Origin of the sequence: Streptosporangium sp. NPDC000563 (assembly GCF_040299985.1) — a bacterium.
Classification (GTDB): domain Bacteria; phylum Actinomycetota; class Actinomycetes; order Streptosporangiales; family Streptosporangiaceae; genus Streptosporangium.
This window is the reverse complement of the sequence record NZ_JBEPDA010000006.1, coordinates 238290-293928: the sequence shown is the minus strand read 5'-3', so window position 1 is coordinate 293928 and position 55639 is coordinate 238290. Positions and strand designations below refer to the sequence as shown.

The 55639-nt window shown below is 68.1% G+C and carries 58 protein-coding genes and 1 tRNA gene (2 of these 59 only partly in view); 30 read left to right on the top strand and 29 right to left on the bottom strand.

Annotated features, from left to right (window positions below):
- The 5 genes from ABT352_RS18435 to ABT352_RS18415 all read left to right on the top strand — a co-directional run.
- Positions 1 to 390, top strand: partial view of an ABC transporter ATP-binding protein gene (locus ABT352_RS18435; protein WP_350946042.1) — the 3' portion only. The gene continues 384 nt to the left of window position 1, outside the view; 390 of the gene's 774 nt are visible here — the last part of the coding sequence; the start codon falls outside the window, past its left edge; the stop codon is at positions 388 to 390.
- On the top strand, positions 387 to 1103 hold the full coding sequence (locus ABT352_RS18430; RefSeq protein ID WP_350946041.1) for an ABC transporter ATP-binding protein: 717 nt from the start codon (positions 387 to 389) through the stop codon (positions 1101 to 1103). Before ABT352_RS18435 ends, ABT352_RS18430 begins: the two co-directional genes overlap by 4 nt.
- An 81-nt stretch (positions 1104 to 1184) precedes the next feature.
- Positions 1185 to 2606, top strand: coding sequence for an LVIVD repeat-containing protein (locus tag ABT352_RS18425; protein ID WP_350946040.1), 1422 nt, complete (start codon positions 1185 to 1187; stop codon positions 2604 to 2606).
- A complete protein-coding gene (locus tag ABT352_RS18420) occupies positions 2603 to 4225 on the top strand; it encodes an amidohydrolase (RefSeq protein ID WP_350946039.1) in 1623 nt (540 codons plus the stop codon). Before ABT352_RS18425 ends, ABT352_RS18420 begins: the two co-directional genes overlap by 4 nt.
- On the top strand, positions 4222 to 5568 hold the full coding sequence (locus ABT352_RS18415; protein ID WP_350946038.1) for an amidohydrolase family protein: 1347 nt from the start codon (positions 4222 to 4224) through the stop codon (positions 5566 to 5568). Before ABT352_RS18420 ends, ABT352_RS18415 begins: the two co-directional genes overlap by 4 nt.
- Positions 5569 to 5693: 125 nt before the next feature.
- Here the strand turns inward: ABT352_RS18415 and ABT352_RS18410 are convergent, their stop codons facing one another.
- Together ABT352_RS18410 and ABT352_RS18405 are read right to left on the bottom strand one after the other, a co-directional pair.
- Positions 5694 to 7220, bottom strand: coding sequence for a glycoside hydrolase family 53 protein (locus ABT352_RS18410; protein WP_350946037.1), 1527 nt, complete (start codon positions 7218 to 7220; stop codon positions 5694 to 5696).
- Positions 7221 to 7306: 86 nt separating this feature from the next.
- On the bottom strand, positions 7307 to 9442 hold the full coding sequence (locus ABT352_RS18405) for a beta-galactosidase (RefSeq protein WP_350946036.1): 2136 nt from the start codon (positions 9440 to 9442) through the stop codon (positions 7307 to 7309).
- A gap of 315 nt (positions 9443 to 9757) precedes the next feature.
- On the opposite strand from ABT352_RS18405, the gene ABT352_RS18400 reads away from it, so the two are divergent.
- The 4 genes from ABT352_RS18400 to ABT352_RS18385 are packed head-to-tail and all read left to right on the top strand — an operon-like array spanning position 9758 to position 13874.
- A complete protein-coding gene (locus ABT352_RS18400) occupies positions 9758 to 11065 on the top strand; it encodes an ABC transporter substrate-binding protein (RefSeq protein WP_350946035.1) in 1308 nt (435 codons plus the stop codon).
- Positions 11062 to 11964 carry a carbohydrate ABC transporter permease gene (locus ABT352_RS18395; RefSeq protein WP_350946034.1) on the top strand — a complete coding sequence of 301 codons (903 nt, stop codon included), beginning with the start codon at positions 11062 to 11064 and terminating at the stop codon, positions 11962 to 11964. The genes ABT352_RS18400 and ABT352_RS18395 overlap by 4 nt, the downstream gene beginning before the upstream one ends.
- Positions 11964 to 12830, top strand: a complete 867-nt coding sequence (locus tag ABT352_RS18390; protein WP_350946033.1) for a carbohydrate ABC transporter permease — start codon at positions 11964 to 11966, stop codon at positions 12828 to 12830. Before ABT352_RS18395 ends, ABT352_RS18390 begins: the two co-directional genes overlap by 1 nt.
- Positions 12831 to 12872: 42 nt before the next feature.
- Positions 12873 to 13874: a LacI family DNA-binding transcriptional regulator gene (locus tag ABT352_RS18385; protein WP_350946032.1), complete on the top strand. Its 1002-nt coding sequence runs from the start codon at positions 12873 to 12875 to the stop codon at positions 13872 to 13874.
- Positions 13875 to 14102: 228 nt separating this feature from the next.
- On the opposite strand, the gene ABT352_RS18380 is transcribed toward ABT352_RS18385, so the two are convergent.
- The gene (locus ABT352_RS18380) at positions 14103 to 15350 is read right to left on the bottom strand and encodes a hypothetical protein (protein ID WP_350946031.1); all 1248 of its coding nucleotides are present in this window, start codon (positions 15348 to 15350) and stop codon (positions 14103 to 14105) included.
- A gap of 343 nt (positions 15351 to 15693) precedes the next feature.
- Between ABT352_RS18380 and ABT352_RS18375 the strand changes: the two genes are divergently transcribed.
- Entirely contained in the window at positions 15694 to 17184 is a 1491-nt protein-coding gene (locus tag ABT352_RS18375; protein WP_350946030.1) for a pyridoxal phosphate-dependent decarboxylase family protein, read from the top strand.
- Positions 17185 to 17322: 138 nt separating this feature from the next.
- On the opposite strand, the gene ABT352_RS18370 is transcribed toward ABT352_RS18375, so the two are convergent.
- The 6 genes from ABT352_RS18370 to ABT352_RS18345 all read right to left on the bottom strand — a co-directional run bounded on the left by ABT352_RS18370 (position 17323) and on the right by ABT352_RS18345 (position 21287).
- A complete protein-coding gene (locus ABT352_RS18370; RefSeq protein ID WP_350946029.1) occupies positions 17323 to 17643 on the bottom strand; it encodes a type II toxin-antitoxin system PemK/MazF family toxin in 321 nt (106 codons plus the stop codon).
- A complete protein-coding gene (locus tag ABT352_RS18365; RefSeq protein ID WP_350946028.1) occupies positions 17633 to 17863 on the bottom strand; it encodes a hypothetical protein in 231 nt (76 codons plus the stop codon). The genes ABT352_RS18370 and ABT352_RS18365 overlap by 11 nt, the downstream gene beginning before the upstream one ends.
- A 129-nt stretch (positions 17864 to 17992) precedes the next feature.
- Positions 17993 to 18685, bottom strand: a complete 693-nt coding sequence (locus ABT352_RS18360) for a maleylpyruvate isomerase family mycothiol-dependent enzyme (RefSeq protein WP_350946027.1) — start codon at positions 18683 to 18685, stop codon at positions 17993 to 17995.
- Between the two features lie 350 nt (positions 18686 to 19035).
- Positions 19036 to 19302, bottom strand: a complete 267-nt coding sequence (locus tag ABT352_RS18355; RefSeq protein WP_350946026.1) for a hypothetical protein — start codon at positions 19300 to 19302, stop codon at positions 19036 to 19038.
- Between the two features lie 353 nt (positions 19303 to 19655).
- Positions 19656 to 20144, bottom strand: a complete 489-nt coding sequence (locus tag ABT352_RS18350; protein WP_350946025.1) for an NUDIX hydrolase — start codon at positions 20142 to 20144, stop codon at positions 19656 to 19658.
- Between the two features lie 243 nt (positions 20145 to 20387).
- Positions 20388 to 21287: an alpha/beta hydrolase family protein gene (locus ABT352_RS18345; RefSeq protein WP_350946024.1), complete on the bottom strand. Its 900-nt coding sequence runs from the start codon at positions 21285 to 21287 to the stop codon at positions 20388 to 20390.
- Between the two features lie 171 nt (positions 21288 to 21458).
- On the opposite strand from ABT352_RS18345, the gene ABT352_RS18340 reads away from it, so the two are divergent.
- The 3 genes from ABT352_RS18340 to ABT352_RS18330 all read left to right on the top strand — a co-directional run bounded on the left by ABT352_RS18340 (position 21459) and on the right by ABT352_RS18330 (position 24343).
- A complete protein-coding gene (locus ABT352_RS18340) occupies positions 21459 to 22037 on the top strand; it encodes a TetR/AcrR family transcriptional regulator (protein ID WP_350946023.1) in 579 nt (192 codons plus the stop codon).
- Between the two features lie 147 nt (positions 22038 to 22184).
- Complete coding sequence (locus ABT352_RS18335) at positions 22185 to 23435, top strand: amidohydrolase family protein (RefSeq protein WP_350946022.1); 1251 nt, start codon at positions 22185 to 22187, stop codon at positions 23433 to 23435.
- 518 nt (positions 23436 to 23953) lie between these two features.
- Positions 23954 to 24343 (top strand): hypothetical protein, encoded by a 390-nt coding sequence (locus tag ABT352_RS18330; protein ID WP_350946021.1) that lies wholly within the window; start codon positions 23954 to 23956, stop codon positions 24341 to 24343.
- A 262-nt stretch (positions 24344 to 24605) separates the two neighbouring features.
- Here the strand turns inward: ABT352_RS18330 and ABT352_RS18325 are convergent, their stop codons facing one another.
- The 3 genes from ABT352_RS18325 to ABT352_RS18315 form a co-directional block, all read right to left on the bottom strand.
- The gene (locus tag ABT352_RS18325; RefSeq protein ID WP_350946020.1) at positions 24606 to 24950 is read right to left on the bottom strand and encodes an MmcQ/YjbR family DNA-binding protein; all 345 of its coding nucleotides are present in this window, start codon (positions 24948 to 24950) and stop codon (positions 24606 to 24608) included.
- 56 nt (positions 24951 to 25006) lie between these two features.
- Positions 25007 to 27118: an alkaline phosphatase family protein gene (locus tag ABT352_RS18320; protein ID WP_350946019.1), complete on the bottom strand. Its 2112-nt coding sequence runs from the start codon at positions 27116 to 27118 to the stop codon at positions 25007 to 25009.
- Between the two features lie 132 nt (positions 27119 to 27250).
- The gene (locus ABT352_RS18315) at positions 27251 to 27547 is read right to left on the bottom strand and encodes a hypothetical protein (protein WP_350946018.1); all 297 of its coding nucleotides are present in this window, start codon (positions 27545 to 27547) and stop codon (positions 27251 to 27253) included.
- 210 nt (positions 27548 to 27757) lie between these two features.
- Between ABT352_RS18315 and ABT352_RS18310 the strand changes: the two genes are divergently transcribed.
- Both ABT352_RS18310 and ABT352_RS18305 read left to right on the top strand, forming a co-directional pair.
- A complete protein-coding gene (locus tag ABT352_RS18310; RefSeq protein WP_350946017.1) occupies positions 27758 to 28066 on the top strand; it encodes a hypothetical protein in 309 nt (102 codons plus the stop codon).
- A 64-nt stretch (positions 28067 to 28130) separates the two neighbouring features.
- On the top strand, positions 28131 to 30119 hold the full coding sequence (locus tag ABT352_RS18305) for a hypothetical protein (protein WP_350946016.1): 1989 nt from the start codon (positions 28131 to 28133) through the stop codon (positions 30117 to 30119).
- 14 nt (positions 30120 to 30133) lie between these two features.
- On the opposite strand, the gene ABT352_RS18300 is transcribed toward ABT352_RS18305, so the two are convergent.
- On the bottom strand, positions 30134 to 30607 hold the full coding sequence (locus ABT352_RS18300) for a hypothetical protein (RefSeq protein WP_350946015.1): 474 nt from the start codon (positions 30605 to 30607) through the stop codon (positions 30134 to 30136).
- A gap of 490 nt (positions 30608 to 31097) precedes the next feature.
- Between ABT352_RS18300 and ABT352_RS18295 the strand changes: the two genes are divergently transcribed.
- The 5 genes from ABT352_RS18295 to ABT352_RS18275 all read left to right on the top strand — a co-directional run bounded on the left by ABT352_RS18295 (position 31098) and on the right by ABT352_RS18275 (position 33525).
- Positions 31098 to 31925 (top strand): helix-turn-helix domain-containing protein, encoded by an 828-nt coding sequence (locus ABT352_RS18295; protein ID WP_350946014.1) that lies wholly within the window; start codon positions 31098 to 31100, stop codon positions 31923 to 31925.
- On the top strand, positions 31916 to 32116 hold the full coding sequence (locus tag ABT352_RS18290; protein WP_350946013.1) for a DUF397 domain-containing protein: 201 nt from the start codon (positions 31916 to 31918) through the stop codon (positions 32114 to 32116). Before ABT352_RS18295 ends, ABT352_RS18290 begins: the two co-directional genes overlap by 10 nt.
- Positions 32117 to 32231: 115 nt before the next feature.
- Positions 32232 to 32432 carry a DUF397 domain-containing protein gene (locus tag ABT352_RS18285; protein ID WP_350946012.1) on the top strand — a complete coding sequence of 67 codons (201 nt, stop codon included), beginning with the start codon at positions 32232 to 32234 and terminating at the stop codon, positions 32430 to 32432.
- A gap of 64 nt (positions 32433 to 32496) precedes the next feature.
- Positions 32497 to 32703, top strand: coding sequence for a DUF397 domain-containing protein (locus ABT352_RS18280; RefSeq protein ID WP_350946011.1), 207 nt, complete (start codon positions 32497 to 32499; stop codon positions 32701 to 32703).
- Between the two features lie 159 nt (positions 32704 to 32862).
- Positions 32863 to 33525, top strand: coding sequence for a LysE family translocator (locus ABT352_RS18275; protein ID WP_350946010.1), 663 nt, complete (start codon positions 32863 to 32865; stop codon positions 33523 to 33525).
- Positions 33526 to 33542: 17 nt separating this feature from the next.
- Here ABT352_RS18275 and ABT352_RS18270 read toward each other — a convergent pair whose 3' ends face one another.
- A complete protein-coding gene (locus tag ABT352_RS18270; RefSeq protein WP_350946009.1) occupies positions 33543 to 34673 on the bottom strand; it encodes a LysR family transcriptional regulator in 1131 nt (376 codons plus the stop codon).
- Positions 34674 to 34743: 70 nt separating this feature from the next.
- Here ABT352_RS18270 and ABT352_RS18265 point away from each other — a divergent pair, with 70 nt between their 5' ends.
- On the top strand, positions 34744 to 35613 hold the full coding sequence (locus tag ABT352_RS18265) for a dihydrodipicolinate synthase family protein (protein WP_350946008.1): 870 nt from the start codon (positions 34744 to 34746) through the stop codon (positions 35611 to 35613).
- A gap of 114 nt (positions 35614 to 35727) precedes the next feature.
- On the opposite strand, the gene ABT352_RS18260 is transcribed toward ABT352_RS18265, so the two are convergent.
- The 3 genes from ABT352_RS18260 to ABT352_RS18250 all read right to left on the bottom strand — a co-directional run bounded on the left by ABT352_RS18260 (position 35728) and on the right by ABT352_RS18250 (position 37579).
- Entirely contained in the window at positions 35728 to 36138 is a 411-nt protein-coding gene (locus tag ABT352_RS18260; protein ID WP_350946007.1) for a VOC family protein, read from the bottom strand.
- 10 nt (positions 36139 to 36148) lie between these two features.
- The gene (locus tag ABT352_RS18255; RefSeq protein ID WP_350946006.1) at positions 36149 to 36589 is read right to left on the bottom strand and encodes a helix-turn-helix transcriptional regulator; all 441 of its coding nucleotides are present in this window, start codon (positions 36587 to 36589) and stop codon (positions 36149 to 36151) included.
- A 249-nt stretch (positions 36590 to 36838) separates the two neighbouring features.
- Entirely contained in the window at positions 36839 to 37579 is a 741-nt protein-coding gene (locus ABT352_RS18250; RefSeq protein ID WP_350946005.1) for an NPP1 family protein, read from the bottom strand.
- A gap of 437 nt (positions 37580 to 38016) precedes the next feature.
- On the opposite strand from ABT352_RS18250, the gene ABT352_RS18245 reads away from it, so the two are divergent.
- From ABT352_RS18245 to ABT352_RS18235, 3 genes are all read left to right on the top strand, one after another.
- Positions 38017 to 38148: a hypothetical protein gene (locus ABT352_RS18245; RefSeq protein WP_350946004.1), complete on the top strand. Its 132-nt coding sequence runs from the start codon at positions 38017 to 38019 to the stop codon at positions 38146 to 38148.
- Between the two features lie 301 nt (positions 38149 to 38449).
- On the top strand, positions 38450 to 38968 hold the full coding sequence (locus ABT352_RS18240; RefSeq protein WP_350946003.1) for a SigE family RNA polymerase sigma factor: 519 nt from the start codon (positions 38450 to 38452) through the stop codon (positions 38966 to 38968).
- The gene (locus ABT352_RS18235; protein WP_350946002.1) at positions 38965 to 40086 is read left to right on the top strand and encodes a hypothetical protein; all 1122 of its coding nucleotides are present in this window, start codon (positions 38965 to 38967) and stop codon (positions 40084 to 40086) included. The genes ABT352_RS18240 and ABT352_RS18235 overlap by 4 nt, the downstream gene beginning before the upstream one ends.
- 497 nt (positions 40087 to 40583) lie before the next feature.
- Here the strand turns inward: ABT352_RS18235 and ABT352_RS18230 are convergent, their stop codons facing one another.
- From ABT352_RS18230 to ABT352_RS18220, 3 genes are all read right to left on the bottom strand, one after another.
- Positions 40584 to 41396, bottom strand: coding sequence for an SDR family NAD(P)-dependent oxidoreductase (locus ABT352_RS18230; protein ID WP_350946001.1), 813 nt, complete (start codon positions 41394 to 41396; stop codon positions 40584 to 40586).
- A gap of 312 nt (positions 41397 to 41708) precedes the next feature.
- On the bottom strand, positions 41709 to 42047 hold the full coding sequence (locus tag ABT352_RS18225) for an ArsR/SmtB family transcription factor (RefSeq protein ID WP_350946000.1): 339 nt from the start codon (positions 42045 to 42047) through the stop codon (positions 41709 to 41711).
- Positions 42044 to 42493, bottom strand: a complete 450-nt coding sequence (locus ABT352_RS18220; protein WP_350945999.1) for an SRPBCC domain-containing protein — start codon at positions 42491 to 42493, stop codon at positions 42044 to 42046. The genes ABT352_RS18225 and ABT352_RS18220 overlap by 4 nt, the downstream gene beginning before the upstream one ends.
- 820 nt (positions 42494 to 43313) lie before the next feature.
- Here ABT352_RS18220 and ABT352_RS18215 point away from each other — a divergent pair.
- From ABT352_RS18215 to ABT352_RS18200, 4 genes are all read left to right on the top strand, one after another.
- The gene (locus ABT352_RS18215; protein WP_350945998.1) at positions 43314 to 44561 is read left to right on the top strand and encodes a poly(ethylene terephthalate) hydrolase family protein; all 1248 of its coding nucleotides are present in this window, start codon (positions 43314 to 43316) and stop codon (positions 44559 to 44561) included.
- A 310-nt stretch (positions 44562 to 44871) separates the two neighbouring features.
- Positions 44872 to 45984 (top strand): ABC transporter substrate-binding protein, encoded by a 1113-nt coding sequence (locus ABT352_RS18210; protein ID WP_350945997.1) that lies wholly within the window; start codon positions 44872 to 44874, stop codon positions 45982 to 45984.
- 340 nt (positions 45985 to 46324) lie between these two features.
- Positions 46325 to 47260, top strand: a complete 936-nt coding sequence (locus ABT352_RS18205) for a leucine-rich repeat domain-containing protein (RefSeq protein ID WP_350945996.1) — start codon at positions 46325 to 46327, stop codon at positions 47258 to 47260.
- Positions 47261 to 47765: 505 nt separating this feature from the next.
- Positions 47766 to 48473, top strand: a complete 708-nt coding sequence (locus ABT352_RS18200; protein ID WP_350945995.1) for a hypothetical protein — start codon at positions 47766 to 47768, stop codon at positions 48471 to 48473.
- Position 48474: 1 nt separating this feature from the next.
- On the opposite strand, the gene ABT352_RS18195 is transcribed toward ABT352_RS18200, so the two are convergent.
- Entirely contained in the window at positions 48475 to 48867 is a 393-nt protein-coding gene (locus ABT352_RS18195; protein WP_350945994.1) for a hypothetical protein, read from the bottom strand.
- Between the two features lie 188 nt (positions 48868 to 49055).
- Between ABT352_RS18195 and ABT352_RS18190 the strand changes: the two genes are divergently transcribed.
- Positions 49056 to 49226 (top strand): site-specific integrase, encoded by a 171-nt coding sequence (locus ABT352_RS18190; RefSeq protein WP_350945993.1) that lies wholly within the window; start codon positions 49056 to 49058, stop codon positions 49224 to 49226.
- Between the two features lie 223 nt (positions 49227 to 49449).
- Here the strand turns inward: ABT352_RS18190 and ABT352_RS18185 are convergent, their stop codons facing one another.
- From ABT352_RS18185 to ABT352_RS18150, 8 genes are all read right to left on the bottom strand, one after another.
- Positions 49450 to 49863, bottom strand: a complete 414-nt coding sequence (locus ABT352_RS18185; RefSeq protein ID WP_350945992.1) for a type II toxin-antitoxin system VapC family toxin — start codon at positions 49861 to 49863, stop codon at positions 49450 to 49452.
- Position 49864: 1 nt separating this feature from the next.
- Entirely contained in the window at positions 49865 to 50068 is a 204-nt protein-coding gene (locus tag ABT352_RS18180; RefSeq protein ID WP_350945991.1) for a hypothetical protein, read from the bottom strand.
- Positions 50069 to 50300: 232 nt separating this feature from the next.
- Positions 50301 to 50375: transfer RNA gene (locus ABT352_RS18175), tRNA-Val, on the bottom strand.
- Between the two features lie 32 nt (positions 50376 to 50407).
- Positions 50408 to 51475, bottom strand: coding sequence for an ROK family protein (locus ABT352_RS18170; RefSeq protein WP_350945990.1), 1068 nt, complete (start codon positions 51473 to 51475; stop codon positions 50408 to 50410).
- Between the two features lie 170 nt (positions 51476 to 51645).
- Entirely contained in the window at positions 51646 to 51996 is a 351-nt protein-coding gene (locus tag ABT352_RS18165) for a hypothetical protein (protein WP_350945989.1), read from the bottom strand.
- A 30-nt stretch (positions 51997 to 52026) separates the two neighbouring features.
- A complete protein-coding gene (locus ABT352_RS18160; protein ID WP_350945988.1) occupies positions 52027 to 52485 on the bottom strand; it encodes a peroxiredoxin in 459 nt (152 codons plus the stop codon).
- Between the two features lie 83 nt (positions 52486 to 52568).
- Positions 52569 to 52997: a DUF3052 domain-containing protein gene (locus ABT352_RS18155; protein ID WP_329084203.1), complete on the bottom strand. Its 429-nt coding sequence runs from the start codon at positions 52995 to 52997 to the stop codon at positions 52569 to 52571.
- A gap of 123 nt (positions 52998 to 53120) precedes the next feature.
- Positions 53121 to 53528 carry a secondary thiamine-phosphate synthase enzyme YjbQ gene (locus ABT352_RS18150; RefSeq protein WP_350945987.1) on the bottom strand — a complete coding sequence of 136 codons (408 nt, stop codon included), beginning with the start codon at positions 53526 to 53528 and terminating at the stop codon, positions 53121 to 53123.
- 848 nt (positions 53529 to 54376) lie between these two features.
- On the opposite strand from ABT352_RS18150, the gene aceE reads away from it, so the two are divergent.
- A protein-coding gene (gene aceE, locus ABT352_RS18145; protein WP_350945986.1) for a pyruvate dehydrogenase (acetyl-transferring), homodimeric type crosses the window boundary here: on the top strand, positions 54377 to 55639 show its 5' end (the start). Its footprint extends 1485 nt past the window's final position; 1263 of the gene's 2748 nt are visible here — the first part of the coding sequence; it begins with the start codon at positions 54377 to 54379; its stop codon lies off the right edge, out of view.

Sequence of the window (55639 nt, the reverse complement as noted above, 5' to 3'; positions counted from 1 at the left end):
CGGGAATGCCTCACCGCGGTGGGCCTGGCCGAGCGGAGCGACGACCTCGTGTCATCGTTGTCCCACGGCGAGCGCCGTCAGCTGGAACTGGCCCTGGCGCTCGCCTCCAAGCCCCGCCTGCTGCTGCTCGACGAGCCCACGGCCGGCATGTCGGCGACCGAGTCGGACGCCTTCGTCCAGCTGGTCAAGACACTTCCCGACGACCTGACGGTGATCGTGGTCGAGCACGACCTCGACGTCGTGTTCAGCCTGGCGACCGACATCTCCGTACTGCACCACGGCAAGCTCCTGGCCACCGGCACACCGGCCGAGGTGTCGGCCGACCCTGCCGTCCAGGAGGCGTATCTGTCCTGGTCGGCGACCGACGACGACCTGAAGGAGATCCCGTGAGCCCGCTGCTGGAAGTGCGCGGTCTGCGCGCCGGATACGACGGGAGCGTGGTACTGCAGGGCGTCGACGTGACCATCGACGAAGGCACCGTGCTCGCGGTGCTCGGCAGGAACGGGGTCGGCAAGTCGACCCTGGTCATGTCGGTGATCGGGCTCGTACGGGCGTACTCGGGCAGTGTCGTGTTCGCCGGGCGGGAGCTGACCCGCGAGCGGACCGACAGGATCGCCTCGACCGGCATCGCGCTGGTGCCCCAGGGACGGCGGGTGTTCAGCCCGCTGACGGTCGAGGAGAACCTGCGCATCGCCGTACGCCGCAACCGGCCGGGCCCCTGGACGCTGGATCGGCTCTACGAACTGCTGCCGCGGCTGCGGGAACGGCGGGGCAACCGCGGCGACCAGCTCTCCGGCGGCGAGCAGCAGATGCTCGCGATCGGCCGGGCGCTGCTGACCAACCCGCGCCTGCTGTTGCTCGACGAGCCGTCGGACGGGCTCTCCCCGATGGTGGTGCGGCAGGTCGCCGACGTCGTCCGCACGTTGCGCGAGGACGGCATCACCGTCCTGCTCGTCGAACAGAACGTGCGACTGGCACTCGAACTCGCCGACCACGTCGCGGTGATGGTCAAGGGCGAGATCGCCTGGCACACCGACCCCGCCGGCTTCCACGGCGACCGCGAACGCGTCCGCGCGCTGATGAGCGTGGCCGGTCCACAGTAGAGGGGATGAACGTTGACCACGAAGGACTATGGGTGGGACGAAGAGCGCCGGCTCTTCGTCCATCCGCGGAGCACACCGTACGTGAGCGGACCGCGGCCCCTGCCGCAGAGCCTGGACTACCTGGAGGACCGCGAGTACACCTCCAACATGACCGTCGAGGCCCGCTGGCCCACGGTCGTCAGGCTGACCCACACCTGGCAGAACGTCGTCGACATGGGCGGCCGACGCTACATGTTCCACTACTACCGACAGGCTCTCAACGTCTACGACATCACCGACCCGACGGCCCGTGAACTGGTGCTCGAAAAGCGGTACGGCCCCGAGGAGGGCGAGTTCGGGGCGGCGGCCATCGCCTACAACAAGCAGCGGGACGCCTGGATTCTGGTGCAGTGCTTCGAGGTGCCGCGCACCTACGGGCCCGACTCCGACAAGTACGCCGACCCCGCCGTGCTGCCCCGGCTGATGGCGGCGCCCGGATTCCGCGGCTTCCGGGTCTACGAGCTGACCGGCCCGACCGACTGGAAGCTGCTCGCCGAGGTACCGACCGGCCCGGTCGACCCGGCCACCGGGATCCACCAGGGTTCCGGCGGGGTGGACACGCCCGCCTACGACGGCGGCCGTTACATGTTCATCGCCGCCGCCCCCGACGACACGTTCGTCAACCAGGAGTTCGCCACCTACCCGTACACGCCCGCGCAGCTCGTGTACGACATGGAGGATCCGGCGCACCCGAAGCTCCTGTCCACCTGGTGGGTGCCCGGCCAGCGGGCGGGCGAGACCGACGCCTACGAGTCGTGGAGCAGACACGGCAACCGGACCTCGTGGATCGGCGCGCGGGTGCCCATGTCGGTGCCGGTGCCCCTGGAGCAGGGCGGCCGGTACGGCTACGCGGTCATGGGCGGCCTCGGGCTGTACGTGCTCGACCTCGCGGACCCGCGCCGCCCACTGGTCGCCGGCCATCTCGACCTGCCGCACAGCTGGGCCGGCATCGAAGGCGACGTGGTGGACACCAGCCGGGTGGCCGACCACGGCGTCGTGTTCGTCAACGGCGGCCCGATGAACGAGGACGGCTACGAGCCGTACAAGGACATCTATGTGATCGACGTCAAGGACCCGGCGAATCCGCACATCGTGGCGACGTTCCCCCGGCCGGTTCCGCCGGCCGGAGCGCCCTACCAGGACTTCGTGTTCCGGCGGGGCAAGTTCGGTCCCAAACGCTTCGGCTCCAACGCCCACCCCGGGACGGCCGACCCCAACCTCACGCTGTACTCCTTCGGCAACGCGGGTGTTCAGATGTTCGACCTCACCGACGTCCGCCGACCGGCCCTGGCCGGGTACTTCGTGCCGAAGATGACCGACGAGCTGGGCGACCCGCGCTCCTATCTCGTGCCGACCGAGAGCATCTTCGTGGAGTGGGACCGCCGCCTGGTCTGGGCCTTCACGAACTCCGGCATGTACCTGCTGACCAGCCCGCTGCTGGGCGAGCCGAGGATCGCCCGATGACGGCCGATCTCATCCTGGTCGACGGCGACATCACCACCGGCGCGGGCGGGCGGCGGGTGAGTGGCCTCGCCGTACGCGCCGGGCGGGTACTCGCGGCCGGGAGCACCGACGAGATCCGCCGGTACGCCGACTCCGGCACCCGGGTCGTGGACCTGGGAGGCCGCTGCGTGATCCCCGGCCTGGTCGACAACCACATCCACTTCGTGCGGGCCGGGCTCACCTGGAACTCGGAGCTGCGCTGGGAACGCTGCCCCAGCCTCGCCGCCGGTCTGCGGACCATCGCCGAGACGGCCGGTACCCGGACGCCGGGCGAGTGGGTGCTGGTGATCGGCGGCTGGCACGAACGCCAGTTCCCGGAGGGACGCGGACCGGATCTCGCCGAACTGGACGAGGTCGCGCCGGATCGCCCCGTCTTCGTGCAGATGATGTACGACTGGGCCCAGGTCAACACCGCGGGAATGCGCGCCACCGGTCTCACCGCCGAGACCGCCCGCGCGGCCGGAGCGCACCTGTTCGAGTGGGACGGCCACGGCCGGCCGACCGGCCGGGTGCTGGGCATGGAGGGCTGCAAATGGCTCTACGCCCGGCTGCCCAAGGAGACACTGGAAGCCCAGATCGCCTCGACCGCCCGGCTCTCCCGCGACCTCAACCGCTTCGCGGTGACCGCGCTGATCGACGGCGGCGGCGTGAACACCGGTCCGGACGTCTACGAGGCCGTGTACGAGGTGGACCGGCGCGGCGACCTGACCGTGCGGACGTTCCTGACCGTGCACGCGTCGGCGCGTGGGCGCGAGGCCGAGGAGATCGCCGGATACCTGCGCTACGGTCGCCCCCGGCACGGCAGCGACACGCTCCGGCTGCTCGGCTTCGGCGAGGTCGTGCTGTACGGCCTGCACGACCGGGTGCACACCCGGGTCGACGTCACCGACGCCGACCGGGCCGAACTGATCCGCGTCTTCACCGACCTGGCGGCCGGTGGCTGGCCGGTGCAGATGCACGCGCACCGGCCCGAGGTGATCGAGACCGTCATCGCGGCCTGCGAGGAGGTGAACACCCGCCATCCGCTCGCGCCGCTGCGCTGGGGCATCGTGCACGGCGAGATGATCAACCCGGCGCAGGTGGGACGCATCCGCGCACTCGGACTCGGCGTCCTCACCCAGAGCCTGCTGCGTTTCCTCGGCGACCAGGTGGTGGGCGCCTTCGGCGCCGAACGGGTCCGCGACGCGCCACCGCTGCGCGCCCTGCTGGACGCCGGGGTTCCGGTCAGCGCCGGCACCGACGCGATGCGCGGCGCCTCCTACGACCCGTTCACCTCGCTGCACTTCTACCTGACCGGCCGCACCATCGGCGGCGACCGGATCGTCGCCGACGAGAACCTGCTCGACCGCGACGAGGCACTGCGCCTCTACACGCGCGGCAGCGCCTGGAACTGCTTCGCCGAGCACGAGATCGGCGCGCTGGAACCGGGCTTCCGCGCCGACCTCGCGGTGCTCTCCGACGACTACTTCACCGTCGACGTGAACAAGATCCTTACGTTGGAGTCGGAGCTGACCCTGCTCGGCGGCCGGCCCGTGTACGCGAGCGGCGAACTGGCCGCAGTCCTGGAGGAGGGCCGATGAGCCGACTGCTGATCCGCGGTGGCCGCGTGGTGACCATGGACCCGGCGCTGGGCGACGTCGACGGCGACGTCCTCGTGGTCGACGGGCGGATCGCCGAGATCGGTCCCGACCTGTCCGCCGCGGACGCGGAGATCCTCGACGCGACCGGCACCGTCGTGCTCCCCGGCTTCGTCGACACCCACCGCCACACCTACCAGTCGCTGGTCCGCGGCCTGCTGCCGAGCTGCACGCTCGGGGAGTTCATGGGGACCATCTTCAACAGCGTGGCCCCGGCCTACACCCCCGAGCTGATGCGGCTGGGCAACTACGTCGGTGCCCTCGACGCGCTCGACGCCGGCATCACGACCATGGTCGACTGGTCGCCGAGCGAGACCCCGGACCACGCGGACGGAGCGATCGAAGGCCTTCGGCAGGCCGGCATCCGGGCGATGTACGCGCACGGCATGCCGGCCGGCGGCCAGTGGTGGTACCGCAGCGAGCTCGACCACCCGGCCGACGCCCGCCGGATCAGGGCCGAGCACTTCCCCTCCGACGACGGCCTGCTCACGATGGCGCTCGCACTCCGCCAGCCCGGCAACGTCGTCGACGAGGTCGCCGTGCACGACTGGAAACTCTCGCGTGAACTCGGCGTCCGCGTCTCGGTGCACACCGCGATGCGCTCGGGCGGCGCGACCGGCCACCCGATCCGCACCCTGCACCGGCTCGGCCTGCTCGGCGAGAACACCACGTTCATCCACTGCACGACCAGCACCGACGACGAGATCGCGATGATCGCCGACTCCGGGGGCACGGTCTCGATCGCGCCGTACGTCGAACTGGTGATGGGCCACGGCCTGCCGCGGATCACCGCGATGCTCGCGCACGGCGTGGCCCCCACGCTCAGCATCGACACCGTCACCACCTCGCCCGGCGACATGTTCACCCAGCTGCGGATGGCACTCGCCCTCGGCCGCGCCGAGGCGTTGCCCGAGAACCCGGAGGATCCTTTCACCCCGACGCTCACCCACCGCGACGTCCTGCGGCTGGCCACCCTCGACGGTGCCCGGGCCTGCGGCCTGGGCGACCGAACCGGCACCCTCACCCCGGGCAAGGCGGCCGACGTCCTCCTCGTCCGAGCCGACTCGATCCGTACCCTCCCCCTGCGGGACCCGGCGGCCACCGTGGTCTCCTCGGCAGACCGGGCCGACGTCGACACGGTGCTCGTCGCCGGTGTGATCCGCAAGCGCGGCGGCGTCCTGGTCGGCGTCGACCTGCCCCGCCTCCGCGCCGAGGCGATCGCCGCCCACGAGGACATCCTGACCCGAGCCGGACTCAAGACGGAGGATCGCGCCGCGGGAGAGTAGTCGCGACCCTGACCCGAGCCGGACTCGAAACGGAAGCTCGAGCCGTGGGGCGTGGCCGCGCCTCTGCCCCGCGACGACGTCTCACGGCGGCACGCCCGGCATGTCCCGGCGTGCCGCCGCGAGGATCACTGGTGGGCGAACTGGGCGAGGGCGGGCAGCGCCCTGTCGGCGAAGTCGAACAACGCCTGGTTCTCCCAGCCGTTGCCCGAGGACGGGTCGGCCGGGTCCCAGCCGTTCCCGGTCACCGCGGTCCAGGTGGGCTCCCAGTACACCGCGCCGAGCCCGCGCCCGCCCGGCACGGCCTGCACGATGCTCATCACGTCGCGCAGCATCGCCGACTGACCCGCCGGCGAGGCCGGGTATCCGGGGTACGGGGTCGCCGCGGTGATGATGTTGGCGAGGCCGTCGTCGTTGCCCGTGGTGAAGGGGTAGGCGGTCTCGGCGAGCAGGACGGGCCTGCCGTACCGGGACGCGATGTCGTTGATGTTCGCCTGGAAGGCGCCGAGCGTGCCGTGCCAGTAGGGGTAGTAGGAGACGCCGATCACGTCGTAGTTCACGCCGTGCGCCGCGGCGCTGTCGAACCACCAGCGAAACAGCCCGTTGTCGCCGCCCTCGGCCAGGTGCAGCACCACCCTGGTCGAGGACGAGACGGCCTTGACCGCGCTGTAGCCCGAGTTGAGCAGCTGGGCGAGGTTGCCGAAGTTGGAGCTGCGACCGTCCTCCCAGAGCATGCCGTCGTTGATCTCGTTTCCGACCTGGACCATGTCCGCGGTGGTGCCCTGCGCCTTCAGCGCGTTCAGCACGTCGTAGGTGTGGTTGTAGACGGCCGTCTTGAGCTGCGCGAACGTGTATCCGTTCCACGCGGCCGGCTTGTACTGCTTGCCGGGGTCGGCCCAGGTGTCCGAGTAGTGGAAGTCGACGAGCAGGCGCATTCCCCTCGCCTTGACCCGCTGCGCCATCGCCAGCACCCGCGCCTTGTTGTTGTAGCCGTCGGCCGGGTTCACCCACACCTTCAGCCGGACGTAGTTGGCTCCGGCCGCCGCCAGGATCGCGAGGGCGTCGCCCCGCGCGCCCCCGGCGTCGTGGTACCTGCCCCCGTACGCCTCGGACTTGGGCAGGCTTGAGGTGTCGGCGCCCTTCACCGCCAGCGTCGCCGACCCCGCCGCGAAGGTGACGTCGTCGAAGTTGGCCCAGCCGCCCGCCGCCGCCGCGGAGCCGAGGGAGATCGTGCACTGGCCGCCCGTCACGTTCTGGGTGACGACGATCTGGATCCACTCCGAGGAGCTGACCGGCGCGTGGGTCCGCCTCTCGGCGGAGCCGCAGTTCCGCAGCGCGATCCAGCTCTGGCTCATCGCCCCCGACCTCACCCAGACGCGGAGCGTGTAGGCGCCCGAGGCCAGGCCGGTCAGCGTCTGGTTGGTCTCGACGGTGTACGCGGCGGTGGACCAGTGCGACAGGCGGTAGGAGCCCGTGCGACCGCCGGCCTCGGTGAAGTCGGCGGAGGCGTTGCCCGCGGTGCTCCACGAGACCGGCGCGGCGACGCCGCCTCCGGTCTCGAAGCCGCCGTTGGCGACCGTGGGGGCGGCTCGGGCCGGTAACGGCACCAGGACGGCGGCGGCACACACCAGCAGTGCCGTCAGGATCTTCTTCAAGGGTCCTCACTTGGTCAGGAGTGATGTGGACGATCCCCGAGACCCCGGGCGCCGCGCTCAGGTGACGGGCGCGACCCCGGGGACGATCACGCGTCTCCGGCCGGCTCGACGACCGTGACGCCGCCGGCGGGCACGGTCGCCGACCCGGTGTACGCGGCGCCGTCGAGCATCCCGGTCCCGCTCACCTCCGGGACGGTGACCGGCTCCTCGCCGTGGTTGATGAGGAAGAGGTGGCGGCCCCGGCGTACGAGCTCCAGGGTGTCGGGCAGGCCGCGCGGGCGGGACACGCCCGCCAGGTCGAGGACCGCGCGAAGGAGAGCGCGCAGATCCCGCTCGGCGCCCGTTCCCGTGTCGCCCGCCGGGCCGCCGAGGTCACCGGGGTCACCGGGGTCACGGCGACCTTCGGGAACGCCGGCGCCGGGGGCGCGGTCGGGGTCGCGGAACCCTTCGGGAACGCCGGGGGCGCGGTCGGGGGACGGGTCGAGGGCGGTGGCGACGTACCAGGCGGTGCCCGCGCCCAGCTCGTGGCGGGTCACCGCGGGGTGGCCCGCGTCCGGCCCGCCGGTGAAGGCGTGCACGGCGCGCGCCCCGGCGAGGCGGACCCGCTCGGACCAGATCCGGCCGGTCAGGCCGTCGTCGCCGACGGGCACCGTGCCGTTCTCCGGCAGCGGGTGGAACTCCTCCACCGTCAGGCCGAGCACGTCGCGCAGCGCGCCGGGAGGGGCGCCGGGGTGGACGGCGTCGTTCTCGTCGACGATTCCGGAGAAGTAGGAGACGACCAGGTGCCCGCCCGCCTCCACGTAGCGGCGCAGGTTCTTGCCCGCCGCCTCCGTGAGCAGGTAGGAGCTGGGGACGACGACCATCCGGTACGCGGAGAGGTCGTCCCCGGGGCGGGCGAAGTCGACGGTGACGTGCTCGCGCCAGAGCGCCTCGTAGTAGGCCTCCATCCGCTCGCGAAAGCGCAGGTCGACCGAGGGGCGCCACTCCAGCTCCAGCGCCCAGAACGACTCCCAGTCCCACACGAGCGCGACCTCGGCCTCGACGCGGGAGCCGCGCAGGCCGGCCAGCCCGCGCAGGCCGGCGCCGAGGGCGACCACGTCGCGCCAGAGGTCGGAGTCCGTCCCGGCGTGCGGCAGCATCGCCGAGTGGAACTTCTCCGCGCCGTGCCGGGAGGCGCGCCACTGGAAGAACAGCACCGAGTCCGATCCCCGGGCGACGTGGGCGAGGCTGTTGCGCCGCATCTCCCCCGGCCGCTTGGCGAGGTTGCGCGGCTGCCAGTTGACGGCGCCGGTCGAGTGCTCCATGAGCATCCACGGCCGACCGCCCGCCACCGAGCGGGTGAGGTCGGCGGCCATGGCCAGCTCGATGTGGTTCTCGGCCCGCACTGCTTCGAGGTAGTGGTCGTTGGAGACGACGTCCACCTCGTCCGCCCATCGCCAGTAGTCCATCGCCACACAGTTGGCGATCATGAAGTTGGTGGTGACCGGCTGGTCGCCGAAGCGGCGGATGGTGTCGCGTTCGCGGCGGAAGTTGGCGATGTGCGCCTCGACGGAGAAGCGCGCGTAGTCGAGTTGCAGGGCCGTCAACTGGCCGGGCAGTGCGAGCCTCGGTGGCTCCACCTCCTCGAACGAGCCGTAGGTCAGCCCCCAGAACGTGGTTCCCCAGGCCGCGTTGAGCGCCGCCACGTCCCCGTGCCGCTCGCGCAGCCAGTCACGGAACGCCTCGGCCGAGGTCTCGCAGTAGCAGCGGGCGTTGGCCCAGCCGTACTCGTTGTGGACGTGCCACATGGCGATCGCCGGATGCCCGGCGTAGCGCTCGGCGAGCCGCTCGGCGAGCCGCTGGGAGGCGGTGGCGTACTCGGGGGAACTCGGGCAGAAGCTGTGCCGGGTGCCGCCGGCGATGACGTGGCCCTCGCGGTCGACCAGGCGGGCGCCGGGGTGGGCCGTCCTGAACCAGGTGGGCGGGGACGACGTCGGCGTCGCGAGATTGATCATGATGCCCCAGGAGTGCAGCAGCTCGACGATCCTGTCCAGCCTGTCGAAGTCGTAGACCCCCTCGGCGGGCTCCAGCATGCTCCAGTTGAACACCCCGAGACTGACCAGGTTCACCCCGGCCTCGCGCATCAGCCGGACGTCCTCGCGCCAGACCTCCTCCGGCCACTGCTCGGGGTTGTAGTCCCCGCCGTACGCGATGCCCTCTGGCAGGGCGGGATATCCGGACAACGACTCCCCCTCGAACGATTTCTGTGAACGTGCACAGTAATCTACGGCCGTCTTTCACGGAAGACCAGTGGCGAGACTCCCGGAGCAGCAGCGGGTTAACAAGAACGTAACGGGCATTGACAGCGCGTCCCGGCTGATTTCAGTCTGTGAACGTTCCCAGAGAGGTGCCACTGGCCTCCCCTCCCCCCGGCCTCTCTCGCCGACTTCGCCGGCGGCCCCGCCCCTGTGGCCTCCCAGCGGCCGACGCCCCGTCATGAACCCGCCATGAACCCGTCCTGAACTCCCCCACGGACCCCCACGGAGGAACACATGCAGATGAACCGGCTCGTAGCGGTGGCGACCGCGTTCCTCGCCGCCGCCCTGGCCGCCGGGTGCTCGGGCACCCCCCAGGAGGCGGCCGCCCCGGACACGCGGAGTTCGGCCCCCGCCGGGCCGGTGAAGCTCACCTACTGGACCTGGGTCCCCAACATGGACAAGATCGTGACGGTCTGGAACCAGGCCAACCCCGACATCCAGGTCACCGTCAGCAAGCAGGCCGGCGGCGACGACGCGGCCGCCAAGTTCCTCACCGCCGCCAAGGCGGGAAACCCTCCCGACCTCGTCCAGGCCGAGTACCAGATGCTGCCCTCCTTCGTCGCCGCCGACGCGGTGGCCGATCTCTCCGGCGAGGCCGGCACGGCGAAGGGCGAGTTCGGCGAGGGCGTCTGGGGCCTGGTCACGCTCGGCACCGACGCCGTCTACGCGCTCCCCCAGGACAGCGGCCCGATGATGCTCTACTACCGCCAGGACCTGTTCGACAAGTACGGCATCGAGGTGCCGAAGACCTGGGACGAGTACGCCGAGGCCGCCCGCACCGTGCGGAAGAAGGACCCCAAGGTCTTCCTGGGAACCTTCTCCAGCAAGGACCCCGGCTCCTTCGTCGGCCTCGCCCAGCAGGCGGGCGCCCAGTGGTGGTCGATCAGCGGCGAGTCCTGGAAGGTCGCCGTCGACGACGAGACCACCAGGAAGGTCGCAGACTACTGGGGCGGCCTCGTCTCCGAGGGTGCCATCGACGACCAGCCGTACTTCACCCCCGAGTGGAACAAGGCGCTGAACGACGGCAGGCTGCTCACCTGGCCCTCGGCGGTCTGGGCCCCCGGCGTGCTGTCCGGCAACGCCCCCAAGGCGAAGGGCAGGTGGGCGATCGCCCCGCTGCCGCAGTGGAACGCCGGCGAGAACGCGAGCGGCTTCTGGGGCGGCTCCTCCACCGCGGTCTCCGCCAAGTCCCCCCACCTCGCCGCCGCCGCGAAGTTCGCGACCTGGCTCAACACCGACCCCGAGGCGCTCGGCCTGCTCGTCTCCGAGGGCGCCCTCTACCCGGCGGCCACCAAGGGCGCCACCATGCTCGGTGAGGCCCCCGAATACTTCTCCAACCAGCCCGACTTCTGGCAGCGGACCGCCACGATCGCGAGCGGCGCCCGCGGCTTCACCTTCGGCCCGAACGTCAACGTGACCTACAACGCCTTCAAGGACGCCTTCGACAAGGCCCTGCAGGACAGGTCGGCGTTCTCCGACGCCCTCGTGAAGATGCAGGACGCGACGGTCGCCGACATGCAGAAGTCCGGATTCCAGCTCACCCGATGACACGACGCCCCGGCGGCGGCGTTCGCACCGCGAGCGCCGTCCCCTACCTCCTCCTCGCACCGGCCATGGCGCTGTTCACGCTCTTCATGGCCCTCCCCATCGCCTACACGGCCTACCTCAGCCTGCGGCGCACGAAGGTCTCGGGGCTGGGCCTGGGCAAGGGCTCCCGCCGCGAGGTCTTCGCCGGCCTCGACAACTACGCGGCGACGCTCGCCGACGGTGAACTGTGGGCCGGCTGGCTGCGCGTCCTGGGCTACGGCCTGCTGGTGCTCGTCGTCATGCTCGGGCTCGCCCTGCTGTTCGCACTGCTGCTGGACTCCGCGCACGTGCGGCTCGCCCGCTTCTCCAGGATCTCCCTCTTCCTGCCGTACGCGGTGCCGGGCGTGGCCGCGACCCTGCTGTGGGGCTTCCTCTACCTGCCCAGCCTCAGCCCGATCCGCCAGGTGCTCGACGTCGACCTGCTCGGCGCGGGCACGGTGGTGCTGTCCATGGCGAACGTGGCGGTCTGGGGCGGCGTCGGCTTCAACACGCTGGTCCTCTACACCGCGCTGCGCGCCGTGCCCAGGACCTACTACGAGGCCGCCAGGATCGACGGGGCGAGCGAGATCCAAATAGCACTGCGGGTCAAGGTCCCGATCCTGCTGCCCGCGATCATCCTGACCACGGTCTTCTCCATCATCGCCACGATCCAGGTGTTCACCGAGCCGACCACCCTGCGGCCGCTCACCAACACGATCAGCTCGACCTGGAGCCCGCTCATGAAGGTCTACCGCGACGCCTTCGTCACCGGCGACCTCTACTCGGCCGCCGCCACCTCGATCGTCATCGCGGCGATCTCCCTCGTCCTGTCGTTCGGTTTCCTGCGCGTCGTCCGCGACCGCGCCTTCGGGGAGGGCTGATGGCCACCACACCCCTCACCGGGGCCCGCCGCCGACGCCGCCCGGCCGGGATCGCGCCGACCGCGATCCTGCTGCTGGGCGCGCTCTACTGCCTGCTGCCGGTCAGCTGGGTGCTGGTGGCGGCCGGCAAGTCGAAGGCGGAGCTGTTCTCCACCTCGGCCTTCGCCCCCGGCACCGGCCTGCTGTCCAACCTCGCCGACCTCGCCGCCTACCGCGACGGCGTGTTCTGGCTGTGGATGCTCAACACGCTGCTGTACGCGGGCGGCGGCGCCCTGCTGTCCACGGCCGTCTCCGCCGTCTCCGGTTACACCCTGGCCAAATATCGCTTCCCCGGCCGCAACCTGATCTTCAACCTGCTGCTCGGCGGCGTCCTGGTGCCCGCCGTGGTGCTCGCCATCCCGCAGTATCTGCTCTTCTCCCGGATCGGGCTCGCCGACACCTACTGGTCGGTCCTGCTCCCGCAGATCCTCAGCCCGTACGGCATCTATCTCGCCCGCGTCTACGCCACCGCCGCCGTCCCCGACGCGCTGCTGGAGGCCGGGCGCATCGACGGCGCCGGGCACCGGCTGCTGCTGGGCCGGATAGCCCTGCCCCTCATGCTGCCCGGCATGGTGACCATCTTCCTGTTCCAGTTCGTCGCGATCTGGAACAACTTCCTGCTGCCGTTCATCATGCTGGGCGACGACCAGAGGTTCCCGCTCACCGTCGGGCTCTACACCCTGCTCGCCGCGGGGGCCAACCAGCCCTCGCTCTACAACCTGATCCTCACCGGCACACTGCTCTCGATCATCCCGTTGATCGCGCTCTTCCTCACGATGCAGCGCTACTGGAGGACCGACCTGGCCGGCGGGGCCGTGAAAAGCTGAGGCCAGGCCGACCGGCCGCCGGGCGAGGGGAAAATGGGGAGCATGGCGAAGCGTCCGACCATTCACGACGTCGCGGCGGTGGCGGGGGTGTCCCGGGGAACGGTGTCCCGGGTCCTCAACGACGACCGGTATGTCAGCCCCGCCGCGCACGCCGCCGTCAAGCGGGCCATCGCCGAGACGGGCTACGTGCTCAACCGGGCCGCCCGCAGCCTGGTCACCCAGCGGACCGGCTCGGTGGTGATGGTCCTGTCGGAGCCGCAGGAGAGGCTGTTCGAGGATCCCACCTTCAGCGTGCTGCTGCGCACCGCCACCCGGCGGCTCGCCGAGCGGGACGTGTCGCTCGTGATGATGATCGCCGGGAACGACGGCGACCGCGACCGGGTGATCCGCTACCTGCGCGGCGGCCACGCCGACGGGGTCTTCCTGGTCTCCACCCACGCCGGTGACAAGCTGGTGGACGCGCTGCTGGACATCCCGGTGGCCGCCGTCGCCCAGGGGGCGGTCATCGGCAGGGAGAACGTGATCCCGTACGCCGCCGCCGACGACCGCGAGGGCGCCCGGCAGATGACGCGCTACCTGGTGGAGCGCGGCCACCGGCGGATCGCCACCATCACCGGCCCGCTCGACACCCCCGGCGGCGCGCTGCGGCTGGAGGGCTTCGCCGACATCCTCGGCAGGAAGGCCGGCAGGAGGCTCATCGAGCACGGCGACTACACCCAGCTGGGCGGGGAGAGCGCGATGGCCAGACTGTTGGAGCGCTCCCCCGACATCGACGCGGTGTTCGTCGCCTCCGACCTGATGGCCGCGGGCGCGCTCTCGGCCCTGCGCGCCGCGGGGCGGAGGGTGCCCGAGGACGTCGCGGTGGGCGGCTTCGACGACTCGGCGGTGGCGCTCACCACCCACCCGCCGCTCACCACCGTCCGCCAGCCCCTGGAACGGGTCGCGGAGGAGACCGTCCGCCTGCTGCTCGCCCTGATCGACGGCGCCGAGCACCTGGAGCCGGTCATACTGCCCACGACCCTCGTCGTGCGTGAGTCCGCCTGACCCGCTGATCACCGTACGCGGGGCGGCGGCCGGACCGACCGGCCATCGGTCACCGTACGCGGGGCGGCCGGACCGACCGGCCATCCGATGGTCACCGCACGCGAATCCATCGGACCGGTCCGCCACCGTACGCGGAGCCGCCCGACCTTTTCCTCCGGCCGACCTGATCGTCAGGTCGGCCGGAGGAGCGGCGGAATCAAACAGGATCGAGCGGGATCGACGGCCGGGTCAGCGACCGGGCGAGGACCCGTTCACGGTGAGAACCTGCTCCTCGGTCTCGATCGCGGGGAAGGTGCCGGTGTCGATGATCCCGTGCTCGTGGAAGGCGGCCTCCAGCAGCGCGTGAGCCTTGGGCTCCAGCTTCCAGAGGGCACGGTACTCACGGGCGGTGGCCAGGGAGACCCCCGTCTCGTGGGCGATGTCGGCCGCGCGGGGCACGAACTTCCGCTCGATCTGCTTGTCCCAGTATTCCCGCGCGGCGCGCATCAGGGCCGCGCGCTGCGCCGTGTCGACGACCGGCGGCGGACCGTCCAGCACCTGGACCTCGTCGTCGTCATCCTCGTCCCCGAACCGCGACGAGGAGGGACCCGCGGCCACCGCGGGACGCGCCGGCTCCGGCTCCCACGGCACCGGCGGCGTCAGGTCGATCAGCGCGGAGGTGTTGTAGAGGGCGCCGATCTGGGAGAGCAGGGCCTCCTGGCGCACCGAGTCGACGGCCAGGCCGGTGTGCTCCACTGCCCGGTCCATGGCACGGTCCAGCTTGGTGAGGGCCGAGCGCATCTTCCGGTCGGACGCCCCGGACTCGCGGAGCGCGCGGGCGCGCTTGGCCGCCAGCGCGACCCTGGTCAGCCTGCGGTGGGCGTCGACCTCACTCGCCGTACGGTCGCTGACCTCGGCCAGCCCGATGCGGACGAGTGCCCGCTCGGGGGTGAGCCGCCAGTTGATGCGCGAGCGCCCGCTGATCCGGTGGCGTTCGATCGCCATGCCGCGCTCCCACAGCCACGCCGCCACCAGGGGAGCGGCGAGCCGGAAGATGGCCTCGGCCGTGCTGCGGGCGTCCATGCTGGACAGCACGGCGGTCAGGCCGGTGAGCGCCCACACGGCGATGCCGTCGATGCCCGCTGAGAAGTTCTCCCGCATGTTGCGGCGGGCACGGACCGCGCTGGTGATGACCGCGACCTCGATGAAGGCGAAGAGCAGCAGCCTCAGCGGGCCGTCGAAGCCGAGCACGTCACCGGAGAAGCGCCACATGCCCTGGGCGGAGACGCCCGTCGCGATGCTGGCGGCGACGATGGTGAGGATGTCCTCCACCGGACGGGGCGCGACATGGGAGTGGAAGAAGCGGACCGCTATCCGCTGGACGGCGCGAAGCGCGAAGTAGGCCACGACCAGCAGGACGAGGGCGAACACGCCGATGATGACCGTCAGGATCGGCTGGTCCGATGCGAAGGCGGTAATTTGATCGATGGGGGGCATCAGTCACTGTCCGTCAGTCTCGAATGTCCGACAGGATATTCAGCGATCATTCCAGAATGTTCGGTGGCTTGTTCGCGAAACGGGCGCTCACGCGCGTGACAGAAGTGAACACAGTTGCGCCGACAGCCAGTAAAGACAGCGGCTCCCGTCCGCCCGGCCGCCCCTTCGTGGTCGGCCGGGCGATCGGGCAACGGCCTCGTAGCCTCCCGCCTGCCGATATTCGCCCGGCCGGGCGGTCGCATACCGGCCCCGCACGGGGGTGAGTTCGCATGATCGCCGAAGACCGAGTCCGTACCCCGGGGGTCGTTGGTCAGACGTCCGACCGGCGTCGTAGCGTCGAGGCATGGACGCCAGCGACAAAACGGTCACTTCTCACGCTCCCGGGCCGTCGCCCACCGGCGGCCACCCGCCCGAGACGCCGCAGGCGACGGGAACCGGTCGCGAGCGCGGGACGCTCGGCACCGACCGTGACCACCTCCCCGAACTGCTTGAGGCCACCCGCGCCTACGCCGCACGCCTCCTCGCCGGGCTCGGCGACCGGGCGGCGGCGCGGACACCGGTCAGGCCCGCGCCCGCGTCGCTGCCCGAGGCGGGGGTCGGCCTGCGGGGGGCGTTGGAGGAGTTCGCGCGGCGGTGGGAGCCCGGCTTCGCGGCCGGTGCGGGCCCCCGCTACCTGGGTTTCGTCACGGGCGGCGTGACGCCCGCCGCGCTCGCGGGCGACTGGCTGACCGGCACCCTCGACCAGAATCCCACCTCGGGCCTGGACTCGCTCGCCCCTGACCTCGAACGGGAGACGGTCGGGTGGCTGCGTGACCTCTTCGGTCTGCCCCCCGAGCACGAGGGGGCGTTCGTCAGCGGCGCGACCCTGTCCAACCTCACCGGCCTCGCGATCGCGAGGGAGTGGCTGGGCGAGCGACGCGGCGTCTCGGTGGCCGAGGAGGGCGTCGCGGCGCTCGGGCCGGTGACCGTGCTGTCGGGAAGCCCGCACTCCAGCACCGTCAAGTCGCTGTCCATGCTCGGCCTGGGACGGTCGGCGCTCCGGCGGGTCTCCCTCCTGCCCGGCAGGGAGGCGGTGGACGTGGCCCGGCTCGCCGAGGAACTCGACCGGCTGGACGGGGCTCCGGCGATCGTGGTCGCCAACTCCGGCACGGTGAACACCGTCGACTTCGACGACCTGCGCGCCATCGCTGCCCTACGCGAGCACCACCCGTTCTGGCTGCACGTGGACGCCGCGTTCGGGGCCTTCGCCGCACTCTCGCCCGAGCACGCCCACCTCGTCGCGGGCCTCGGCGAGGCCGACTCGGTCTGCGTGGACCTGCACAAGTGGCTGAACGTGCCCTACGACAGCGCGGTCCAGTTCACCCGCCGCCGCGACCTGCAGATCCGCGTCTTCCAGAACTCCGCCGCCTATCTCACCCCGGTGGGCGACGTCCCCGACCTCGTACACCTCACGCCGGAGAACTCCCGGCGCCTGCGTGCGCTGGCCGCCTGGTTCACCCTCGCCGCGTACGGTCGCGAGGGGCACGCGGAGATCGTCCGGCACGACATCGCCCTCGCCGCCGCACTCGGCGAGCGGATCGCCGCGATGCCCGCCTACCGGCTGCTCGCCCCCGTACGGCTCAACGTGGTCTGCTTCACCCTCGCCTCCTCTCCCACCACGGCGGGGATCGCCGAGGTGGCCGAGGCGATCACCGAGTCCGGCGAGGCGTTCCTCACGCCGACCGTCCACGAGGGTGTGCCCGCGCTACGCGCCGCGTTCAGCAACTGGCGCACCACCGAATCCGACGTCGACCGAATCGCGAAGCTCCTCCAGGAGGTCGTGAACCGAGCGTGAGCTCGACCGGCCTCGGAGCAGTGATCGAACGGTTCTGATTAGTCCAGTCCGCGGGGCGTCCGCCTTCTGCCGTGATCCCGTTCTCGTACTCCATCGGAAGTGGGATCACGGCGAAAAGGCGCCCATCCGGCGCTTTCTCTATCGGAGCAGCCCGAGGACCGTGTGGAGGGCCTCGTCGACCTCTTCGATCTCGGCGGGGTCCAGGCGACCGGCGAAGTCGCCCAGACGGTGCGGGGTGACAGCCATGGTCTGCTCGACCATGACCCGGCTCTGCTTGCCGAGCAGTTCGACTTCGGGACGGAAGGGGGCGGGGGGTGCACTGGCCGAGGTCGGTGCGATGAGGACGGTGGAGAGGTGGGAGAGGAAATCCGACTGGAGGATCACGGCGAAGCGCTCGCCTCGCTGTTCATGGGCCATCGCGTCACGAGGAGCGCGCAGCCGGTACACGTCACCACGCACGCAGGTGCTCCGTGTCCTTCATGATCGCTTCGGCTTCGGCCCTGTCGGCGGGATCTTTGGCCAGCCTCTCGGCCGCGATCCGGGCCTCCTCCATCCGATGGAGTCGTTGGGCGACGACAAGAGCTTCACGAACCGCTTCGGTCACGGAACGGCCATCAGCGGTCAGCTCGCTCAAAGCCTTCTCCGCTCTGGCATCAAGGTCGACAGTCAGCATGGCCATATCTTCACTGTACGATGCGGCGTCTCGCAGGTCTTCGACCAAATTCTGTGAGCACATGGATACTCAGAGTGGTCGAATGTATGCCTCGCCTGCCGAGCGGTGAGAGGCGTCCGGACGGCAGGTTCTCGATCATGTCATCTCACCGCGTCCTCGCAGGATCGAGACGCCGTCGCCGTCGAGTTCGTCGCAATACGTCATGCGCCCGGTCATCGCCATCGTGAGTGCCAGGGTGGTGCCGGAGACGAGCGGACCGGAGCCGGTCGCGAAGGGGCCGTCGTCGGCGACGAGCCGCAGGCCGGCGATCCGCCCTTTGGCGACGACGACGAAGTCGCTGCCCTGGTAGTACTCGGCCAGCCGGGTGATGGTCCCGATCGGGTAGTCACGGCGAATACCCAGTGGCCGCCGGATGTCCTCGGCGTGCAGGATCGTCTCGCCCAGCATCGCCACGACCGGGACGGGCGGCTTGGTCATGCTCGCGACGACACGACGGAACCTGTCGTGCGTCTCGGCCGCGGTCGCGCCCAACTGTTCGGCGAGCCGCATGGCGTTCTGCCTGTTGAAGTCGAACCGGCAGCGGATCACGCCCGCCATCCACCTCACCGGAGTGAGGGTCGCCGCCGAGGTGAGGTGCGCCAGCACCTCGCGCACGGTCAGTCCGGAGCACAGCGACGGTGTCGCCCACTGCTCGTCGGTGAGATCCGCCAGGTCGGCCGCGAGGGCCGCCCGCTCGGCGTGGACCAGTGGCCAGATGCCGGAGGCGCGGCGAAGACGGCGAAGGCGGCGAAGGCGGCGAAGGCGCAGCCTCGGTTCCGGAGCGGTCATGTCGGATGATGTTCCGTCGTGGGTCATGGCAGTCCTCGCGGCGGTCGGTAGGAACGGTTACGCGTAGGACTTTCGCCACGGGGCGGAATCGTCGCCGGTGAGCGGTTTTTCGATGGGCGATCTCGCGCGGGAACGGCCGAACGCAATGGTACGCGGCCTCCGGTCTGGTCCGGCAGAGCTCTCAGAAGCGTACTCGCCGTCTGCGCCACGCCGGCTTGGGCGGGAGCGGGAGGCCGGAGGCCTCGGCTTCATGGGATGGGTCTCCGGCCGTCGAGGGTCTGTTTCCCGCTACTCGGCACCAGGGGTGGATCTTGTGTGTGCCTGTGTCGAGATCACGCGTGTGCCGATCGTCAGGCTCCGGGGCATGGATTGTTTCGGGTGTTCTCGCCGAGGTTGTCCAGACGTTCGCCCCACTTCTTGCGGCCTTCCGGGGTCTTCAGGCTGTTGATCTCGTCCCGGACCTTCTTGCCCGCGTAGGCACCCCCGAGCGCTCCGGCCGCCGGTTGCCCGGCGGCGGTGCCGAGGAGCGTGACCTTCACCGCGACCGTTGAACCTGCGACCGTGGCCACGGCGTCGATGGCATCGTGAGCAAAGGAGTTCTTCTTTTTCTTTCCCATATCACCCCTTCTTCTGGCCCTCTGCGGGGCGGTTGAACATATCCGAAAGGTAAGACATGGAATGATTTATGACGACGGCAGGTAATACGATTGTAGCTTACCGGTCAGAGAGCTGGATATTGACATATATTGTGTAATCTTCTGACAAGTCGTGATCTCGATGAATTATCTGCGGAGTCGCGCCTGAAATAGGTGAGGGCGGGCGTCACGGATACGATCATCGGCATTTTCCGGTCCATCGTGCTTCTCCCTTCGTGCTCGACCATCCAGCCGTCGATGCGGTAACCAAACCCGACAATTCACCGAAACCGTCGGGCTCCTCTCGCACATGAGGACGGAAATACCGAGGCGAGTCAATCGCTCAAGTGCCGCTGAAGGCGAGTGTGCTGCGCCAGGGTCGCGTCGATGACCTGAGTGCCATCGGGCGGAGTGTCGGCGGTGTCCCACCAGCGGATGGCGCCGATCTCCCCATTGGGGGTGAAGGCGTCGTGGAGGGTGGGGACGTGGGCGGTGTAGATCGCGGCATACTCGTCGCGTGGTGGGCCGACGAGCCGGAAACGTGCGTACCCGGCGAAGGTGAGGGTGGGCAGCCGCAGACCGCTCTCCTCATGGAGTTCCCGTACGGCGGCCTGAAGAGGCGTCTCGCCGGGATCGATCCTGCCGCCGGGTAGTTCCCACTCCCCGCGGAAGCGGTCGAAGACCAGTAGCAGGTGCCGGCCGCACCAGACCGCGACCAAGGCCGCGGGCATCGGCGCGTCGTCCGGCGCGCCGGCGACGCGTGCGGCCGGCAGGAACGCCGTCAGCGCGTTCCCTTTCGTGTCCTGGGCCAAGGCTCGATCCATGCATCCATGATGAGCACCCACGGGCAAGACCTCACCGCCCGACACCTCGACCGCCTGCAAGGAGGCCCGGCCGTGGCATCCACGGCGGCGGCCTGACTCTGGAATGTGCGGCTTTCCCCCTACAGGACACAACCGAATCCCGTGCTGCCGCACAGGCCGAATACCGCCCACCCAAGCCCCGCCGGCGGAACCGGCCGACCGACGCTCCCCGGCACGACCGGGTTTCCGGCAGGGGTGAAATCCCTACTTGGAGTCGAGGCTGCCCAGGCCGCTCTCCACCGGTGCCGGCCAGGTGGAGTCCTTGAGGCCGAGGGCGTCGCGCAGGTAGGCCCACGTGAGCTGCTGGATCAGGGCGACCCGCTCGGGGCTCTCGTCCGTCGTCTCCCTGATTTCGTAACCGGCGACACCGCCGAGCGAGTGCTCCGCCCCGGCCAGGGTGAGCAGGCTCTTGCTACCCGGGCTCAAGCGGTAGGCGTCGGTGAACCAGTCCGGACCCCGGACCGACAGCGGAGAGTCGTCCCGGTCGCCCGCGACGACGAGGGCCGGGGTGGTCATGTCCGCGAAACTCGGGCTCATGAAGGGGAAGTGCTCGGCCGCGAACGGGGAAAGGTCGGCTCCGCCGGTACCCGTCACGGCCAGCAGTACGCCCGCCTTGATCCGCGGATCGGACATGTCCTCTCCGGGGACGCCGTCGGCGTCGAGGACTCGCGCTCCCAGCAGCGTGCTCGCCGTCTGGGCACCCCAGGAGTGCCCGGCCACGGCGACGCGCGTGCCGTCAAGACGTCCGGCGAGGCCGGGGACGGACGACTCCAGGAGGTCGAGCCGGTCGAGGGCGAGTTTCAGGTCGTCGACCCGGAGCCTCCAGATCAGCGGTGTACGCGGGTCGTCGGGCGGGAGGTTCAGCGTCCGCGAGTCGAGGTGGGTGGGCTGGACGACGACGAAGCCGCGGGAGGCCCAGAAGCCGGTCAACGGGTCATAGCCGGTCGCCGACTGGCCGAAACCGTGGGAGAAGACGATGACGGGCAGCTCGCGGCCGGTCGTAGGGGCGGAGATCCGCACCCGCAGATCCTCTCCTCGATCCGGGGCCGGCAGCGTGACGGGGTGCACCGAGACGACCGGCGTGGGCTCTGGCAGTGCGTGCATGATTGTTCCTTCGCGACGTGGCGATGTGATGATGACCGTGACGTGTCAGCGGCTGCGGTTCGGCGATGACCGTGACTTGGCATCGGCCTGCCGGGCTGACATCCTGGCAATGCGGAACCCGGTTCCGCTTCGAATATACGGAACACGGTTCCGCTTTGCAAGGGGGCAACAATGACCGGCACAAGTGGCGAATCGTCGGCCCCACGCAAACGGGCCGATGCCCGGCGCAACGAGAAGACCCTGCTGGAAGCCGCCGCCGCGATGTTCGTCTCCTCCGGCGTCGACGTGCCCGTGCGGGACATCGCCGCCAAGGCAGGCGTCGGCGTCGGCACGATCTACCGCCACTTCCCGACACGGGCCGACCTCATCGTCGCGGTCTACCGTCACCAGGTGGAGGCGTGCGCCGAGGCCGGTCCCGTACTGCTGGCGAAGAGCACCACACCGCACGCCGCGCTCGCGAGCTGGATCAACCTCTTCGTCGACTTCCTGGTCACCAAGCACGGTCTGGCCGAGGCGCTGCGCTCCAACGACGCCGCCTTCCAGACGCTGCACGCCTACTTCCTCGACCGCCTCGTCCCCGTCTGCGCCGACCTGCTCGACGCCGCCGCCACGGCGGGCGAGATCGCCCCCGACATGGACGCCCTCGTCCTGATGCACGGCATCGGCAATCTCTGCATCGGCGCCGACAATCCCCGCTACGACGCGCGCCTCATGGTCGGGCTCGTCATCGCGGGACTACGGCTCCGTTAAGCCGGTTTTCCGCGGGGATCCACAATGGACGGCCTTCCATCGCCCGGTTAGAACGTCGTCCCCCCTTTCGAACCACCACACTCGCAAGGCACCGGCTTGGCAGATCTGGCCGTCACGCTCCTGCCGGTGTGCTTCTACCGTGCTGTCATGGACGCTCCAGACCTGCTCATCCGCAACGCCACCCTGCGCGGCCGTCCCGGCAGGTGGTCGCTGGCCGTCACGGGCGGGCTCATCGGCCACGTCGCCCAGGACGATCCCGACCTGCCCCCGGCGACCGGCATGACCCTCGACGCGGACGGCGCCCTGGTCACCGAGCCGTTCGTGGACGCGCACCTGCACCTGTGCAAGGCCCACACCCTCGACCGCGCCGGGTCCGCCGCACTCTCGGAGTACACCGCGGGCGCGATGGGGGCCGCGATGGGCGCCATCGAGACGGCCGCCGCCGTCAAGACCGGCCAGACCACGCGATCCGTCCTCGAACGCGCGAGACCGGTGCTCCTGGAGTCCGTACGACACGGCGTCCGGGCGGTGCAGGCCTTCGCCGACATCGACCCGAAGGCAGGACTCACCGGCCTGGAGGCGCTGCTGGCACTGCGCGAGGAGTTTCGCGGCGTGGTCGACGTGCGGGTGGTGGCGTTCCCGCAGGACGGCCTGCTCCGCGAACCCGAAACCGAGGAACTCGTCGTCGAGGCCGTACGGCTCGGCGCCGACGTGGTGGGCGGCATCCCCTGGATCGAGTGGACCGACGCCGACGCCGCCGAGCACGTGCGGCGCATGGTCGGCCTCGCCCAGCGGCACGGCCTGCGCGTCGCCATGCTCGTCGACGACGCGGGAGACCCGGGACTGCGCACGACCGAGATGCTGGCGCGGGAACTCCTGGCGCGCGACATGGTCGGACGCGGCAGCGCCCAGCACGCCAGGGCGATGGCGCTCTACCCCGAGCCGTACCTGCGCCGCCTGGCCGGGTTGTGCCGCGCCGCGGGGCTCGGATTCGTGAGCGATCCGCACACCGGGCCGCTCCACCTGCCGGTCTTCCGGCTCGCCGACGCCGGTGTCCCGGTCGCCCTCGGCCAGGACGACATCGAGGACGCCTACTACCCGTTCGGGCGGCACAACCTCCTGGAGGTGGCCTTCCTCGCCGCCCACCTGCTCGACGCGCGCACCGACGACGCCCTGGAGCGGTTGTACGACATGGTGACCGTCAACGCCGCGCGGGTCGTCGGCCTGCCCGTCCACCGTCTGGAGGCCGGTGCCCCCGCCGATCTCGTCGTCCTCGAAGGACGAACCCTCCGCGAGGCCCTCACCGGGCACGCGCCACCCCGCCACGTCGTCGTCGCGGGCCGGGTCGTCGCCTCCTCCACCCTGCACACCTCCTTCGGACCCGGCGTTCCCCGCTGACGGCGTTTCTTCGGACCTGGCGTTCCCCACGGCGGACGCTCCTTCGAACCCTGCCTGCCCCGGACGCGCTTTCGGACTCGGCATTTCCCCTGGTGGATGCCCTCTCGAAGCCAACGGTCTTCGATGACGGATACGGGAAACCGGTGCCCGAGCGCCATGGCGACCCCGGCCGACGGGGGGTTCTCCCACGAAAACAGGAGCTCGGACGAGGACGATCTACCGAACCCTGGCGGTTCCGCCGCGAATGACACCCTGCCGGGACGCGAGCCTTCCGCCGAGACCGATAGCCGAGCGTCACCGATCCCCCCGTCTCCGTTCCTTTCCGCTACCGCCAGGTAATCCGGCCGCCCCAAGCCTTTGGGATCCGCTAGCAGACTCCCGCATCCCCAACCACTTACCGTGAAGACAGGTTACGCATCGTGTCGGCGTCGCCCTCGACGCGGCGCGGCGCTCCGCCGGCCCGGGCACCGCCCTGGGCTCGACCGATTCGACATCGATTCGATGTGGAGTGATCTGCCATGACCATGATCAGAAATGCCCTGGCGGCCGGAGCCATGACGGTCTCCGCCCTCGTCGTCCCCGTGGCGATGCCGACCCCGTCCGCCGTCGCGGACACCGTGGCCGTGACCACCCCGACCACCGCCACCTCCGCCCTGAAGCCCTGCCGCGAGCACAAGAACCCCGCAAGGTGCCGCGCCCGGCGCGAGCACCGGTACGAGTACGGACGGAACTACCGGCACAAGCACGGCCATAAGCACATGCGCGGGCATGGGCAGGACTACGGGCGTGAGTACGGAGGAAGCAAACGCGGACGCGAGCGTGTCGGCATCGGCGAGGGCGTCGGTATCGGCGGCGGTATCAGCGACAGCATCGGCGGTAGCGGCACCGGCCGTGGGATCAACAACTGACGGACGACCTACGGACGCCTGACGACGGCCGGCCGGCCCGGCAGCGACCGGACGACGGAGCCGGCCACCGGCGGTCAGGAGACCGAAGAAGCGTCACCGTGACCACGAGCCGCACGCTCACCTTCCCGTGAGCCAACCTCCTGTCGGCCCCGCGTTCCGCATGTGCCACCCCGGAACCAGCACGATTCCCCAGCCAACCTGATCGAATATGGCATTTGACCAGCAACGATGCGGCACATGCGGAAAATGGGGCCAACCGGGGCTAGTGTGCGGCCTCGTGGGCGTCGACGAGCTTCTTGGGAGCCGTCAGGCACCACGCCTCGGTGACCAGCTCGAACAGCTCGTCCGCGTCGATCTTCGCGAGGTGGACCACGACCCAGCCGAACTGGCCCGCGGTGAACTGGATCTCGAACACCTCCGGCCGCTCCGCCACCAGCGCGAGCTGCTCGGCGATCGTCGACTTGAGCCCCACGGTCTCCGTCTTCTCCCACAGGTAGCCGAAGCCCTTGCCCCGCACCTTCAGCGAGACCCACTCACCGCCGTCGCCCTGCTCGGTCTCCGGCAGCCGCTTCACCATCTCCAGGAATTCATCCACGCTCACACCCATGGCCCACGGTCTACCAGAGCACACCGACATTTCTCCCCCGCCGTCCCCGGCGGCCGTCAGCCCGTGACACTCGGTTCGCCGTTCTCGATGTGTCCCATCAGGCGTCGGGCGAAGCCGGTGTCCCCGGCGACGGTGATCCACAGGTCGTACCACCCGGTCGCGGCCCGCCACGGCACCCGCGCGGTGTCACGGGACGCGACCCGCAGCGTCCGCGCCGTCCCGCCGTAGGCGAGGGGCAGGACCGTTACGTCGGCGGGTCTGTTACCGGTGTTGACGACGGTGATCTCGATCGTCCGGGTGGCCGCGTCGATCACGCTGGACATCTCCACCCTGTCGTCGGTCCCACCCCGAAACTCCCTGCGGAAGCCGTTCGGGCCGGTGAGGACGAGGGCGTACGTGGGACAGGGGAAGTAGACCACCTCGCGGGCCTCGCCGAGCACGTCGAAGTGCAGAGGCCGGACGAGTTCCCCCATGTAGCCGTACAGCGCCAGGTGCGCGCTCTCCGCACCGGTGTTGCTCATCGTGATCTCGACGGCGCGACCGCCGGTGCGTGCCGAGGCGTCGGGCCGGTACGGCAGCGCGCGGGCGGGCCTGACGCCCGGTTCCGCGCACGGCATGCGCTGCTCGGCGGGGGCGTCGGGATACCAGCGGCCGACCGCGACTCCCTGGGCGACCGGAGCGTCCCGACCAGCCGCGACCTCCTGGACAACCGGAGCGTCCCGGTCGGCCGAGATGTCCCGAACAGTCGAGATGTCCTGATCGGTCAGAGCACCCTGGGCGGACGCGGCACCCTCCGGGACACTGATTTCCGGCGTCACGGGCGTGGGCCACGCCTCCGGGCGGGCGAAGTCGAAGGCGGAGGTGAGATCTCCGGCGACGGTCCGCCGCCAGGCACTGATGTCGGGGGCCTCGATGCCGAGCCAGGTCTCCAGGAACCGGACCGTAGAGCTGTGGTCGAACGTCTGCGAGCAGACGTGGCCACCCACGCTCCACGGTGATACGACGATCATCGGGACGCGCATGCCCAGCCCGATGGGACGTCCTCCGACAAACTCTCCCGGGGTCCCTTCCGGCGGGACGGGCGGGGGAACGTGGTCGAAGAAGCCGTCGTTCTCGTCGTAGGTGACGAAGACCGCGGTGCTCGCCCACACCCCCGGACTCGACGCCAGCGCGTCGAGAATCCGGTAGACGACCTTCCCGCTCTCCACCGCCGAGGAGCCCTCGGGGTGTTCGGAGTCGGCGAGCGAGGTCACGACGTACGAGACCGCCGGTAGGCGTCCCGCCGCCACGTCGGCGGCGAACCAGTCCCCCAGCCCGCCCGTCCGGGTGCGCCGCAACGCCCGGTCGTAGAGCGCCCGGTCGGCCGGATCCAGGCGTGCCACCTTCTCCTCAAGCTCGGCGAGCATCGGCGCGGGATCCTCGGACGCGCGCACCTTCTCGTAGAAGGAGTACATGCTGCTCTGCCCGAGTTTCGCCATGACCGCCTTGAACGTGGCGAAGAACTCAAAGTTGTTGCACTGGTAGTTGTCCCACTCCTGGTAGACCTGCCAGGAGTGCCCGGCCTGGGTCAGCAGTTCGGGCACCGTGGTCCAGGTGTAGCCCGGGTGCCCGTCCTCCTCACAGGCGCCGTTGTCGACGGCCCGCTGCTCGGTGCCCGGCTCGTAACCCGTGTGGCCGGAGACGTGGTAGTTGCGGTTCGGCGTCGTGGAACTCAGCACCGAGCAGTGGTAGGCGTCGCAGATCGTGAACGCGTCCGCCAGCTCGTAGTGGAACGGAAGATCCCCGCGGTCGTAGTACGCCATGGTGGACGGCCCCTTGTTGGGCACCCAGGCGTCGTTCCAGCCCATCGCCCAGGCGTTCTGCGTACCGAGCCAGGTGTGGTCGTGGGTGTCGAGCAGCATCGGGTCGGCTCCCGCGCGCTCGGCCGCCTCCCGTAGGGAGAAGGGCAGGATCCCGTCCTGCTCGAAGATCGGGCGGAGCGCCCGGGTGGACACCGCGTTGCGGTCCCCGTAGCCGCGCACCCCGCGCATCCGGCCGAAGTAATGGTCGAACGACCGGTTCTCCTGCATGACGAAGACGACGTGCTTGAGGTCGGAGAGCCCTCCGGGAGGGGCGGGCCGCGCCAGCAGGCGCACGAGAGAGGGGGGAAGTGCGGACGGTGCCGACATTGGCGCATCCCTTTAACGGCATTTCAGGCAAACCTCAACCTAACCCACCCTCGGGGTGCAACCGGTGCGGCGGCGGGAACACGATGCGAACGGAGAGCGCGACCGTCGGAACGACGGCATAAGGTCAACAGGTCAACGGTCCGGCTGCTGTAGCCGCTGGATCTGGAGACGCAACTCTCGTTCGCGGTTCAGGTGCCACTGCTCACGGCGTATCTCCGACTCCTCGGCGGCCTGCTCGTCCCAGCGCGCCCGAATCACCTGGATGTGGCGCAGGGTAGCGCGAGACAGCCATATGACGCCGATCACGATCGCCATGAGCACGGTCACGTGACCGGCCAGGAACAGCACGAAACCGGCGAGGAAACACATCCAGTACGCGACCTTGACGGCGATTTCTATCGCGCCGATGTGCTTTTCGAACAGCGTCATCCGTTACTCCGATTCTGGCACTTGGCGAAGTTACCGCACATGAGAGGTAACGACCGAAATATCGGTTTCAACCGCTCAGGATGGCCATCGCTCCACCGACGAAAGCGCGATGCCGACCGAGTACGGGGCTTGCCGACTTAGACGATCAATACCTACTCTGGTATGCGACTTTTTCCTTCATCACGGGGTCACGAAAAGGGCGGGGGTGGCGTGGCCGAGCGGATGGTGCCCAGCCCTCGGTACGAACGGCTGAGGCAATTGCTCATCGAGGCCGAAGACAGGGCTCACGAGGTGCGGCAGGCATACCAGCGCGCCTCCTCGGCGATGCGGTCGGGACAGGTGTGGACGGGGCCGACGGCCACCACCTGGACCAGCGAGTTGGAAGACCGGCGCCAGCGGCTGGCGCGGCTCGCCCAGCGTGTGGTGGACGCGGTCGAGGAAGAGCTGCGCCGCTCTCCCCCGCTGGTGACCGAGGCGGAGGCGGACGCCATGCGCAGGGAGATGGCCGGACGCATGTGACCGTCACGACCATGAGCCGGACGTACGTGACCGTCACGACCACGAGCACGAGGGGGAACGTTCCATGGCACCCACCGCCGAATTCTGCGGCATCGACCCCGACCAGATGGGGCAGCTCGCCACCTCCCTGCGCGGCGAGGCCGACCGGCTGACCACCTTCACCAGGGAGTTCGAGCAGAAACTCGGCCGGTACGGGATCAGCACCCCCGCATTGCGGGAGATCGCCGACATCGCCGACTGGGCCGGGAGGCAGGTCTCCATGCTCCACGGCCGGATCGACCTGATCAAAACCCTGGGCGACGGCGCCCCGGAGCTGGGCGGCGCGGGTGGTGCGGCCTCGATGGCGCCGGGCGGCCAAGGGCTCATCCGGCTCCCCGACGAACTGAAGGACTTCGAGATCGCCCAGGGTCTGGCCAGGATGTACGGCGAGGACATCCTCGTGAACTTCCACGGCGAGTCGCAGGCCAAGCTCATCCACGAGCACATCGACGACGTCGCCAAACTCGCAGAAAACCCCCAAGCCGCCGCCGCCTTCTTCGCCCTGCTCTCCCCCAAGGTTCGGGACGCACTGCCCAGCATCATCGCGGCCACCGGCAGCAAGACTTCCAAACAGGACTTGGCCGCCTTCAGCAAGGCTCTCGGTGCGGCCCTGAACGCCCCCGCTCTCGTCCCGGCCTTCTCCAAAGTCAAAGACGACCTGGTCAAGCCGGTTGAGGGCAAGGTCACCGCCTGGAACCGGCTCGCACTGCTCAAGGGCGCGAACGCCCCCTCGTCCGTCCGCAGCGCGGCGGCCCGCGCGCTCGTCCTGGACGAGTTCGCGAAAAGGCCCGGACAGGAGTGGCGCGCCGGATCCCTCGGCAGCAAGAAGTACGACCTGCCTGACGACCTGGTCGCCATGGGCTTGGAGGTGCTCGACGGAGACGGCCCAGCGGTGCGGGACACCTTCTCCAAGATGGGCGGGACCGACGTCAAACTCACCCAGGTCGACAAGATGAAGCTGTTCCTCAAATACGCCAAGGGGGTGGGCACCGGAGACGAGGTGGCCGACGCCTTCGGCCGGGCGATGGAAGCGGGGACCGAGACCAAGACCGAGAAGGCCGGTCAGCACAGCCCAGCCGCTGCGGCCTTCGCCTTCGACGCCATCCGCGCAGCCGCCTCCTTCGGCGCCGACCTGCCGCAGCCGGCCAAGGATTCCATGAGCGTGATAGCAAAGTCGTACGTCCACGAGTTGGTATCGGGAGGACGCTTCGACAAGGCCTCCGACCGTGTTTCCAGCATGCAGGTCCCCAAGCATTGGGAATCCTTCCCGGGGGTGACCCCCGCGTTCTACCTCAGCCCTGTCGATACCTATCAATTCATGAAAACCTTCGTTAGCGCCGAGAAGCTGACCGACGAGTTCGACTCAGCGGTGGCGAGATTCCGCCACGACACCTTGCTGGCCGCAGCCCGCTTGGACGCGCAAGGCAGCACTGACCATTTCCGCGACATCTCAATGATGTTCGGTGATTTCGGCAGCGTAGCGTTCAAGGCAGCGAAAGACACGTTCGGCGAGGAGGACGCCGTCGCCAAATTAGCCACCGATTTCGCCAAGAATACTTTCGGCCTCCTCCTCGGTGGAGTTACCGTCACGAACCAGGCCGCCGAACTCGGATGGGAACTCGCCCAGGCATACGCCATCAGCTACGCCTCGGATAAATGGGCCGACATGTTCAAAAAACAGGTTGAAATAGTCTCCGAGAAACGGGTCGACCTTGCCAAAAGCATGAAGTACGAGATGGCATATCTTCTCCACAGCGGCGGCTACCCGGCGAGCGATCCTCCCGGAGAGCTCGTCAACGCGACCACCGGCACTCTCAAAACATATGACGAACTCATTGCCGAGGCCAAGCATGAGGCAACTGGCGACAAGGAGTGGGAACCAGCGTTTCAGAAAAAGCTAGACTCTCTCGATGTCTGGATGGACGAAAATGTAGATTTCGACAAAAAGATCGAACATTCTTCACGATTCCAGACCAGCGACCTGGCCGAGAACCTATTGAAGACTCCCAAGTGACGTGACCGACTCTCTCAGCGTGACAGACATGCGGTCTGCGCATGCAGTCGCCAGGTCGGCGCTTCTGGCGCTATATAAACAGTCACCATGACCCCCACCCCCTTACTCCCATAAATGAACCGCCCCTCCAGGGCATCAGCCTGACTGATGTCGTGCTCAACCTCGTAGCCCATGATACGAGAGAGAGTGTTCTCCATAACTCTTTGGGCTTTGTCCAGGCGAGAGTCCAATGATTCGTCGACACGTTCCTCGTCGGCCGTTGCTCGTAATACCCGCTTGACCTTATCGCCACCGCAAGGAAGATCCTTGTCGGGATGTTGAACGATGCGCAGATTCATGAGCGGATTCTTGAAGACGTCGTCATTTTCCAGGCGTTGGGCATCTTTTTGCAGCTCCGCTGCCGCGTCCTTCAAGGATGGCCCGGAAGCGCATCCGGAGGCCACTATCGTCAGCGCCAGACCAACGGCGAGTAACCGGGTGGAGCGCATTTGGGACCTCCGGGGGTGGTGAGCGCCGGGACGTATCAATCTTTACCCACCTGGACCGAGTTCGCCACACCCTTTCCATACTCGTTCGCCGATCAGGGGGAGTTGCCAGGTCACACCGACCACTGTCATCAGCCAGGGCAGAGGCGCGGACTCATAGGCCAGAGGTGCGATCCGTGGAGCCGGCGGCTCACTCGTCATCATGATTTTTCCTTTCGAATGATTTCCGACACTCGCACCGGGAGACCAAAAGGGACCATTTAATTCATATGCGACTCGACTCGCCTTCGCCCGGGAAAATGGTTTACCGCTTTATTGCCAGCCCTTTCGTTGTGAGGATTCCTGTGCTTAGAATGCCTCCTCGGTAGCTGGCTGACGAGGAGTTCGTCAATCCAGGTCAGGGCAGGCCATGACAGCCGCTGGCATACGCGGCCGAATTCGGTGGTGCCAATTAAAAGAAATGTCCGTTTCTTCTAATTTGAGAGGAAATACGATGGATGAGGTGCCACCCCTCGACCCCGGATCCCCTCGCGCGCGATTCGGCGCCGAGATGCGTCGACTGCGGGAGGCCGCGCAGCTCTCGCAGTCCGCCGTGGCCAGACGCCTTGGCTGCACCCAAACCCAGATCAGTCGCCTGGAGAGCGCCGGTCGCACACCTTCGAAGTCCGACGCAGAGAGGCTGGATCGGCTCTTCGGAACAACCAACGGCATCTCTTTCACAGCGATACGTGAGCACATCGTTGCTCAACCAGGCGGGCCTGCCTGGTTCTGGAACTGGGCCGAGGAGATCGAACCCAGAGCTCTCGTCATCCGCTCCTGGGATCCCCTCCTGGTGCCCGGCCTGCTCCAGACGGAGGCGTATGCCAGACATCTCTTCAGCCGAGGACCACACATCACATCCGAGGAGTTGGAGCAGCGTGTCGAAGCCCGCATGCAGCGGCAACGGATCCTTGATCAGGAAGATGCGCCCACCATCCTCGCCCTTATCGATGAGGGTGTGCTGCGTCGTCGAATCGGTAACCCCGAGCTGATACGCGAGCAATTCGGTTATCTACTGGAAGCCGCACAGCGGTCGACCATTTCCATCCAGGTCGTCGATTCGGAGTGTGTAGCGGGTCTGGCAGGAGCCTTCATGATCGCCGATCTTCCGAACGGGGAGCCGGACGTCGTCCATTCAGACTCACCCGCCCAGGGACATATCATAACCAATCAAGATCTTGTGGCTTCCGTTCAGAAGCGCTATGAGGCGATACGACTCTGGGCTTATCCTGAGCACGTATCCCTCAAAAAGATCGAAGAAGCGAGGCAAGAGTGGACCTGAGCGAAGCCATCTGGCGGAAATCATCACGTTCCTCCGACAACGGCGGCCAGTGCATTGAGGTGGCTGCCAACCTACCCGGAGTGATCGCCGTTCGCGACAGCAAAGACCCCAACGGCCCCAAGCTGCTCTTCACCCCCGCTCAGTGGGGCACATTCGTTCACGGTATCAAAACCGATCAGCTCGGCCATTAAACCGGTTCCGGCCAGGAGGAAAAACCCTCAGGGTTCAAAAGTACGGTGAGGCAACACCACTCTTTTCTCATTTCGAGGCGCGTTACCTCAAGAGGATCGAGAAAGTGAATCAGCAATGGACTTGAACGAAGCCGTATGGCGGAAGTCGTCACGCTCCGGGGATAGCGGTGGCCAGTGTGTCGAGGTGGCTACCAACCTGCCCAGGGTAGTCACTGTTCGCGACAGCAAGGACCGGGACGGGGCCAAGCTGCTCTTCACCCCCACCCAGTGGGACACCTTCGTCCACCGCATCAAGGCCGGCGACTTCGACCATTAGCTCTGCCGCAGTCAGGGACCATCAGCACGCACCTCTCAAGAAGATCAAGGAAGTGAGGCAGGGAATGGATCTGAGCGGTGCAGTGTGGCGGAAATCATCGCGTTCCTCCGGCAACGGCGGCCAGTGCGTTGAGGTGGCCGCCAACCTGCCCGAAGTGATCGCCGTTCGCGACAGTAAGAACCCCAACGGCCCCAAGCTGCTCTTCACCCCGACCCAGTGGAAAACGTTCGTCGGCGGCCTCAAGGCCGGCAAGTTCGACTCTCCGACCTGAGCTTTTACCCCTTCGGCGCGACGGACACCCGTCCCAGCCAAGCCCGGCAACGCGCCCACGTTGCCGGGCTTCACGTCGTGCTTGCCGAGCCCTCGACACCGGGCTCCGAGACCAGAGCCCCGGCCGGAAAAGAGTTGAGCCGAAGAGACGAAAGCGAGCATGCTCAGGCTCATGGACCTCGTCGCCTCCCTGCCTGCCTTCGTCGTCGCCGTCGTGCTGATCTCGGCGTCACCGGGTCCCGCGATGGCGTTGATCCTGCGTCGTGCCGCGCTGCACGGTTTCCGGGGAGCGGTGCCGACGGTGCTGGGACTGGAGGCCGGGCTGTACGCCTGGGCGCTGTTCGCCGCGGCCGGCCTCGCCGCCCTGGTGGCCGCTTCCGAGGTGGCCTTCGTCGTTCTCCGCGTGATCGGCGCGGGTTTCCTGCTCTATCTCGGGCTGAAGGCGTGGCGCACCGCGTGGCGGATCAAGAAGGCCGGACCGGTACGGGAGACGACAGAGGACACCTCGCCCAGCCTGAGGCAGAGCTGGTGGAGGGCCTTCGGTGAGGGCGCCCTCGTGATGCTCGCCAATCCGAAGATCGCGGCCTTCATGATCGCTTTCTATCCCCAGTTCGTACCGGCCGACCAGCCGCTGTTCTCCACCACCGCGCTCCTCGCGCTCCTGCAGGTGGCCGTCGAGATCGTGCTGTACCTCGCCCTGGCCGCGGTAGTAGGACGTGCGGGCGCGTGGTTCCGCAGGCCCGTGATCCGTCGCCGCCTGGAGGCCGTCAGCGGCACCGTTCTCATCGTCCTCGGCCTGCGCATGGCCGCCGCGACCCGCTGACGCCGACGGCTGTTCCCTCACCGGCCACAGGCGGCTGTCCCATCCACGCGGAATACCCGTTCGAGCAGCCCCGGAGCTTCCGTCCGCCCGCCGACCCGGGCCTTTCCCAGGTGGTCCTCGGTCGCGGCGCGGATGGCGCGGACACACGCGGCGACCGCGGGGTGCTCGGCGGCTCCCCGGCGGTAGGCGATCCTGGTCCTGCGCCGTGCCCGCAGCGGCAGGAGCCGCACGCCGTCCGGAAGGCGGCCGGCGCCGAGTTGTGGCACCAGGGCGACCCCCTGGCCGGCGGCGACCAGGGTGAGCACGGCGGTGAAATCGTCCACGTGGTGGCGTACCCTCGGCGCGAATCCCGCCGCCTGACAGGCGCGTACGGCCACGGTGTGGCAGAGGGTGCCCGGTGAGCCTACGATCCAGTCGGCGTCACGGAAGCCGTCGACCGGATCCGCGGCCGCCACGGCGCCCTCCGTATCGGCTGAACACGCGCCTGCCGTCGCGCCGACCGACCACGCGGATGTCCCGGCGTCGGCCGGATCGGTGAGTGCCGTGGTCTCCGCTGCGCCGGGAAGCCCGGGGAGGATCGTCTCATCCGGCCGCGACATCGCATCGAGCGCCGCAGTACAGGGAACCGCGAGGAAGACCGTCTCGTCCAGCAGGGGTGTCGAGTCGAGCGTCGGGTCGGGCTCGACGGGGGCCAGGTCGTAGTCGTGCAGCAGTGCCACGTCGAGGTGCCGTTCCCGCAGCGCGTCGGGGGCGGCGGCCGGGTCCAGTTCGGTGACCATGAGGGCGAGCCCCGGATGGTCGCGGCCCAGCGCGACGAGGGCCGCCGGTAGCAGGGTGTGCACGGCGGTGGGGAAGGCTCCGATGCGCATGGTCCCGCTCAGGCCGGACCGGGCGGCGGCGAGGGTCGCCGAGGCCGCCTCCAGTTCGGCGAGCACGGTCTCGGTGTGCTCGACCAGCGCGACGCCCGCCGGGGTGAGGGTGACCCGGCGACCGGTCCGTTCCAGCAGTGCCACCCCCGCCTCCCGTTGCAGCGCCGCGAGCTGCTGGGAGACGGCCGACGGCGTATAGGTGTGAACCTGGGCAACCGCGGCGATGGTGCCGAGTCTGGCCAGGTCGCGGAGCAGCCGCAGGCGGCGAACATCAAGCATAAGTTCAGCTTACGTATGCCTCCACAAACCGGAACTGGTTCTTCATATTTGGTCGCGCGACGATAACCCCATGACGCTCAACGGTCTCTACGTCCCATTGATCACTCCGTTCGAGACCTCCGGCGAGGTGGCCCTCGGCGCACTGGAGCTGCTCGCGCGGCGGTTGCTCGACGACGGCGCGACGGGTCTGGTCGCGCTCGGCACCACGGGGGAACCCAGTGCGCTCACGGACGCGGAGAAGCGGGCCGTGGTCGAGGTGACGGCCCGGGTCTGCCGGGAGCGGTCGGCGCCGCTCGTGGTGGGCGCCGCCACGGCCGAGGCGTTGCGGCGGCTGGGCGATCACCCGGAGGTCGTCGCCGCGCTCACGGTGGTTCCCCCGTTCGTACGCCCCGGAGAGGAGGGCGTTCTCGCGCACTTCGCGCACCTCGCCGAGCTGAGCCCGGTGCCGCTCATCGTCTACGACGTTCCGCGCCGTACGGGCCAGCACCTGTCGGCCGGGACGCTGCGGAGGCTCGCCGTGATCCCCGGTGTCGCCGGGTTGAAATCCGCGCCCGGTGCGATCACCGACGACAGCATCGAGTTGCTGGCCGACCCGCCCCCCGGGTTCGCGATCCTCGGCGGCGACGACCCGCACATCTCGCCGATGCTGGCACTCGGCGCGCACGGCGGCGTTCTGGCCTCGGCGCTGGTCGCCACCGCCGACTTCGCGCGGCTCGTCACCGCCTGGCGGGCCGGCGACGTGTCCGAGGCGCGCGCCCTCGGACACCGTCTGGCGCCGCTCTCGCTCCGGCTGTTCGCGGAGCCGAACCCCACGGTGATCAAAGCCGTACTGCACGCGCGGGGCGACATCCCCACCCCCGCCGTACGGCTGCCGCTGCTGGCCGCTTCCCCGGACACGGTGGCGGCGGCGCTGGCGTCCTGGCAGCCGCTCCGTCCGTGAATCGGCACCGGCGCCGTCGGGAAGGCCGCCGTTCGCGCGGAGGGTGTGAGGATGCGGAGGGCGTGAGGATACGGTGCGGATTCCCGCTCGGTCATCGCCGAGCGCTCGCGGTGGTTACGCCTTGGGCGCCTGCGAGATGCGCACCATGTTGCCGGAGGGGTCACGGAAGGCGCAGTCGCGCGGGCCCCAGGGCTGGTCGATGGGCTCCTGCAGCACCTCGGCGCCGAAGTCGCGCACCTTCTCGAAGGTCGCGTCGACGTCGTCGGTGCGGAACACGGTCATGGGCAGGACCCCTTTGGTCAGCAGCTCCTGCAGGGCGTCGCCGTCGGCCTGGGACCGGCCGGCGTGCGGCTCGGAGAGCACGATCTCAAGGTCGGGCTGGGAGGCGCTGCCGAGGGTGACCCAGCGGAACCCGCCCGAGGCGACGTCGTTGCGCACCTCAAGACCGAGCGCGTCGCGGTAGAAGGCGAGCGATCCGTCCAGGTCGTTGACGGTGACGTGGCAGTACTGAAGAGAAACGGTCATGTGGCCAACGCTAGATGGCGGTGGCGCGGACCACTTCTCCGATCCTGACCTGTTGGTTCCTCGTCGGCCGGGTCTGCACCTTGGCCACGCAGGCGGGCATCGCCCGCACCGCACGGTGCTCCTGGGCCCGGTACGCGCTCGGCGTCATCTTCACGAGCTCGGTGAAGCGCGAGCTGAACGAGCCGAGGGAGGTACAGCCGACCGCCATGCACGCGTCGGTCACGCTCATGCCCCCGCGCAGCAGCGCCATCGCCCGCTCGACCCGCCGGGTCATGAGGTAGCTGTACGGCGTCTCACCGTAGGCCGCCCGAAACGCCCGGGAGAAGTGCCCCGGCGACATCAGCGCGTGGCGGGCCATCGTCGGGACGTCAAGCGGACGTGCGTACTCCCGGTCGATCAGATCCCGCGCCCTGCGCAGGTGCGCGAGGTTGGCAAGGTGTGACTGGTCCATGGGACGAGGGTATCCGCTCCGGTCTCACCCCTGCCGACCTGCACGGATGAGACTCAGTGAAGCTCATGCCCCCGCGGCCGGATCCACCGGCCACGGCCTTCGTCCCGCGTCCAGGGCACGTGAACAGCCATCCGGCGCGTACGTACCGTGGCCGCCTGACGTCGGCCGCGGCCGACGGGGGTGACGACCGGTCATCACCCCCGTTTCACCGGTCAGGTCGAGCCGCCGGTGGCTCGACAGAAGGGCTTGTCAGGCCCAGGGGTCGAAGGGGATGCCGCTCGGCTTGGCCCGCGAGAGGAGGTCCCCGAACCTGCCGTCATTGATCTTGATCGTCGCGGCCCCGAAGTCCGCGTTCATCAGCCTGTCGCGCAGCGAGGTGCTGGGCCAGCCGTTCCAGTCCACCAGCGGGGGGTAGCGCCAGTCGTGGTAGTGGTTCTCCGGCGGCTCGTCGTTGCCGTTGGCGAGCCGGAAGAAGTGCGTGGACAACCCGTCCTTGTGGTAGACGACCTTGGGATGCGACCCGTCGAAGCGCACCTGCGAGCGCGGATAGGTCACGACGCTGCTGTGTTGCGTGGTCGAGAGATACTCCACCTGGTTGGACGCCTGGTTGACCCAGGAGATGACGTGTTCCCAGTCGTGCCGGTGGCCGCCGAGGCTGATGCCGGGCAGCGCCTGGTCCTTCTCGAAGTAGCTGGCGTACACGATGGCACACCACCCGCTGTTGCACTTGGAACGGGCGTAGGTCTGCGAGTTGTCCAGGTCCGACTGGTCACGGCAGTTGCCGTTCACCGCGCCGGTCGGGTTCAGCCCACCGGCGAGGGTTCCGTCCGGTCCGATGGCGGGGGTGGCGTAGCAGCCGTCGCCGTCGTAGTCGTAGGCCGGCGAGAACGAGGACTCATACCCTCCCGCCGACTGAGGCAGATTGCCGGGCGGAGCGGCATGGGCCGCCGACGCGGGGATCACGACCCCCAGCACGGCGACGCCGAACACGATCCCGAGCCGCGAACGCCTGCGTGTGAAGAAGGTGGGGGAGGATGTGCTCCTCTCTGACGTGGTCGTTGACTTCGATGCCCTCGCGGTGGACGTGAATGACGACAGCTTTCGCATTCTTCCGCCTTCTCGAAGAACTGACTTCATGACCTGACGGCGCTTCGGCATGCCGGGGCGTCGGCGGTGTTCTCCGCGCCGATGTGAGCACGCCTCGCGCTTTTACGGCACCACGGAACCGGCGCTTGATCAAGGTCCATGGATCAAATGACGCCGACACATACCGGCGACGGCCGAAAGGTGAACCACAGGCGGCGGTCGGTAGGCGGGCCTGCCGCGGAGCGGGGAGCGAAGATCAGCAAAGTCATCCCCAAGTGGAAGGCAAGACCGCCTTGGGAGCATTCCCTCACAAGGTTCGCCATCCAAAAGGAGTGTTGAAGATGAACGACTTCACAGCCACCGCCCGTGAGCTCGACGAGAACGAGCTCGCCGGCGTCACCGGCGGTCACCGTCCGGACTACGACTGGATGAACTACGACTGGCGCGACGCGGTCATCTGCGCCCTGCCGTAACCATGGGACGGGGGGCCGCTCTCACGGGTCGGCCCCCACCTCAGGTCGTACGACAGGCTGTACGCATCACCGAAGGCGTGGCTGTCGTCATCCGGTCGCCCCCGGAGCTCGGCTCCTCCGCCCATACGCAGACCCGTCCCGGTCTCGCCACGTCTTACCGGAGAAACACATCAAGCTGTGAACAGTGCCCGTGTCACGACCCGCCGTGGCGGATCACTTTCGCCGTAGAAGAAGCCGTAGAGAAAAGACTGCAACCTTTCGCCCGATGAGTCGCGTTGGGAACGGGCGAGAGGAGATCACAGTGGATCGTTATGACGGCTTCCGCGAGTTCGTGCTCGCCCGCCAGCAGACGCTGATGCGGACCGCGTACCTGCTGACGGGAGACGCCCATCTCGCCGAAGACCTGCTGCAGAGCGTCCTGATCAAGATCGTGGGGCACTGGCCCAAGCTGTCCAGGAGCGGTAATCCCGAGGCGTATACCCGCAAGGCGCTGGTCAACCAGTACATCTCCTGGCGGCGTCGGCCGCATCTTGAGTTACCGAGCGCCGATCCACCTGAACGCGGTGCCTCTTACGACGGGGCCGCGCTCGACCGGATCGTGCTCCGGCAGGCGCTGGCCAAGTTGACGCCCAAGCAGCGCGCCGTGATCGTGCTGCGCTTCTGGGAGGACCTCACCGAGACGCAGACGGCCGAGGTGCTCGGCTGCTCGGTCGGCACCGTCAAAAGCCAGGCCCATCACGCGCTGACCCGCCTGCGCACGGTCGCGCCCGAACTCGCGCATCTGCTCTCCGATTCCGAGCTCACGGAGGTGGTCCTATGACAAGCCTGCGTAAGACGCTGGGCGACATCGCCGACGAGGCTCCACTGGTGAGTCTGGCCGACCTGGCCGACCGGGCCGTCGCGGGTCACCGGCGCAGGCGGCGCACCTCCCTGACGCTCGCCGCTGTCGCAACGGTCATGGCACTGGGCGTGGGAACCGCGGGCACGACGCTGGTGGGGTCGCGTGGCGACTACGGCGACTACACGGTCACGCCACAGCGCGCGGATACGCTGCCCGAGCTGCCCGACGGCAAGGTGGAACCGCTCGGCTACGCGTACCAGACGCCCTGCAAGGTCGACAAGAAACGGCAGGTCGACTGCAGCGTCACCGAGTGGCGGGTGGTCACCCGCACCGGCACGACCTACCGGGTGCCGCAGGCACTCACCGGAACCGCCAAGGCACTTCGCGTCCCCGTCTCGATCAGCCGGGACGGGCGCATACTCGCCTACTACAGCCGTCAGGCCCAGGCGCATGTGGTCCGTGACCTGGTGAGCGGCTCCACGGTGACCTCCTCTGTCACGGTGAAGGAGGAGCGGATCGGCGTGGGCTCCATGCTCGTGGTCTCCGACGACGGCCGCCACGTGGTCTTCGACCCGCGTGAGGGGAGCAAGGAACCTGGACTGTTGATCGACATGCGCACCGGCAAAACGGTGTCGATACCCGGCGAGTACGAGGCGATCGGCATCAAGAACGGCGTCGCCCAACTGGTCCGTTACCGCAAGACCGACCTGTGGCTGATGCCCGTCACCGGTGGAGGCGCACCGGTGCGCTTCGACGGCGTGTTCATCATGTTCAGTGAGCTCTCTCCGGACGGCCGGACGGTGGCCGCCTTCGAGTTCGGGAAGCGAGGCATGGAGAGGCACTCGCTCACCCTTCTCGACGCCAAGACCGGGCGGACCATCCGGAAGGTGGTCATCCGCGGCCTGCCGAAGGCCGGCGGCGTCCTCGGCACCTCCCTCTGGCGGAACAGGGCCGAGGTCACCCTTCTTTACCTGCACAACGGAGGATCGCGCAGCAGCTATGCGATCGACATCAATACCGGCCGGGCCCGACAAACAGCTCGCTACCCGAATGTGTCTCCGCACATGCTCTTTCCTGGAGTCGTGAGCAGCAAATAGAGCTTGTGCGAAAAATCCCTGGATGAGAGATATCGGCGGTGGGGTGACTTGTCGTGGAGCACGGGGCCGTCGACGACAAGGAAACGCGCCGCCTGTCCGACACCGCGGGAGAATTCCTTGCCCCGCCGCTCTCGGCGGGGCAAGCCGGGCGGTCGTCCGGTCGAAGGCTCCCTCCGGGAGATCGTCAACGCGTCGGCCTACCAACCGGCGGCCGGACGTACATCGCAGCTGCTGCCACACGATTTGCCGCCCTGACAGGGAAGCGGAGAACGGAAGTCTCCGCTCGGCCAACCACCGTGACAGGCTCGGCTCTGGGGATGCTCCTATGGTTCGTCAGGCGACGAGTCAGACCTCACCGGGAGGCGTTCACCTCCATCCTCACTGTCAGGCGAGGCCCCACCTCCTGCAGCCGACCTGCGGGGGGACGCACGTCCGCACGCCTGACTCTCACAACTGCGAGTTCGGGCCGCAGCTCGGCCTTTTCCGGCATAGCAGTCTCAGTCGACAAGTGCGCCGGCGGACAGATTGACGATCGCTCCGGTCATGGCTCCACTTCGGTCTGAGGCGAGGAACGCGGCCGTCTCCGCCACATCGGAGAGCGTGGGCAGCCTTTTCAGAAGCGTTCCCTGCACCATTCCCCCACCTTCGAGCATTTCCTGGACCGACTGTCCGGCCGCCGCCGCGGTCTGCTCGAAGAGGTCCTTGGTGTAGGAACCCGCCGCCGGGGCGTCGGCGACGGCGTGGGGACGGATGCCGATCACCCGGATGTTGCCGGGTGCCAGCTCCGCGGCCAGGACCCGCGAGAACGCCTCCTTGCCGGCCGCGCTCACGCTGTGCCCCAAGATGCCGCCCACCGCCATTTTGGAACCCGGCTCGGACAAGGTCAGGATGACGCCGGGGCGCTCGCGGCCCATGTGCCGTGCCACGGCCTTGCTGGTGATGAACAGTGTCCGCAGAAAACCGTCGATCGGCCGCATGAACTCCTCCAGCGAGAGGTCCGCCAGTGAAGTCCCCTGGTCGTGCATGACGCTCACGGCGTTGAGGGCGATGTCGATGCCACCGGCCGTCTCCGCGACCGCGTCGGCGTGCTTTTCGACCGCCTGTTGATCGAGAACGTCGACGTGCGCGGTCTCGACTTTTCCGCCCGTGACGGCGATGTCACGCGCCACGGCGTCGAGCTTCGCCCGCGTCCGCCCGGCGATGAAGACCCTCGCGCCTTCCCTGGCGAACACCCGGGCGACCGCGCCGCCGATGGCGCCCCCACCTCCATAGATCACAGCGTTCTTGCCTTCGAGTAGCAATGCATTCATATGCGTCCCCCAGGGGTGATCGATTCTTTCGAACGATTACGCGGGCTCGATGGTCACACCGCCGCCGCGAGTTCTGTCGCGGCCGCGGTTGCCGCAGGCTTCGGGAAGCCTGCGGCCCAGGCGTCCGGCATGGAGATCGCCGCAGACGAGGCGGTGAAGGCGCCGATCGCCATGCCACCGGCATGGGAACTCACCTCGAGGCCCACATCGGCCGCGAAGACCTGCGGCGAGAACGAAAGCCGTCCACTCAGGCCGGGCCGAGCTCGACCGCGTCGAGGAGGTCGCCGGAGATCTCTTCCGGCGGCCTGTCGGTCAGTCGTTTTTCTGACGCTGGATCTGTTCCGCGATGCGCTTGATGCGGTTCAGTCGCGTGTCCCAGGTCCTGCCGACCTCGTTCAACTGCCGGACGGCGCGGGCGAGCTGCGCCTCGTCGACTTCGTAGCGCCGCTCGCGGCCCATCGGTGTCGCGTGCACGAGTCCCGCGCGATCGAGGACGGCCAGGTGCTTGGTGACCGCCTGGCGTGAGATCGGGAGACGATCGCTCAGGCTGGTCGGCGTACCGACTCCTTCCGCGAGCAGCAGGTCGATCAGGCGGCGCCTGATCGGATCGCCGATCGCCGACCAGAGTTCGTCGTCGACGGCGACGGTCATCGCGCCACCACGGAAGGGGCGTAGTCCCGCAGCCTGGGCAGGAACAAGTCCCAGCCGCGCTCGTGGTCGTGGAAGGCCGCCTCAAGCACGGCGGCCTCCCAGCCCTTCTCCCGCCAGCCGCTCTCGGTCACGCGCAGAATCGTGCCGTCGCCGGAGGGTTCGAGCTCGAAGGTGACCAGGAGAGAGTTGTCCGCGTCGGGCAGCCGACCACCGGGAGCGATCCAGTGGAACGCGAACGTACGGGGCGGATCCACGGTGACCACCGTGATCGGTTCGACCACGGCGCGCTCGTCCCACACCAGTTCGCCGACCGCGCCCGGCTCGGGCTCGAACGACGCGTCTTCGGACCACCACATCTTGATGTGCTCGGGACGGCTCACCACATCGAAGACGATCTCCGGTGCCGCGTCGATACGGATCTCGCGCTCCAGCTTTCCGAACTCCACAACGAACCTCCAACACGCAACCATCGGTTGCGTATGACTCTAGCGACCGCACCGCCAATCCGCAACCTTATGTTGCATGATGCCTCCGAGGTCGACGCCGATTCCGGTCGCCGTCCACTACCGGAGACTCTGACCGACCCCCTCCGGGACAGCGCTCTCACAGCCTGTCCCGGAGGGGGCGCACACCTGGCCGACCTGGTTTCAGAACTCCCGCCGCGCCTGCACACGCTATGCCGGTCATCCAAGGCCTCACCGAAGGCCGGTTCATGATCCGCTCGGGATTCTCCCCTCAGCCCTGGCGGGGGTGGAGTGACGGTGCCGGTCCACCGGTCCGTGGAACTCCGGGTCGCCGTGCGCACCTTCGGCGGCCGGCGGTCCGCACCCGACCGGCTCCATGATTGCGATGAAAGTTTCAGGTGCTTTCATTCGCCGACGTCTTATGCCGACACACCATAAGGCGCGTGTACCCCCAAAGCGGGTCATCGACAGCTTTACACGGATCTTGACACGTTTCACAGATGTTTCCACACTGAGTCCCCGGAGCGGTCTCCGCTGCCGGTCGGCGATGAAGAGGCCGCCGATCACGACGCCCTTGTCGTACGCGCTTCGGCGCCGGGACGAGGAGGCGACCGATACGGTGCGGAGCCGCCGCACCGAAGGCCACTCGGCGATGGCCGTCACGTACTGATCCCGATGAGGGGCTCACCCGAAGAGAAGGAACACCACAGTGCGACGACGTGTGAGTGAGACTCCGGAGCCTTGTGCCGCCTGGAGTGTCCGATCGGAGCCCGGGCCACAGAGCGGGTGGCGGAAGCGTGCGATGGCCGCGGCGGTCGTCGTCCTCGGACTGCTCGCGATGATCGTCGCGACTCGGCCGGCCTCGGCCGCCGACAATCCCTATCAGCGAGGTCCCGACCCCACCCTGGCCAGTGTGTCCGCCACCAGGGGCACCTTCGCCACCGCGCAGGTCAGTCTGCCGGCCGGGAACGGCTTCGGCGGTGGGGTGATCTACTATCCGACGGACACCGGCCAGGGGACTTTCGGCGCGGTCGCGATCGTGCCCGGCTACTCCGCCCGGTTCGCCGACGAAGAGGCCTGGATGGGTCCCTGGCTCGCGTCCTTCGGCTTCGTCGTCATCGGAATCGAGACCAACAGCCGTACCGACGGCGCCGACGCCCGAGCGACCCAGCTGCTCGCCGCGCTGGACTACCTCACCCAGCGGAGTTCGGTGCGTGACCGCGTCGACCCCAGCCGGTTGTCGGTCGTCGGCCACTCCGCGGGTGGCGCCGGCGCCCTCACCGCGGCGCTCCGGCGGCCCTCGCTGAAGGCCGTGGTCGGGCTCGCACCCGGCTCCCCCACGGGAAACCTGAGCCTGGCCGACAACCGGGTGCCGTTGATGTTCATCTCCGGGCAGAGGGACACGGTGGTCACGCAGTCCTACCTCAACGGGTTGTACAGCACCCTCCCGGCCTCGGCACAGAGCGCCTGGGTGGAGATAACCGGCGTGGACCACCTGTTCGCGACGAGGGCGAACACGACCGAGATGCGGACGCTGATCCCGTGGCTGAAGATCTTCGTTGACAACGACACCCGGTACACCCAGTTCCTGTGTCCGTTGATGGACTCCACCGGCATCTCGATGTACCGCAGCAAGTGCCCGTACGTGCCGCCGGGCGGCTCGTCCCCCTCGCCCTCGCCCTCGGTCACCCCTTCGCCTTCGGTCACCCCGTCACCCTCACCTTCGGCCACCCCGTCGCCCTCCCCCTCCCCGGGCGCCTGCACCGCGAGCTACCGCACCACGAACTCGTGGCCTGGCGGCTACCAGGGCGAGGTCACGGTGACGGCGGGCGGCTCGGCGGTCAGCGGTTGGACCGTCAGATGGACCCTGGGCAGCGGCCAGTCGGTCAGCCAGGTATGGAACGGCACCCTGGCCGCCAACGGCTCCGCGATAACGGTGACGAACGCCTCCTACAACGGCTCGATCCCGGCCTCCGGCACGACCACCTTCGGCTTCCTGGCCGGCGGTACGCCGTCGTCCCCCTCTCTCGCCTGCAGCAGCCGCCCCTGACACCCGTTCGGCGCGCTGTGAGCATCACGGCCAGATGCCACCGTCCCTTCCCCCCTGGCGTCGTCGATCCATCTCTCCATGACAGGAGCCCCGCCCGCGTCACGATGGTCGCGGAGAAAGGACCTCGCCACCGCATACAGCGACTAGAGTCTGGTGCGAAAGTGGATCAAGGTGATAGATGATCGCGGCCTCGGGGGCGTGGTGATCTGACGAACGACCGGCGGGAGCGACCGAAAGCGTCGCTACCGGCGGGCAATACTCTGCGATCCACACAAACTGCGCCAAATCATCGCACAGGGGATGCCGACGCATGAGTACGCCACCATCGCCACCCGGAGCGGAACGAGCTGAAGGACCAGCCGTCCAGATCGGTGCTCTCGTTCCGCTCACCCGGCCTGGTTGGGTGGAGGCGGGCCAACACCTGCTCGCCGGGCTCGAACTGGCCGTTCACGAGGTCAACGAGGCCGGAGGGGTCACCGGAAGAACCCTCGAACTGGTGGTCCGAGACACCGCGGCTGATCCGCGGAGGGCCGCGGCGGCCGTGGACGAATTGGCTCGCCTGGGCGTGGCCGCCTTGGCGGGGGAATATCACAGCGTCGTCGCTCGCGCCGCCGCCGCCAGGGCCGACGCCCTCGGCCTGCCGTTCCTCTGCTCGTCGGCGGTTCTCGACGCACTCACCGAACAGCCGACGGAATGGGTCGCACGCCTCGCTCCGGCACAGTCCCACGGCTGGCGGATCTATACGGACTTCCTCCTCGGCGCGGGCCACGGTCGGATCGCCGTAGCGGCCGAGTCGAGTGTCTACTGGGCATCCGGCACCCGTATTCTGCGGGACCACCTCGCTTCCCGCGGCGGAACCGTCATCGAACTCGACCTGCGCACGCTCACCCCTGCGGCCGTGTGCGACGAACTCTTCGACAGTCGCGCGACAGCCCTCCTTCTCCTGGTCGGCCACCCGGAACCGGCGGTGTCGATCGTCAAGGCCGTCCGCCACGACCGGCGTCTCGCCGGGATCATGATCGGTGCTCCCGCCGGGCAACCGGAGTTCGCCGAATGGGCGGCGTCGTTGGGCGACGACGGCGCCGAGATCCCCTTCCTGCGCTACCTGCCCGAGCGTCTCAGCCCACTGGGCACACGAATCGAGACGGCCCTCCGCCGGCGACTGGGCGAAGCGCCGTCTTTCGTGGCTTTCGAGGGCTACGACACGGTCACCGTCCTCGCCCAGGTACTGCGTTCTCACGGCGCGGACCGGGCGCGCACCGCCGGATCCTGGCCGCGCGTCGCGGTCGAAGGCACCCGCGGGCAGATCCGGTTCTCCCGCACGCCGGGCATCGGCGTTTGGCAGTGGGCCTGGCCGCCGGTCCAAGTCGTTGATCGAGATCCGGCGGAACCCGATCACTTTCGGATCCTCCACACCGGCTGAGAGCGCGGAGGTCCGACAGCCCAGATCCGTCCGAACTTGAGGCCTTCCACCTGTCTTCTGCCCGTCAGCAGCAAGGTCTGGTGCGACAGTGCTGGTCACAGCCAATCGCTCCGCCCCCCTGAGCGACAACGCGTTAACAAGCCGGCACGGGCAGGGTTGCCGTCATCCACCGTCGCGATATCCACTCAAGGCCAGGGCCCAGCCTGATCCGGCCTCCTCCTCAACGTGTTGAAGTGATCTACAAGCCGTTTCCCAGTACCGGTCCCTAGCCTCGTCACCGGCTCTCGCATCTGGCACGACGGAGCCGAGCTCGAAGACATCGGCAACGACGAGGAGAGACATGGTCAGGCCCGAAGACGGCCAGTCGATAGCCGCCGAGCGGATCGGCAACTGCCTACGGTTCGGATGGCCCAGACTCGACCTGAGCGATCTCCACCTGGAGACGGTTCCCGAGTCGCTCGGCGACCTCACTCACCTGAGCAAGCTCAATCTGAGCGGCAACGAGCTGACCTCGCTACCCGAATGGCTAGGCGACCTCACTCGTCTGACCGACCTCGACCTGAACTGCAACGAGCTGACCGCCCTCCCCGAATGGCTGGGCGGTCTCACCAACCTCACCACACTCCAGCTGGGCGGTATCGAGCTGACCGTCCTGCCCGAATGGCTGAGCAACCTCACTACCCTCACCTGGCTCGACCTGGGGTGCAACGAACTGACCACTCTGCCCGAATGGCTGGGCGGCCTCACCAACCTCACCTACCTGGAGCTGCGCTGCAACGAGCTGACCGCTCTGCCTGAGACCCTGGGCGATCTCACCAACCTCACCTACCTCGACCTGAGCGATCTCCGCCTGGGCACGCTTCCCGAGTGGCTGGGCAACCTCACCCGCCTGAACGAGCTCTATCTGAGCAGCAACGGACTGACCGTCCTGCCCGAGTGGCTGGGCGACCTCACCGCCCTCGTCTGGCTCAACCTGAGCCACAACCAGCTGACCGCGCTGCCTGAGTCGCTCCGCAACCTCACCGTCCTCCGAGAACTCCTCCTGGACAGCAACCGGCTGACCGCGCTCCCTGAGTGGCTGGGCGGCCTCACTCACCTGAACACGCTCTACCTGAGCAACAACGAGCTGACCGCCCTACCCGAGTGGCTGGGCGGCCTCACCGCCCTCACCGTCCTCGACCTGAGCGGTAATCAGCTGGTCTCGCCCGAATCGGTGGAGAACCTCGCCGCCCTCCACGAGTTCCACCGGGACGGCTACCGGCTGACCCGCGCATAGCGCTGGATTTGAGACATTGAAGCGACCCAACTCCGACCGGCCAACCCCGTCCCACATCGTTGTCACCCAGTCGGTCACTCAAGTACGACACGCGGTCAGACGATGCGGCAGCATGGATTTCCCTGCCCTGGCTCGGGTGTCGGAACCGAGATTCTGCTCAGCTCTCTAGGTGCGCCGGGACGAATACACGAGGGCAACCATGACAATCACAGTGCCCGCCAGGGCACGAACATCTCCAGGGCTCCATCCGGCCTGAATTGCGAGTACGACGATGGCGACGACGACGTATGGCCACCCGCTGTGTGGCGTCTTCTGTTCAGGTGTCATGCCTTTACATTCGGACCTCCCATTTGCCCGCGGAAGACTGGTGCTGAATCCGGCGCACATGCGCGAGAAACGGATCGCCGGTGCGCGAAAATGCGTGCTTGTGCGCATCGTAAGTCCCCCTGGCACAATGAACGCATCGATGGCATGCTGAGCCAGAACTACCGACGAACGAGGTGTCATGAGATCTCCTGAAGGTCAGCTACGGTTCCGCAACTATTTGAAGAAAGAGTGGCGACGAGCTGGCGAGCCATCGGCGCAGAAGATCGCCGACAGGGCCCGGAAAGCCGACCCCAAATGGGACTACAACCCTTCACCGACAACAGTGCGCAACGCCTTGAACGACAGGATGCCGCTGCCGACGTGGGATTATCTCCGGTCGATCATCATCGGACTAGGTGGAGACCACGTCGAAGCCAAGAAAATCTGGGATGAGGCAGGCAGCACAGACTCTTCCTTTGGCGAGCAGGGGTACGAGGGGAGACCAATCCTCGAACTCACTGCGGGAACATCCGCGCAGGATGCGCTCGACGAACTGAAACAGAAGCTGGGAGAGCAGGAACGCCGACACCAGAAACTGGAAGAGGAACTCAACGAGAAGCGCGACGAACTTACCGAGGTCAACAAGAGGCTTGAAGAGTTGAAAGCGAAGAACGCCGAGAACTATCAGAGCCAGCAACTACTGATCGCCCAACTCGAAGGGGAGAGGAAGGCTCTACAGCAGGTGATCCAGGAGCTCATGGTTTCCATTCACAACGCTCCCCTGGCCCGCACCGCGCTCCTGAAGAACACGATCGAGACCGCTTTTCGATTCGTTGAGCTCAACTGGAGGTGGGCTCGCGATCTCGAAGAAGATCTCAACAAGCTCAAGGTCGCCAGGAACCAATGAACTACGGGTCGCGATAGTCGTCCTTCAGTACACCCCATACGCCTACCGTCATTCCGTCAACGACACCCTCGATCTCGTAGATGATCGCTACACCATCACGGAACTCGCGAGGTGGCGATGCATGAGGCATCAAGCCCGCAAACACCTGATCGATGATCTTTCTTACTCGGTCAGGTGCGGCTCTGATGCGGCCGTCAAGGACCGGCAACCGGCCATACAGTCGACCTCCCCTGACCTCGAACGGGTGCTGCATGATCCACGCGATCTGCCCGACGTCGTCCGCGCTCATACCGCGGGCTACCAGCGTCGCGTTCATCATCTCAGCGGCCCCAGCCAGAACTGCTGCTGCTAGCCGATCAGGTAACAACCGCACTTCGCTAGCGCTTTCGTTCACGAAGCGAATGATCCCACGACATTGCGGCTTGCAGATGCAGAGAAGCGGTCTGCACGGCAGAAGGAACACCTAGACCGTCAAGTCGCGCCGTTTCCTCAAGCTCCCTCGGCGGTGCGTGGACGCGCTGCGGACACTCCGAAGAGCAGGAGAAGGCGGGACTCCGTAGCACCGACTGGACTCCTCGCGAGATGCGGCACAGTTTCGTCTCGCTACTGTCGGACTCGGGCGTCCCGATCGAGGACATCTCGCGCCTGGTCGGCCATCGGAACACGGTGGTCACCGAGACCGTCTATCGGAAGCAGATCCGGCCGGTGCTCATGCAGGGCGCGGAGGCCATGGACGGCATCTTCGGGAGTTAGTCACTCACGCCCTGTTCCGAAGATCGGATACGGGGCGTTCTGGCTGGTGGGCACTACTGGGTTCGAACCAGTGACATCTCGCTTGTAAGGCGATCCGACCGGGGGCGCGACCAGGGCGGATACCACCCCTGACCTGGGCGTACAGTCCACGACCATCCACCGTTGTCCGCCCCTGTCCTGGGTCGTTGTCACCCAGTCGGTCACCCAGGTGCGGCACCTCGGATCAATCAGGCAGCAACCTGAACGCCGATATGTGACGAGGTCGGACGACCCTGAAATGTCGATGATCCACCGTGGCGATCTCCTTCAGCCCGAGGCGTTCGGCGATGGTGATCACTGCCGAGTCAACGAGCCCCAGCGGCAGATCGAGGTAGGTCTCGACGAGCTGTGCCATGCGCGGCAGGTCCTCGTCCTCCAATTCGGCCACATGAAAGCCGTTGTCGCCGAACGACTTGAGGAACGTCACCTCAGCCTGCGGACCCACACGAGAGTCGAGCAGATAGCCCACCTCGCCCATCACCGGCGACGGAACAAGTAGTGGCCCTTCGGCCTGCCGGAGAAGCTTCAGACACGCTCGGTGATGTTGGTCCTTCACGTTACCTGCGGCGAGAAGAACACCCGTGTCGCACAGGAGCACGTCAGCGGCCCCACTCCGAGCGGAGAATCTCTTCGTGCCGCTCAGCGAGATCGGAGGCAGCTTCGAACGACGCGAAGAACGGCAGATCGCGCTCACCCGACTCATGCTCACTCAGACGACCGCGGATGAGCTCCAGGGCCGGGCGCAGCTCCGCCTCCGGCAGCTGATCTACCAGGTGGTGCAGTTCCTCACGCATGACGCTCATACCTACGAGTGTAGGTCGCCTACTTTCCGTGCATCAGGTCATCCTCCCAAAACATGATCAGAAGGAGTGACCGAATCTGGTCATGCGTGCCAGAGGCAGTCCCGCCGAAGGGAGGAAGTCGGCTCCAATCAACGTAACTCGCCGATCTGGCGAGCGATCACCAAGCGGTGATACTCCACATCCGTCCGAAAACACGAAAGACTCTGACCTATTAACGCAGGTCAGAGCCTTGTGGTGGGCACTACTGGGTTCGAACCAGTGACATCTCGCTTGTAAGGCGAGCGCTCTACCGCTGAGCTAAGCGCCCGGGAAATCCCGTCGGACAGACGGGACAACACTTTACGCCACGTGGGGGGACTTCAGCACATCGAGAGACCACGTGGTTCCCGCGTCGGTGAAGCCGGCGGCGCGCCAGCCGAGGAGGGCCGCGCCGAGCATGCCGGCGGACATGCCCAGGGCGGCATGACGCAGGGGCGGGGCGTCGCGGAAGGCGAGGCGTTTGCCGAGCCGTTCGGCCAGGGGGTCGGACAGGAGGGGGCCCGCTTCCGCCAGGCCTCCGCCGAGGACGATGGCGGAGGGGTCGAGAAGAAGCGTGTAGGTGGCCAGGGCGAGAGAGAGTGCCTCGACCGCGTCGTCCCAGATCTCCACGGCGAGAGGATCACCGGAGGCGGTCAGGGCGGCGACCCGCTCGGCGCTGACCGAGGCGGGTGGGACGACGGTGGCGGATGAGGTGGACGGCGGAGAGGAGGCAGGAAGGGGCGAGGCAGGGGTGGAGGAGGGCTCCGGAGCGAAAGAGGAGGAAGCGGGGGCGGAAGGCGGGGATGCGGCGACGCGGGTGGAGTAGCGGCGGGCCACGGCGGAGGCGGAGGCGTAGGTCTCCAGGCAGCCGATCTGGCCGCAGGCGCACGGTTCCCCCTCGGGGTGGACCGGGGTGTGGCCGATCTCGCCGGCCCAGCCACCGCTCCCGCCGTACGGCTCGCCACCCAGGATCGTGGCGCCCGCGATGCCGGTGCCGATGGGCAGGAACAGGAAGTCGGAGAGCTCGCGGCCGGCTCCGAGGACGCTCTCGGCCAGACCGCCCGTGCGGACGTCGTGCCCGAGCATGACGGGGACGTCCAGCGGGACGAGGTCTCCGGCCGGGACGTCGCGCCAGCCGATGTTGGCGGAGTACAGGGCCGCCTCGGCGGTGACCAGGCCCGGTACGGCGAGTCCGACCCCCTCGGGGGTGCCGCCCTCCGCGGCGGCGAGGTCGTCGATGAAGGACCGGATCGTCGCGATGACCGCCGCCGGGCCCCTGTCGCGCGGGGTGGCACGGCGGTCGGTACGGATGATCTCGCCGGAACGGGTGACGAGGCCGCCCTTCATCGACGTTCCACCGACGTCGAGGGCAACAACGAAGGAGCTCATGCACCCATCCAGCGGGTCGAAGGGGCGGGACCGAGCCCGACCTTAGCGCACGCCGGGCGCGGCGGAATGGCGGGATCTCCCCCATACGGCCGAGCGCGTTGCTTGGAAGAACCTCCCGATATGCCCGGGAAACGCCCGGTCCCATGGCCCCTGGAACGGCCGGGGCGTTCTCAGGGGACCCGGCGCAGGACCCTGGCCAGGGCGGCCTCCACCTCGTCGGCCAGGCCGGGCGCGCAGGCGTGGGAGGCGGCCGGCCGGTCGTCGCCCCGCGCGAGGCGTACCGCGCCGCAGGATCGGCACTCCACCTCGCCCAACCGGCAGATGAGCGCGACGGAGCCGCACGAGAGGCATGTGTCGAGGTCGACTTGGTGGGTGCGCCGGCAGTCCGGGCAGATCAGCACCTGCGTCTCGTGGCGCACTCCGCGCGTCCACGGGCTGGAGCCACGGATCGGGTCGGTCTGCCTGGCCCCGCAGGAGAAGCAGGGCATGATCGCCTCCGAGAGGTCGGACCGGCGGGGCACCTCGTGAGCGGGCGTCCGCCGGATCACCGCTTAGGGAAGGTCGGCGAGCGCCTTGCGGTACTCGGCGATGTCGCGGGCCCGTGAGATCGGGTTCACGACGCGCCGGCGAACCACGCCCTCGCCGTCGATGATGAAGGTCCCGCGCTCCGCGCAGCCCTTCTCGTTGTCGAATACACCGTACGCCCGCGCGACCTGCCCATGTGGCCAAAAGTCGGAGAGCAGCGAGAAGGTGTAGCCCTTCTGATCCGCCCACGCGCGGTGGGCGAAGGTCGAGTCAACCGAGACGGTGAGAATTTTAACGTCCTCGGGCATGTCGGCGATGAGCTCGTCGCGGATGGCGTCGAGCTCGTTGCCGCAGACGCCGCTGAACGCCAGAGGGTAGAAGATCAGCACGATCTTTTTGCCCCGGTGTCCGGAAAGCTTGACCGGGGTGCCGTGCTGGTCTCTCAACTCGAAGTCGGGAGCCTGGTCACCCACCTCGATCGCCATGATCGGGGTTCCTTTCCTCGGCTGACGGCAGGCGTCATCATCCTGCCGTACGGCCCGCGCGAGCCGTACGGCAGGGCGGACCCTTAGCGGCGCGCCTTGGGCGTCGCCAGACGCGTCCCCGACCAGTCGGGGGCGGCACTGATGCTGCTGGTCTGCGAGAGACCCGCAGTGGTGGCGTCTTCCCCGATGTCGCTCGGCTCCACGTGCCCGTCCCGGCCGGCTTTGGGAGTGAGCAGCCAGATCTGGCCACCGTCGGTGAGGTTGGTCACCACGCTGCTCAGGGCGTCGAACAGATCACCGTCGCCGTCACGCCACCACAGCAGCACGACGTCGACGACGTCCTCGAAGTCTTCATCGACCAGCTCGTTACCGGTCAGCTCCTCGATGGAGTCGCGCAGATCGTCGTCGGTGTCCTCATCCCATCCGACCTCCTGCACCACCTGACCCGGCTTGAGGCCGAGTCGTTCGGCCAGGCCGCGTTCGCCCTGCGCCTGACCCGCGGTCGCGCTCACGTTTGTCCCTCCTGCTTGAATGGCCCCGCAATCACACGGTGCTCAGAGTGCTTCGGCACAGTCCACACGCTGTGACCCTCAGTCGTCAACGGTCGCCACGGCAACGACTGGGCTACGTATGAATTAGTCCGACAAAAATGACAAACGGACCTGGCGTTCCAGATTGTCGACGTTGAGATCCACGATGGCGATGGACTGCCAGGTTCCCAGCGCGAGCCGTCCGGCGAGAACCGGGACGGTGGCGTACGGCGGAATGAGGGCAGGCATGACATGCGACCGTCCATGCCCCCGTGATCCGTGCGCATGCCTCCATCTGTCGTCGGCCGGAAGCAGATTCTCCAGAGCCGCGAGCAGATCGTCGTCGCTGCCCGAGCCCAGCTCCAGCAGCGCGACCCCCGCGGTCGCGTGGGGCACGAAGACGTGTAACAGGCCGTCGCCCCCACATGACCGGACGAAGCTCTCGCACTCGGAGGTGATGTCGTGCACCCGCTCTCGGGAACCCGTTATCACCTCGATCGTCTGAGATCTCACATACCGATCCTACGATCCATCGTGAGCTGCGATGACGACCGCACCCGCTCCGGAAGACCAGGTGCGGCCCTCGCCACCGCCCGATCTTCGTCGGCACGGGGACGGGGGCGGTGTGTCCGATTTCTGGAATGTCCCCGTATGGACCGTTCCCTACCGGGAGGAGCCGGGCAGGGCAGGGGCCGGGACGAGAGCGGAGGCTCGGGATACGCCCGCCGGATGCGGCGTTTCCGGACAGCGACGGCGGCCGCGGCACCGCTCACGGTTGGCGCGCGAATCGTTACCACTTCGGCACGGAGCCTCACGGGCCGCGGCCCGTCTCCCCGCGGGAGAGGCGCATGACAGGGCTCCACGGAGGAGGCGATGCGAAAGATGGTGGGAAAAAGAGCGAAAGACGATACGCGAGGCGTCCGTTAGGGCACCTTCAGGGGGGATCATGCGTTGTATACGGTGAGGGTCCCGATCACGACGCCCGGGCACATCGCGCGGCGGCGAGGAGGGCCCCTCCCCTTCCGAGGTCCCTCCAAGACCCTCGGGGGATCGTCGACGATCCCCCGAGGACCGTCGAAGGGCTCCCGCGGAGGGGCTCGGAAGGCTCCGGCGAGGGGCACGAAGGCAGGCCAGACAGCGGGTCCCAGATTCCCAGGGAGGGAACCTGTAAAAAAGGGGCAACCCCGATGTAACCTTTGGTGGCAATTCGTCCTACCATCGGTGGTCTAGGCCACTTTCGTATCACTGCCAGCAGGGATCTCCTGGTTACCGGGAAGTAGAGATGCACTTTCCGGGGTAAGCGACCAGGATGGAAGACGACCTACTCCAGACAAAAGTCCATCCTCGGAAGGCGAGACCCAGTGGCTTCCGGACGCCAGCGTTTCTCGATCATCAGCGACGGCCTACCCAGCCAGCTTCCTGATGTCGACCCCAGCGAGACCCAGGAGTGGCTCGAGTCGCTCGACAACGTCATCAAGACGGAAGGTCGCACTCGGGCCCGCTATCTGATGCTCCGGCTCTTGGAGCGCGCCCGTGAACACCAGGTCGGGGTGCCCGGCCTGCGCAGCACCGACTACATCAACACCATCCCGCCGGAGCGCGAGCCCTGGTTCCCCGGCGACGAGTACGTCGAGCGCCGGATCCGCGCCTACACGCGCTGGAACGCGGCCGTGATGGTGACCCGGGCCAACGCCCGCACCAACGTCGGCGGGCACATCGCCACCTACGCCTCCGCCGCGTCGCTCTACGAGGTGGGCTTCAACCACTTCTTCCGCGGCAAGGACCACGGCGAGTCCGGAGACCAGGTCTTCTTCCAGGGCCACGCCGCGCCGGGCATCTACGCCCGCGCCTTCCTGGAGGGCCGCCTCAACGAGGCACAGCTCGACGCCTTCCGCCAGGAGCTCTCGCACGGGTTCAGGGGTCTGCCCTCCTATCCTCACCCCCGCCTGATGCCCGACTTCTGGGAGTTCCCCACGGTCTCCATGGGTCTCGGCCCGATCGGGGCGATCTACCAGGCCCGGTTCAACCGCTACCTGCTGAACCGGAAGATCAAGGACACCAGCCGGAGTCACGTCTGGTGTTACCTCGGCGACGGCGAGATGGACGAGCCCGAGTCGCTCGGCGCGATCGGCGTGGCGGCCCGTGAGGAGCTCGACAACCTCACCTTCGTCATCAACTGCAACCTGCAGCGCCTCGACGGCCCGGTACGCGGCAACGGCAAGATCATCCAGGAGCTGGAGTCCTACTTCAGGGGCGCCGGCTGGAACGTCATCAAGGTCGTCTGGGGTCGCGACTGGGACCCACTGCTCGCGGCGGACGTCGACGGTGTGCTGGTCAACAAGATGAACACCGTCCCCGACGGCCAGTTCCAGACATACTCCGTCGAGACCGGCGGATACATCAGGGAAAACTTCTTCGGCGGCGACCCGCGCCTGCGCAAGATGGTCGAGCACCTGTCGGACGAGGACATCCGCAAGCTGTCGCGCGGCGGCCACGACTACCGCAAGGTGTACGCGGCCTACAAGGCGGCTCGTGAGCACGTCGGCCAGCCGACGGTCATCCTCGCCCAGACCATCAAGGGCTGGACTCTCGGCAAGGACTTCGAGGCGCGCAACGCGACGCAC

Bases quoted from the DNA above. Each gene is read 5' to 3' on its own strand.
- ABT352_RS18420 (WP_350946039.1), top strand. From the start codon at position 2,603: ATGACGGCCGATCTCATCCTGGTCGACGGCGACATCACCACCGGCGCG.
- ABT352_RS18415 (WP_350946038.1), top strand. From the start codon at position 4,222: ATGAGCCGACTGCTGATCCGCGGTGGCCGCGTGGTGACCATGGACCCG.
- ABT352_RS18400 (WP_350946035.1), top strand. From the start codon at position 9,758: ATGAACCGGCTCGTAGCGGTGGCGACCGCGTTCCTCGCCGCCGCCCTG.
- ABT352_RS18395 (WP_350946034.1), top strand. From the start codon at position 11,062: ATGACACGACGCCCCGGCGGCGGCGTTCGCACCGCGAGCGCCGTCCCC.
- ABT352_RS18390 (WP_350946033.1), top strand. From the start codon at position 11,964: ATGGCCACCACACCCCTCACCGGGGCCCGCCGCCGACGCCGCCCGGCC.
- ABT352_RS18385 (WP_350946032.1), top strand. From the start codon at position 12,873: ATGGCGAAGCGTCCGACCATTCACGACGTCGCGGCGGTGGCGGGGGTG.
- ABT352_RS18380 (WP_350946031.1), bottom strand. From the start codon at position 15,350: ATGCCCCCCATCGATCAAATTACCGCCTTCGCATCGGACCAGCCGATC.
- ABT352_RS18375 (WP_350946030.1), top strand. From the start codon at position 15,694: ATGGACGCCAGCGACAAAACGGTCACTTCTCACGCTCCCGGGCCGTCG.
- ABT352_RS18365 (WP_350946028.1), bottom strand. From the start codon at position 17,863: ATGGCCATGCTGACTGTCGACCTTGATGCCAGAGCGGAGAAGGCTTTG.
- ABT352_RS18360 (WP_350946027.1), bottom strand. From the start codon at position 18,685: ATGACCGCTCCGGAACCGAGGCTGCGCCTTCGCCGCCTTCGCCGCCTT.
- ABT352_RS18355 (WP_350946026.1), bottom strand. From the start codon at position 19,302: ATGGGAAAGAAAAAGAAGAACTCCTTTGCTCACGATGCCATCGACGCC.
- ABT352_RS18350 (WP_350946025.1), bottom strand. From the start codon at position 20,144: ATGGATCGAGCCTTGGCCCAGGACACGAAAGGGAACGCGCTGACGGCG.
- ABT352_RS18345 (WP_350946024.1), bottom strand. From the start codon at position 21,287: ATGCACGCACTGCCAGAGCCCACGCCGGTCGTCTCGGTGCACCCCGTC.
- ABT352_RS18340 (WP_350946023.1), top strand. From the start codon at position 21,459: ATGACCGGCACAAGTGGCGAATCGTCGGCCCCACGCAAACGGGCCGAT.
- ABT352_RS18335 (WP_350946022.1), top strand. From the start codon at position 22,185: ATGGACGCTCCAGACCTGCTCATCCGCAACGCCACCCTGCGCGGCCGT.
- ABT352_RS18330 (WP_350946021.1), top strand. From the start codon at position 23,954: ATGACCATGATCAGAAATGCCCTGGCGGCCGGAGCCATGACGGTCTCC.
- ABT352_RS18325 (WP_350946020.1), bottom strand. From the start codon at position 24,950: ATGGGTGTGAGCGTGGATGAATTCCTGGAGATGGTGAAGCGGCTGCCG.
- ABT352_RS18320 (WP_350946019.1), bottom strand. From the start codon at position 27,118: ATGTCGGCACCGTCCGCACTTCCCCCCTCTCTCGTGCGCCTGCTGGCG.
- ABT352_RS18315 (WP_350946018.1), bottom strand. From the start codon at position 27,547: ATGACGCTGTTCGAAAAGCACATCGGCGCGATAGAAATCGCCGTCAAG.
- ABT352_RS18305 (WP_350946016.1), top strand. From the start codon at position 28,131: ATGGCACCCACCGCCGAATTCTGCGGCATCGACCCCGACCAGATGGGG.
- ABT352_RS18300 (WP_350946015.1), bottom strand. From the start codon at position 30,607: ATGCGCTCCACCCGGTTACTCGCCGTTGGTCTGGCGCTGACGATAGTG.
- ABT352_RS18295 (WP_350946014.1), top strand. From the start codon at position 31,098: ATGGATGAGGTGCCACCCCTCGACCCCGGATCCCCTCGCGCGCGATTC.
- ABT352_RS18285 (WP_350946012.1), top strand. From the start codon at position 32,232: ATGGACTTGAACGAAGCCGTATGGCGGAAGTCGTCACGCTCCGGGGAT.
- ABT352_RS18280 (WP_350946011.1), top strand. From the start codon at position 32,497: ATGGATCTGAGCGGTGCAGTGTGGCGGAAATCATCGCGTTCCTCCGGC.
- ABT352_RS18275 (WP_350946010.1), top strand. From the start codon at position 32,863: ATGCTCAGGCTCATGGACCTCGTCGCCTCCCTGCCTGCCTTCGTCGTC.
- ABT352_RS18270 (WP_350946009.1), bottom strand. From the start codon at position 34,673: ATGCTTGATGTTCGCCGCCTGCGGCTGCTCCGCGACCTGGCCAGACTC.
- ABT352_RS18265 (WP_350946008.1), top strand. From the start codon at position 34,744: ATGACGCTCAACGGTCTCTACGTCCCATTGATCACTCCGTTCGAGACC.
- ABT352_RS18260 (WP_350946007.1), bottom strand. From the start codon at position 36,138: ATGACCGTTTCTCTTCAGTACTGCCACGTCACCGTCAACGACCTGGAC.
- ABT352_RS18255 (WP_350946006.1), bottom strand. From the start codon at position 36,589: ATGGACCAGTCACACCTTGCCAACCTCGCGCACCTGCGCAGGGCGCGG.
- ABT352_RS18245 (WP_350946004.1), top strand. From the start codon at position 38,017: ATGAACGACTTCACAGCCACCGCCCGTGAGCTCGACGAGAACGAGCTC.
- ABT352_RS18235 (WP_350946002.1), top strand. From the start codon at position 38,965: ATGACAAGCCTGCGTAAGACGCTGGGCGACATCGCCGACGAGGCTCCA.
- ABT352_RS18230 (WP_350946001.1), bottom strand. From the start codon at position 41,396: ATGAATGCATTGCTACTCGAAGGCAAGAACGCTGTGATCTATGGAGGT.
- ABT352_RS18225 (WP_350946000.1), bottom strand. From the start codon at position 42,047: ATGACCGTCGCCGTCGACGACGAACTCTGGTCGGCGATCGGCGATCCG.
- ABT352_RS18215 (WP_350945998.1), top strand. From the start codon at position 43,314: ATGGCCGCGGCGGTCGTCGTCCTCGGACTGCTCGCGATGATCGTCGCG.
- ABT352_RS18210 (WP_350945997.1), top strand. From the start codon at position 44,872: ATGAGTACGCCACCATCGCCACCCGGAGCGGAACGAGCTGAAGGACCA.
- ABT352_RS18205 (WP_350945996.1), top strand. From the start codon at position 46,325: ATGGTCAGGCCCGAAGACGGCCAGTCGATAGCCGCCGAGCGGATCGGC.
- ABT352_RS18200 (WP_350945995.1), top strand. From the start codon at position 47,766: ATGAGATCTCCTGAAGGTCAGCTACGGTTCCGCAACTATTTGAAGAAA.
- ABT352_RS18190 (WP_350945993.1), top strand. From the start codon at position 49,056: ATGCGGCACAGTTTCGTCTCGCTACTGTCGGACTCGGGCGTCCCGATC.
- ABT352_RS18180 (WP_350945991.1), bottom strand. From the start codon at position 50,068: ATGAGCGTCATGCGTGAGGAACTGCACCACCTGGTAGATCAGCTGCCG.
- ABT352_RS18170 (WP_350945990.1), bottom strand. From the start codon at position 51,475: ATGAGCTCCTTCGTTGTTGCCCTCGACGTCGGTGGAACGTCGATGAAG.
- ABT352_RS18160 (WP_350945988.1), bottom strand. From the start codon at position 52,485: ATGGCGATCGAGGTGGGTGACCAGGCTCCCGACTTCGAGTTGAGAGAC.